This is a genomic window from Rhodococcus sp. MH15, from assembly GCF_019266045.1.
Classification (GTDB): Bacteria; Actinomycetota; Actinomycetes; order Mycobacteriales; family Mycobacteriaceae; genus Rhodococcus_F; species Rhodococcus_F qingshengii.
On sequence record NZ_LPNP01000080.1, the window covers coordinates 284262 to 340388 of the forward strand.

The 56127-nt window shown below is 62.0% G+C and carries 59 protein-coding genes (2 of these 59 running past the window's edge); 38 read left to right on the top strand and 21 right to left on the bottom strand.

Annotation, left to right across the window (positions count from 1 at the left end):
- The 3 genes from ATN37_RS24110 to ATN37_RS24120 form a co-directional block, all read left to right on the top strand.
- Window positions 1–410, top strand: partial view of an oxygenase MpaB family protein gene (locus tag ATN37_RS24110; protein WP_042446353.1) — the end only. 460 nt of this gene lie to the left of the window's left edge; the window shows 410 of its 870 coding nt (coding positions 461–870); its start codon lies beyond the left edge, outside the window; it ends in the stop codon at window positions 408–410.
- Window positions 411–514: 104 nt separating this feature from the next.
- On the top strand, window positions 515–1654 hold the full coding sequence (locus tag ATN37_RS24115) for an EstA family serine hydrolase (RefSeq protein ID WP_042446349.1): 1140 nt from the start codon (window positions 515–517) through the stop codon (window positions 1652–1654).
- 147 nt (window positions 1655–1801) lie between these two features.
- Complete coding sequence (locus tag ATN37_RS24120; RefSeq protein WP_042446343.1) at window positions 1802–2896, top strand: GGDEF domain-containing protein; 1095 nt, start codon at window positions 1802–1804, stop codon at window positions 2894–2896.
- A gap of 9 nt (window positions 2897–2905) precedes the next feature.
- Here ATN37_RS24120 and ATN37_RS24125 read toward each other — a convergent pair whose 3' ends face one another.
- Together ATN37_RS24125 and ATN37_RS24130 are read right to left on the bottom strand one after the other, a co-directional pair.
- Window positions 2906–3118 (bottom strand): hypothetical protein, encoded by a 213-nt coding sequence (locus tag ATN37_RS24125; RefSeq protein WP_007730800.1) that lies wholly within the window; start codon window positions 3116–3118, stop codon window positions 2906–2908.
- Window positions 3119–3150: 32 nt separating this feature from the next.
- Complete coding sequence (locus ATN37_RS24130; RefSeq protein ID WP_042446339.1) at window positions 3151–4581, bottom strand: MFS transporter; 1431 nt, start codon at window positions 4579–4581, stop codon at window positions 3151–3153.
- A gap of 63 nt (window positions 4582–4644) precedes the next feature.
- Between ATN37_RS24130 and soxR the strand changes: the two genes are divergently transcribed.
- A complete protein-coding gene (soxR, locus tag ATN37_RS24135) occupies window positions 4645–5085 on the top strand; it encodes a redox-sensitive transcriptional activator SoxR (protein WP_003943238.1) in 441 nt (146 codons plus the stop codon).
- Window positions 5086–5097: 12 nt separating this feature from the next.
- Here the strand turns inward: soxR and ATN37_RS24140 are convergent, their stop codons facing one another.
- The 3 genes from ATN37_RS24140 to ATN37_RS24150 all read right to left on the bottom strand — a co-directional run bounded on the left by ATN37_RS24140 (window position 5098) and on the right by ATN37_RS24150 (window position 7287).
- Entirely contained in the window at window positions 5098–5904 is an 807-nt protein-coding gene (locus ATN37_RS24140) for an ABC transporter ATP-binding protein (protein ID WP_003943111.1), read from the bottom strand.
- A 15-nt stretch (window positions 5905–5919) separates the two neighbouring features.
- Window positions 5920–6624, bottom strand: coding sequence for a FadR/GntR family transcriptional regulator (locus tag ATN37_RS24145; protein ID WP_003943086.1), 705 nt, complete (start codon window positions 6622–6624; stop codon window positions 5920–5922).
- 102 nt (window positions 6625–6726) lie between these two features.
- Window positions 6727–7287, bottom strand: a complete 561-nt coding sequence (locus ATN37_RS24150) for a QsdR family transcriptional regulator (protein ID WP_003943195.1) — start codon at window positions 7285–7287, stop codon at window positions 6727–6729.
- Between the two features lie 157 nt (window positions 7288–7444).
- Between ATN37_RS24150 and ATN37_RS24155 the strand changes: the two genes are divergently transcribed.
- From ATN37_RS24155 to ATN37_RS24180, 6 genes are all read left to right on the top strand, one after another.
- Window positions 7445–8416, top strand: coding sequence for a phosphotriesterase (locus ATN37_RS24155; RefSeq protein ID WP_030536044.1), 972 nt, complete (start codon window positions 7445–7447; stop codon window positions 8414–8416).
- A gap of 3 nt (window positions 8417–8419) precedes the next feature.
- Window positions 8420–10075 (top strand): AMP-binding protein, encoded by a 1656-nt coding sequence (locus ATN37_RS24160; RefSeq protein WP_081558539.1) that lies wholly within the window; start codon window positions 8420–8422, stop codon window positions 10073–10075.
- A gap of 250 nt (window positions 10076–10325) precedes the next feature.
- A complete protein-coding gene (locus tag ATN37_RS24165; RefSeq protein ID WP_030536042.1) occupies window positions 10326–11717 on the top strand; it encodes an MFS transporter in 1392 nt (463 codons plus the stop codon).
- 68 nt (window positions 11718–11785) lie between these two features.
- Window positions 11786–12460, top strand: coding sequence for a TetR/AcrR family transcriptional regulator (locus ATN37_RS24170; protein ID WP_007730817.1), 675 nt, complete (start codon window positions 11786–11788; stop codon window positions 12458–12460).
- A 38-nt stretch (window positions 12461–12498) separates the two neighbouring features.
- Window positions 12499–13131 (top strand): HAD family phosphatase, encoded by a 633-nt coding sequence (locus ATN37_RS24175; protein WP_218695703.1) that lies wholly within the window; start codon window positions 12499–12501, stop codon window positions 13129–13131.
- 55 nt (window positions 13132–13186) lie between these two features.
- Window positions 13187–13474: a putative quinol monooxygenase gene (locus ATN37_RS24180; RefSeq protein ID WP_042446304.1), complete on the top strand. Its 288-nt coding sequence runs from the start codon at window positions 13187–13189 to the stop codon at window positions 13472–13474.
- A gap of 74 nt (window positions 13475–13548) precedes the next feature.
- Here ATN37_RS24180 and ATN37_RS24185 read toward each other — a convergent pair whose 3' ends face one another.
- Window positions 13549–15051, bottom strand: a complete 1503-nt coding sequence (locus ATN37_RS24185; RefSeq protein ID WP_063315559.1) for a class I adenylate-forming enzyme family protein — start codon at window positions 15049–15051, stop codon at window positions 13549–13551.
- Window positions 15052–15188: 137 nt separating this feature from the next.
- Here ATN37_RS24185 and ATN37_RS24190 point away from each other — a divergent pair, with 137 nt between their 5' ends.
- Window positions 15189–15869, top strand: coding sequence for a TetR/AcrR family transcriptional regulator (locus tag ATN37_RS24190; protein ID WP_054187502.1), 681 nt, complete (start codon window positions 15189–15191; stop codon window positions 15867–15869).
- Between the two features lie 73 nt (window positions 15870–15942).
- On the opposite strand, the gene ATN37_RS24195 is transcribed toward ATN37_RS24190, so the two are convergent.
- Window positions 15943–16419 (bottom strand): MaoC family dehydratase, encoded by a 477-nt coding sequence (locus ATN37_RS24195; protein WP_003942878.1) that lies wholly within the window; start codon window positions 16417–16419, stop codon window positions 15943–15945.
- 157 nt (window positions 16420–16576) lie between these two features.
- Between ATN37_RS24195 and ATN37_RS24200 the strand changes: the two genes are divergently transcribed.
- The 12 genes from ATN37_RS24200 (at window position 16577) to ATN37_RS24255 (ending at window position 28791) form a co-directional block, all read left to right on the top strand.
- Window positions 16577–17398 (top strand): SDR family oxidoreductase, encoded by an 822-nt coding sequence (locus ATN37_RS24200; RefSeq protein ID WP_003942864.1) that lies wholly within the window; start codon window positions 16577–16579, stop codon window positions 17396–17398.
- Window positions 17395–18198, top strand: a complete 804-nt coding sequence (locus tag ATN37_RS24205) for an enoyl-CoA hydratase-related protein (protein WP_050656976.1) — start codon at window positions 17395–17397, stop codon at window positions 18196–18198. The genes ATN37_RS24200 and ATN37_RS24205 overlap by 4 nt, the downstream gene beginning before the upstream one ends.
- A complete protein-coding gene (locus ATN37_RS24210; RefSeq protein WP_019745701.1) occupies window positions 18185–19405 on the top strand; it encodes an acyl-CoA dehydrogenase family protein in 1221 nt (406 codons plus the stop codon). The genes ATN37_RS24205 and ATN37_RS24210 overlap by 14 nt, the downstream gene beginning before the upstream one ends.
- Before the next feature lies 1 nt (window position 19406).
- The gene (locus ATN37_RS24215) at window positions 19407–20189 is read left to right on the top strand and encodes an SDR family oxidoreductase (protein WP_007730827.1); all 783 of its coding nucleotides are present in this window, start codon (window positions 19407–19409) and stop codon (window positions 20187–20189) included.
- Window positions 20182–21216 (top strand): phosphotransferase family protein, encoded by a 1035-nt coding sequence (locus ATN37_RS24220; RefSeq protein WP_039973187.1) that lies wholly within the window; start codon window positions 20182–20184, stop codon window positions 21214–21216. The genes ATN37_RS24215 and ATN37_RS24220 overlap by 8 nt, the downstream gene beginning before the upstream one ends.
- 45 nt (window positions 21217–21261) lie before the next feature.
- Window positions 21262–22020: a 3-oxoacyl-ACP reductase FabG gene (gene fabG, locus ATN37_RS24225; RefSeq protein ID WP_218695704.1), complete on the top strand. Its 759-nt coding sequence runs from the start codon at window positions 21262–21264 to the stop codon at window positions 22018–22020.
- A gap of 34 nt (window positions 22021–22054) precedes the next feature.
- Entirely contained in the window at window positions 22055–23248 is a 1194-nt protein-coding gene (locus ATN37_RS24230; RefSeq protein WP_003943047.1) for an acyl-CoA dehydrogenase family protein, read from the top strand.
- A complete protein-coding gene (locus tag ATN37_RS24235; RefSeq protein WP_218695705.1) occupies window positions 23245–24342 on the top strand; it encodes an acyl-CoA dehydrogenase family protein in 1098 nt (365 codons plus the stop codon). The genes ATN37_RS24230 and ATN37_RS24235 overlap by 4 nt, the downstream gene beginning before the upstream one ends.
- A gap of 31 nt (window positions 24343–24373) precedes the next feature.
- Window positions 24374–25357 carry an NADPH:quinone oxidoreductase family protein gene (locus ATN37_RS24240; protein WP_003943088.1) on the top strand — a complete coding sequence of 328 codons (984 nt, stop codon included), beginning with the start codon at window positions 24374–24376 and terminating at the stop codon, window positions 25355–25357.
- A 79-nt stretch (window positions 25358–25436) separates the two neighbouring features.
- Window positions 25437–26636: an acetyl-CoA C-acyltransferase gene (locus tag ATN37_RS24245; protein ID WP_058038319.1), complete on the top strand. Its 1200-nt coding sequence runs from the start codon at window positions 25437–25439 to the stop codon at window positions 26634–26636.
- Entirely contained in the window at window positions 26633–27418 is a 786-nt protein-coding gene (locus tag ATN37_RS24250) for a RhlG family 3-oxoacyl-ACP reductase (RefSeq protein ID WP_007730838.1), read from the top strand. Before ATN37_RS24245 ends, ATN37_RS24250 begins: the two co-directional genes overlap by 4 nt.
- 173 nt (window positions 27419–27591) lie before the next feature.
- On the top strand, window positions 27592–28791 hold the full coding sequence (locus tag ATN37_RS24255) for a DUF4185 domain-containing protein (protein WP_218695706.1): 1200 nt from the start codon (window positions 27592–27594) through the stop codon (window positions 28789–28791).
- Between the two features lie 6 nt (window positions 28792–28797).
- Here ATN37_RS24255 and ATN37_RS24260 read toward each other — a convergent pair whose 3' ends face one another.
- From ATN37_RS24260 to ATN37_RS24285, 6 genes are all read right to left on the bottom strand, one after another.
- Window positions 28798–30837: a YhgE/Pip domain-containing protein gene (locus ATN37_RS24260; RefSeq protein WP_218695707.1), complete on the bottom strand. Its 2040-nt coding sequence runs from the start codon at window positions 30835–30837 to the stop codon at window positions 28798–28800.
- Window positions 30838–30970: 133 nt separating this feature from the next.
- Window positions 30971–31567: an SRPBCC domain-containing protein gene (locus ATN37_RS24265; RefSeq protein WP_075834640.1), complete on the bottom strand. Its 597-nt coding sequence runs from the start codon at window positions 31565–31567 to the stop codon at window positions 30971–30973.
- Complete coding sequence (locus ATN37_RS24270) at window positions 31564–31941, bottom strand: helix-turn-helix transcriptional regulator (protein ID WP_003942971.1); 378 nt, start codon at window positions 31939–31941, stop codon at window positions 31564–31566. Before ATN37_RS24270 ends, ATN37_RS24265 begins: the two co-directional genes overlap by 4 nt.
- A 61-nt stretch (window positions 31942–32002) precedes the next feature.
- Complete coding sequence (locus ATN37_RS24275; RefSeq protein WP_075834638.1) at window positions 32003–32686, bottom strand: GntR family transcriptional regulator; 684 nt, start codon at window positions 32684–32686, stop codon at window positions 32003–32005.
- A 36-nt stretch (window positions 32687–32722) separates the two neighbouring features.
- Window positions 32723–33454: an aspartate/glutamate racemase family protein gene (locus tag ATN37_RS24280; protein WP_218695708.1), complete on the bottom strand. Its 732-nt coding sequence runs from the start codon at window positions 33452–33454 to the stop codon at window positions 32723–32725.
- A gap of 174 nt (window positions 33455–33628) precedes the next feature.
- On the bottom strand, window positions 33629–34132 hold the full coding sequence (locus ATN37_RS24285) for a PASTA domain-containing protein (protein ID WP_054827219.1): 504 nt from the start codon (window positions 34130–34132) through the stop codon (window positions 33629–33631).
- A 209-nt stretch (window positions 34133–34341) separates the two neighbouring features.
- Between ATN37_RS24285 and ATN37_RS24290 the strand changes: the two genes are divergently transcribed.
- From ATN37_RS24290 to ATN37_RS24310, 5 genes are all read left to right on the top strand, one after another.
- Window positions 34342–34968, top strand: coding sequence for a type 1 glutamine amidotransferase (locus ATN37_RS24290; RefSeq protein ID WP_007730853.1), 627 nt, complete (start codon window positions 34342–34344; stop codon window positions 34966–34968).
- 119 nt (window positions 34969–35087) lie between these two features.
- Window positions 35088–36257: a DUF4185 domain-containing protein gene (locus ATN37_RS24295; RefSeq protein ID WP_058226906.1), complete on the top strand. Its 1170-nt coding sequence runs from the start codon at window positions 35088–35090 to the stop codon at window positions 36255–36257.
- Between the two features lie 22 nt (window positions 36258–36279).
- On the top strand, window positions 36280–37542 hold the full coding sequence (locus ATN37_RS24300) for a response regulator transcription factor family protein (protein WP_003943037.1): 1263 nt from the start codon (window positions 36280–36282) through the stop codon (window positions 37540–37542).
- Between the two features lie 148 nt (window positions 37543–37690).
- Window positions 37691–38779 carry an S-(hydroxymethyl)mycothiol dehydrogenase gene (locus ATN37_RS24305; RefSeq protein ID WP_007730860.1) on the top strand — a complete coding sequence of 363 codons (1089 nt, stop codon included), beginning with the start codon at window positions 37691–37693 and terminating at the stop codon, window positions 38777–38779.
- The gene (locus ATN37_RS24310; RefSeq protein ID WP_007730862.1) at window positions 38776–39402 is read left to right on the top strand and encodes an MBL fold metallo-hydrolase; all 627 of its coding nucleotides are present in this window, start codon (window positions 38776–38778) and stop codon (window positions 39400–39402) included. The genes ATN37_RS24305 and ATN37_RS24310 overlap by 4 nt, the downstream gene beginning before the upstream one ends.
- A 49-nt stretch (window positions 39403–39451) precedes the next feature.
- Here ATN37_RS24310 and ATN37_RS24315 read toward each other — a convergent pair whose 3' ends face one another.
- Complete coding sequence (locus ATN37_RS24315; protein ID WP_218695709.1) at window positions 39452–40426, bottom strand: phosphotransferase enzyme family protein; 975 nt, start codon at window positions 40424–40426, stop codon at window positions 39452–39454.
- Window positions 40427–40509: 83 nt separating this feature from the next.
- Window positions 40510–41001, bottom strand: coding sequence for an Lrp/AsnC family transcriptional regulator (locus ATN37_RS24320; RefSeq protein WP_007730865.1), 492 nt, complete (start codon window positions 40999–41001; stop codon window positions 40510–40512).
- 137 nt (window positions 41002–41138) lie between these two features.
- Between ATN37_RS24320 and kynB the strand changes: the two genes are divergently transcribed.
- The 3 genes from kynB to ATN37_RS24335 are packed head-to-tail and all read left to right on the top strand — an operon-like array spanning window position 41139 to window position 44618.
- On the top strand, window positions 41139–41870 hold the full coding sequence (gene kynB, locus ATN37_RS24325; RefSeq protein ID WP_063315570.1) for an arylformamidase: 732 nt from the start codon (window positions 41139–41141) through the stop codon (window positions 41868–41870).
- Entirely contained in the window at window positions 41867–43132 is a 1266-nt protein-coding gene (gene kynU / locus ATN37_RS24330) for a kynureninase (protein ID WP_063315571.1), read from the top strand. The genes kynB and kynU overlap by 4 nt, the downstream gene beginning before the upstream one ends.
- Before the next feature lie 52 nt (window positions 43133–43184).
- Window positions 43185–44618: an amino acid permease gene (locus tag ATN37_RS24335; protein ID WP_218695710.1), complete on the top strand. Its 1434-nt coding sequence runs from the start codon at window positions 43185–43187 to the stop codon at window positions 44616–44618.
- Between the two features lie 13 nt (window positions 44619–44631).
- Here the strand turns inward: ATN37_RS24335 and ATN37_RS24340 are convergent, their stop codons facing one another.
- Window positions 44632–45318, bottom strand: a complete 687-nt coding sequence (locus ATN37_RS24340) for a dienelactone hydrolase family protein (RefSeq protein WP_019745675.1) — start codon at window positions 45316–45318, stop codon at window positions 44632–44634.
- A gap of 56 nt (window positions 45319–45374) precedes the next feature.
- On the opposite strand from ATN37_RS24340, the gene ATN37_RS24345 reads away from it, so the two are divergent.
- The 4 genes from ATN37_RS24345 to ATN37_RS24360 all read left to right on the top strand — a co-directional run bounded on the left by ATN37_RS24345 (window position 45375) and on the right by ATN37_RS24360 (window position 49838).
- The gene (locus ATN37_RS24345; protein ID WP_081558530.1) at window positions 45375–46319 is read left to right on the top strand and encodes a D-cysteine desulfhydrase family protein; all 945 of its coding nucleotides are present in this window, start codon (window positions 45375–45377) and stop codon (window positions 46317–46319) included.
- Window positions 46316–47173: an AraC family transcriptional regulator gene (locus tag ATN37_RS24350; protein ID WP_218695711.1), complete on the top strand. Its 858-nt coding sequence runs from the start codon at window positions 46316–46318 to the stop codon at window positions 47171–47173. The genes ATN37_RS24345 and ATN37_RS24350 overlap by 4 nt, the downstream gene beginning before the upstream one ends.
- 94 nt (window positions 47174–47267) lie before the next feature.
- The gene (locus ATN37_RS24355) at window positions 47268–48251 is read left to right on the top strand and encodes an ABC transporter substrate-binding protein (RefSeq protein ID WP_030536016.1); all 984 of its coding nucleotides are present in this window, start codon (window positions 47268–47270) and stop codon (window positions 48249–48251) included.
- A 420-nt stretch (window positions 48252–48671) separates the two neighbouring features.
- Window positions 48672–49838 carry an alkane 1-monooxygenase gene (locus tag ATN37_RS24360; protein ID WP_030536015.1) on the top strand — a complete coding sequence of 389 codons (1167 nt, stop codon included), beginning with the start codon at window positions 48672–48674 and terminating at the stop codon, window positions 49836–49838.
- Window positions 49839–49874: 36 nt separating this feature from the next.
- On the opposite strand, the gene ATN37_RS24365 is transcribed toward ATN37_RS24360, so the two are convergent.
- Both ATN37_RS24365 and ATN37_RS24370 read right to left on the bottom strand, forming a co-directional pair.
- Window positions 49875–50822, bottom strand: coding sequence for a nuclear transport factor 2 family protein (locus ATN37_RS24365; protein WP_003943020.1), 948 nt, complete (start codon window positions 50820–50822; stop codon window positions 49875–49877).
- 2 nt (window positions 50823–50824) lie between these two features.
- Window positions 50825–51463, bottom strand: coding sequence for an NAD(P)-dependent oxidoreductase (locus ATN37_RS24370; protein WP_054782165.1), 639 nt, complete (start codon window positions 51461–51463; stop codon window positions 50825–50827).
- A gap of 167 nt (window positions 51464–51630) precedes the next feature.
- Between ATN37_RS24370 and ATN37_RS24375 the strand changes: the two genes are divergently transcribed.
- From ATN37_RS24375 to ATN37_RS24385, 3 genes are all read left to right on the top strand, one after another.
- On the top strand, window positions 51631–52602 hold the full coding sequence (locus ATN37_RS24375) for a serine/threonine dehydratase (RefSeq protein ID WP_218695712.1): 972 nt from the start codon (window positions 51631–51633) through the stop codon (window positions 52600–52602).
- A 58-nt stretch (window positions 52603–52660) separates the two neighbouring features.
- Window positions 52661–53062: a hypothetical protein gene (locus ATN37_RS24380; protein WP_020971062.1), complete on the top strand. Its 402-nt coding sequence runs from the start codon at window positions 52661–52663 to the stop codon at window positions 53060–53062.
- Between the two features lie 61 nt (window positions 53063–53123).
- Window positions 53124–53960 (top strand): DUF1206 domain-containing protein, encoded by an 837-nt coding sequence (locus ATN37_RS24385; protein ID WP_003943056.1) that lies wholly within the window; start codon window positions 53124–53126, stop codon window positions 53958–53960.
- Between the two features lie 19 nt (window positions 53961–53979).
- Here the strand turns inward: ATN37_RS24385 and ATN37_RS24390 are convergent, their stop codons facing one another.
- From ATN37_RS24390 to ATN37_RS24400, 3 genes are all read right to left on the bottom strand, one after another.
- Entirely contained in the window at window positions 53980–55287 is a 1308-nt protein-coding gene (locus tag ATN37_RS24390; protein ID WP_218695713.1) for a serine hydrolase, read from the bottom strand.
- An 82-nt stretch (window positions 55288–55369) separates the two neighbouring features.
- Entirely contained in the window at window positions 55370–56107 is a 738-nt protein-coding gene (locus ATN37_RS24395; protein ID WP_042446245.1) for an SDR family oxidoreductase, read from the bottom strand.
- Window positions 56104–56127, bottom strand: partial view of a TetR/AcrR family transcriptional regulator gene (locus ATN37_RS24400; protein ID WP_218695714.1) — the 3' end only. 681 nt of this gene lie beyond the right edge of the window; only the last 24 of its 705 coding nucleotides appear in the window; its start codon lies beyond the right edge, outside the window; its stop codon occupies window positions 56104–56106. Before ATN37_RS24400 ends, ATN37_RS24395 begins: the two co-directional genes overlap by 4 nt.

Below are 56127 nucleotides of genomic sequence, written 5' to 3' on the forward strand. Positions count from 1 at the left end.
ATCAGCGCAGCGCCACGTTCGGTACAACCCTTCAGATGCGACGCGACATGTGGCCGGCGGACCGGGATGCGTTCGAGGTCTACTGGAACGAGAACCTCGACAAGGTGGCGATCGACGAGACGATTCGTGAGCATCTCTACGGGATCGCGTCGGCGACCTTCACTCCGAAGCTGTTGCATCCCGTGGTCGGTCCGCTCAACCGATTTGTCACCACCGGGTTCCTGCCCCAAGCCTTTCGTGACGAAATGCGGCTCCCGTGGTCAGTGCGTCAGCAGCGTAACTTCGACCGATCCATGCGCGTCGCCGCGCTGGTCAATCGGTTCAGTCCGAAGATTCTGCGGATGTTTCCCTACAACTTCTATCTCTGGGATCTGCGTCGGCGCATCGCCAAGGGAATCCCGTTGGTCTGAGCCGACTCTGGCACTTGAAGTGATTGACACCACAGGTGAATCGGACACATACTCAACGTAGTTGAAGTTGACGTCAAGTTTCATCATTCCTGTGGAGGCTGTCAGTGGCGAACATCGAAGGCGTATGTGACCAGCGATTCTCTGGCTTGAAGGAGGCGCTGGCACGCAATCTCGATTCCGGCGAGGACGTCGGGGCAGCGATCGCACTGACGATCGACGGCGAATCCGTCGTCGACATGTGGGGCGGTTGGGTCGACGTCGAGCACACTGCTCCTTGGTCTCGCGACACCGTTACCAATGTCTGGTCCTGCAGCAAGACCGTGACCGCACTGGCCGCGCTCATGCTCGTCGACCGCGGGTTGCTTGATCTCGACGCCCCGGTCGCGCAGTACTGGCCGGAATTCGCAGCAGCGGGCAAGGACCGAATTCGGGTCCGGCAACTGTTGTCGCACACCTCGGGTGTGTCGGGGTGGGATCAACCGTTCACGCTCGAGAACATTTGCGACGACGAATATGCCACCGCCCGGTTGGCGACGCAGGCTCCGTGGTGGGAACCGGGTACGGCATCCGGATACCACGCCCTCAACTACGGCCACCTGATCGGCGAGGTCGTCAGGCGCATCGACGGACGAACCCTCGGCCGCTTCATCGACGAGGAAATCGCCGGCCCACTCGATGCTGATTTCCGCCTGGGCTTGCCGAAGTCGGAATACGGGCGAGTCTCGAATGTGATTGCGCCACCGCCGTTGCCGATCGACATCGCGGCACTCGGGATGGACAACATCATGGTGAAGACATTCACCGCGCCGCCCGCTGACGCTACAGGTTCGTGGACCGACGGGTGGCGCGCCGCCGAGATCGGTGCGGCCAACGGTCATTCGAATGCGAGGGCACTCGCAAGGATCCAATCGGTGATCGCGTGCGGTGGCAAGGTCGGTGACGTTCGCTTGCTGTCGGAGGAAACGATCGACAAGATCTTCGAGGAGCAGTCGTACGGGGTCGACCTCGTCCTCGGCGTGCCGGTCCGCTTCGGCGTCGGATTCGGATTGCCGACGCCCGAGTCCGTCCCGTTCATTCCGGAGGGGCGAATCTGCTTCTGGGGAGGTTGGGGTGGCTCGCAGATCATCATCGACACCGAGAAGCGCATGACGTTCTCGTACGTGATGAACAAGATGGGGCCGGGTCTGCTCGGTTCCGAGAGATCGGCGCAGTACGTATCGGCGGCCTACGACGCTTTGAGTTGATCGACCGATTCAAATCCGGCAGAACGGTTTTTGTCTGTCGCCGCTGACTATGCTGCCGGATATGCCAGTGTGCTCCGGGGGGAAATCAGCGAGTCCGTTTCGTCGAAGTACGCCCAAAAGTTGCGGAGCTGCATCGGCTGATCGGCGATGAACGGTTTGGTCGACGTCGTCATGCGCTGGTGGCAGTTGCCGGACCAGTTCCACAGTTTCAGCAGGTACCTCCAGGACCGCGGGTTCTTGACTTCCTGCCGGGCGCTGGTCGGCGGAACAGCATTCTGGATGGGGCTGGTGTTGCTGTCGGCGCGATTCAGTGACGTCGGTCCGCAAGGTACGTTCTGGCGAGCGGTCAATCTGGCGGTCATCGCGCTGTGCCTCGGCGCGGCCCTGATCTGGTGGCTGTTTCCGCCTACGCCGCTGTGGTCGTACACCTTTGTCGTGGGTTCCGACGTCGCGATTGCGGCGGCGGCCGCAACCGACTCGGAACCGCTGGGACGACTCATCGCGTGCGTCGTTTTCGCGTCGATCGGCGGCTACATCGCGTTCTTCCACAATCCGAAACTCCAAGTCGGTCACTTGGTCTTCGCCTCGACCGTCACGGTGCTTTCGGGGTGGACTTTGTTGTTCGGGCCAGCAGCGGACGTCGGCTTGGGACTGGCGAAGATCTCGGTTGTGCTGGCTACGATCATCGTGATTCCTGTTGTGTCACAGATTGTTCTGGCGGTCCTGGGTTCGGATGCCACTACCTCCGACATCGACCCGTTGACCGGACTGCTCAACCGTCGCGGATTGGCGCGTCGGGTGAACGACTTGATGGGCGCTCCGGTCACCGAAGCGGATGCACTGCTCGTAGTGGTGATCGACCTCGATCGCTTCAAGACGATCAACGACGTTCACGGCCATGACGTAGGAGACAGCACGATCATGCGAACTGCACTGCGCATCCGTTTGTGGACAACCCAGTCCGCCTTGACTGCTCGTATGGGCGGTGACGAGTTCGTCGTGGTCGAACGGGTACCGGTCAGCGTGATCTCCAGGCTGGAAGGACAGATCCGCTCCGCGATGGACGGAGCGAACGATGACCCTCCGACGAGCGCGAGCATCGGAATGGCGGTCCGCACCGCGCCCCGGAATCCGGGTGAGTCAGTCGACGCTGCTTTTGCCGAACTCTTCCGCGTCGCGGACTCGGTGATGTACGAAGCGAAGCGCGAAGGTGGCAACCAGGTGCGGGCGAGCCTGGTCTGATGTGAGAGCTCAGTCGGCGAAGCTCAGACCACGTTCGGCGAGTGCTTCGCGCAGAATCCTCAAGGCCTTCGGTCCCATCCCGTGCAAAGCGCCGAGTTCCTTCTCGGACACGGACGTCAGCTGCGCGAGATGGGTGTAACCCGCTGCGATCAGCGCGCGCTGTGCGGGAGCTCCCGTCTTCGGGAAGTCGGTTTCCACTGTGCCCGGATCCGGTTCTGTCACTGGCCAACTCCTCCGTGTGGGTTTCTCACAGTTTAGCGAGCGTCGTGAACGATTTCGGGGCTGCCGATTTTGTCGGGCGTTCGCGGAAGTGCGCGAGCTGCCACGGCAATGCCGATGATCGAGACAGCGGCGAAGGTGAAGAGAAGCAATTGCGCAGAACGAAGCGTCGACGGTTCGCCGATGTTGACCAGCACTCCGGCCAGGGCTGCACCGAAGGCATTGGCGATCAGCTGAACGGTGTTGATGGCAGCCGAGGCACGCGCACCTTCTCCGGGATCGGTGACCGAGGTCATCGCCCCGACTGCAAGATGAGGCCAGGCGATGCCGATTCCGACGCCGGCGAACAGCAGTCCGATCACCCACGCGACCATCGCACCGGCGCCGGCGTGTTCGGTGAGAAATGCTGCCATGATGCCCAACCCGATCGCGACGAGGATCGGACCGCTGACAACGATTCGTCGCACGATACGAGGGGTCGTGGCCGAGGCGCTCGGGATTTCGCCGAGAGTCCAGCCGAGAGCGAGTGCGGCCCCGAGGAATCCGGCCGCGAGAGGCGCCAGGCCGGCAAGTCGTTGCCCGAAGAGTGGAATGAACGTCTCGACGGTCGACGCGACAGCGAGGACGACGATGGTCAGGTACACCCATTTGAGGGACGACGCGTTGAACGTCGACGGCGGTAGTACGCCGTGGCGCGAGCGACGGTCAGCGGCGACAAAGGCGATCAGTAGCAGCACAGCGGCGAGAACCATTGCGGCGGTCACGGCGAGGTTGGACAGAATTCCGGCAACGCTGACCAGCAAAGCTGCCGCAGTCAGCAATGCCAGCGAGAGGACCGGCACCGGGCTACTGGTGGTGCTGCCCGGTTCATGTGCCGGTAGCGCGCTGGGGACGAGAGCGGCGACTGCGATCGTCGCGATGACCAGGACGCCGAAAGCCCATCGCCAGGCTCCGAACTGAGCAAAGACACCGCCGATTGCAGGGCCGGCGAAGGTGCCGACTCCCCACATCGCCGAAACCAGCGCGGCCCCGCGAGTCCACAGATGTCTGGGGAGCGCGGCATTGATGACGGCGTAACCGAGACCGGCCAGCAGGCCACCGCCCGAACCCTGGATCGTGCGGCCGACCAACAGCAATTCCATCGTCGGGCTGACCGCACAGACAACGGTGCCGAGCGCGAAGATCGCGAGGCCGATCAGGTAGGCCCCGCGCGGTCCCCTGGCAGCGAGGACGTTGGTGACCAACATCGAAGAGATGACGGAAGCAATGAGGAAGACCGTCGCGGTCCAGGCGTAGTACTGCTGACCGCCGATGTCGTCGATGGCAGTCGGAAGCAGGCTGGTCGTCAGGTAGACGTTGGTCGCGTACAGCGCAACGCCGCCTGCGAGGACGGTAGCGGTGCCGAGGTATCGACCGCTCAGGAGTTGCCGCCAGGTTCCGGCGGGAGCATCGGTGGGGGAGTGCATGTTGTCGAAGGTAGAATCTCGAGTGCGCTTCAGGTCAATGTCGCGCAGCCATTGGGAGGCAGAATGATCCGTAAGAGTGACGAACTTCTCTCGATCGGTGAGGTATCGGAGCGCACTGGCGTCGCCGTGTCGGCTGTGCGCTACTACGAAACACTCGGTCTGGTTCCTGCGGAGCGGACGGCAGGAAATATGAGGAAGTTCCCGCGGCACTCGATCCGGCGGGTGTCGCTGATCCAGTTGGCAGTCAGGTTCGGGATACCTCTGGCCGAAGTTGCCGAAGTATTCGGATCGTTGCCGCAGGGTCGAACTCCGACGAAGAAGGACTGGCGCAAGATTTCCACGGAGTGGAATCAGCGCCTCGAGGATCGCAAGCAGGCCATCAACCGGATGCAGGACGAACTGACGGGCTGTATCGGCTGCGGGTGTCTGTCACTGAAAACATGCAACCTGCTCAACCCTGGAGACGAACTGGGCCGGGAGGGACCCGGCGCCAGGCGTCTCTGAAACTACTGTCGGTCACACTCTTTCGCGTGGCCGCGACTGGGCATTCCACCGACCACCACGACGCTCGATCTCGATGGGATGCGAGAAGCACTCGCTGATGTTCTGGGTGGTGATCACATCCTCGGCGAGGCCGCTGGCGGTCACGACGCCGTCCTTGATCAGAAGAGCATGTGTGGTGGTGCTGGGGATCTCCTCGATGTGGTGCGTCACGAGGATGCTGGCAAGTGACGGGTTCTGATTGCGGAGGTCGTCCAGTGCCGTCAAGAGTTGTTCGCGTGCAGCAAGATCGAGCCCGGTCGCCGGTTCGTCGAGCAGAAGCAGGCGCGGTTCGACCATGAGTGCGCGGGCGATCAGGGCTCGTCCCCGTTCGCCTTGGGACAAGTTGGGCCACAGTGCGTCCGAACGCGGACTCATTCCGAGTAGATCGATCAGTGCGTCGGCGTGAGCCTCTTGCTCCGGCGTCGGTGACCAGCGCGGCATCACCTCGGTGGTGTTGGTGAGGCCGGTGATCACGACGTTGCGGACGGTGATCGGAATTCCGATCGTGTGACGAGGGTTCACGTGCCCGATGTCCATCCGCAGTTCCCTCATGTCGACGCGGCCCAACTTGTGGCCGAGGACGTAAACGGAACCGCGAGTCGGGTGGGCGGTTGCTCCGAGCAGGCTCAGAAGCGTGCTCTTGCCCGCGCCGTTCGCGCCGAGGAGGACCCAGTGTTGTCCGGGTTCGATCGAAATGTTGATGTCTTTCAACAAGTATCGGCCGTCGCGGACGAGATCCACGTGTTCGGTCGACAGAACTGTGCCGGTGGGGTGTTGCACGAGAACTAACCTCTCTTAGGCGTCGAGCACACGCAGTCGTCGTAGGACGGTGTCGATGTTTGCTCGAGTTGCCGCTACCGCGGCTTCTGGGTCGGCGTCTTGAAGGGCCTCGACCAACTGATCATGGGCATGTGAGGTGTCGGGGACGCCGGCCTCGTGGGCCATCATCTCGACGAGGGATTCACGAAGGAGTGGACGCACCGACGTGAAAAGCGAGAGCAGAACTGCGTTTCCTGACAGTCGAACGACTTCGGTGTGGAAGTCGAGGTCGACGTCGACGAACTTCTCGACATCACCCTCGAAATGACTGTGTCGCATGGTCAGTCGACGCCGCAGGCCGTCGAGGTCCTCAGGTTGTACCCGCTCCGCGGCCAGTCTGGCGGCCTCGATCTCGAGTGCGCGACGGACTTCGAAGACCTCGAGGATCCTCGAGCGTCGAAGAAGTTTGGTGAATTCGTCGACGTGCTCGAGTTCGGACGCGGCAGCCACGAAGGTTCCGACGCCGTGTCGGACTTCGAGTAGTCCGTCGCGAGCGAGGAGGCGGATTGCCTCGCGAATCGAGGAACGCCCGACGCCGAGTTCGACGGCGAGGGCCGCCTCGCTCGGTATGCGCTCGGACGGCGCCCACGTTCCATGCATGATTCGCCCGCGCAGCAACTGTTCGAGTTGCGGTACCAGCGGACCACTGCGAAGTGTGAATCCTGTGTGGTCGTCGGACACTGCTTGCCTCTCGGGTGGGTACCGAAAGAGTAACAACTCATCAGACGTCTGAGGACTCGGGTGGCCGGTGTGTCGCCGTAGTGTTCACGCGGTCGAAGCGTGTCAGTTGCGGGTGACGCCGAGGAGCAGTGCGATCAGGTCGAGAGCCGTCTCGATCTCGGCCTTTTCTCGGCCGAGCAGGGGGGCGTAGAGGTGTACGTCGCAGATGCGAACGAGGGCTTCGCCCAGCACTTGCGGCGAGAGCGTGATCGTCAGTTGGCCGGCGTCGACCTGGGACTGCAAGATTTCGGCGGTGATGGAGGCGGAGATCGATTCGATGGAGCCGGGCATCATCGCGAGTTTGATGAACACCATCGGTTCGCGTTTGGTCAGCGCGCGCAGTTCTGTCGACGATTCCACCGATCGCATAACGCGGCCGAAGACGTCGAGAATGTACTCCGGACCTTGCCCCGACGCCTGTGACATCGCCTTTCGGTATGTCCGTTCGGTGGCCTCGGCCAGCACTGTTCCGAGCAGTTCGTCGCGGTTGCCGACCCAGCGGTACAGCGTCGCGCGGCCTACGCCGAGACGTTCGGCGAGCAGTGACATGTCGAGTGGTTCCTCCGCGAGGTACATGCTCGCGGCGGTGTCGATCGCGCGTCGGCGTTCGAGGTCGGTAGGCATCGGGACATTCTCTCCGGTTGTCCGGTACTGCACAATTTCGGCCGTTGAAAAATGGTGAGCCTCGGGGGATCGAGCCTATTGACGAACCTGGCCACGTGAGACACACTAGCTCATTGTCTCATGTTAGTGATGGCGATCACAGTCAGGGGTTCGATCGATGAGTTCAGTACAAACCGTTCGTGGGCCGGTGGATACAGCCGATCTGGGAAAGGTGTTGATGCACGAGCATGTCTTCGTTCTGGGTGAGGAGTTGCGCCAGAACTACCCCGACTACCCCGAACCCTGGGACGAGGAAGTACGGGTAGCGGACGCGGTGGCAAAGCTGACCGAGGTGAAGTCCCGCGGAATCAGCACGATCGTCGATCCCACGGTGATCGGCCTCGGCCGGTACATTCCGCGCATCGTCCGGATCAACGAGCAGGTCGATCTCAACATCATCGTTGCTACCGGCATCTACACCTACAACGACATTCCCTTCCAATTCCATTACACCGGACCGGGATTGCTGTTCGACGGCCCCGAGCCGATGGTCGAACTGTTCGTCAAGGACATCAGGGAAGGAATCGCCGGAACCGGTGTCCGAGCCTCCTTCCTGAAGTGCGCCATCGAGGAGCCGGGCCTTACCCCCGGCGTCGAGCGGGTCATGCGCGCGGTCGGACAGTCGCAGGTGGAAACGGGAGTGCCGATCACCGTGCACACCAATCCGCACACTGAATCCGGGCTGGTCGCGCAGAAGGTTCTGGCCGAAGAGGGTGCGGATCTGACCAAGGTGGTCATCGGTCACTCCGGCGACACCACCGATCTCGACTATCTGTGTGCGCTGGCCGATGCCGGTTCGCTACTGGGGATGGACCGTTTCGGTCTCGAACCGTTCCTGTCGTTCGAGGATCGTGTCAACACGGTGGTGGAGATGGCCCGTCGCGGTTACGCGGAGAAGATGGTTCTGGCACATGACGCGTCGTGTTTCATCGACTACTTCCCCAGTGCTGCAAGAGAAGCGGCACTTCCGAACTGGAACTACACCCACATCAGTGATGATGTCATTCCGGCGCTGCTCGAACGTGGTGTCACCGAAGACCAGGTCAAGGCGATGCTGGTGGACAACCCACGTCGGTACTTCGAGAGCTGAGATATGACCAACGTGTACGAGAGCAAGCCCTGGCTCGCCAATTACGACGCCGACACTCCGCCGAACGTAGACATCGAGCACGTCGACGCCCTCGCGATGTTCCGTGCTTCGCTGGAGCGCGATCGCACTGCCCCGATCATCAGGTACTTCGACAGGACCGTCAGCTTTGCCGAGCTCGACGAGATGTCGGATGCGCTTGCCGTAGCCCTCGCCAAGGATGGAATCGGGTTCGCAGACAGAGTTTCCTTTGTCCTGCAGAATGTTCCGCAGTTCGTGATCGCGACAGTCGCGGTCTGGAAGCTCGGTGCCGTCGTCGTTCCGGTCAATCCGATGTACCGCGACCGTGAGCTGTCCACCGTACTGGCCGACAGCGGAGCGGCGGCAGTCATCTGTCTCGAGTCCTCGGCCGAGACCGTGGCGACTGCGTCCGAGGGCACCGCAGTGCGACGGGTGATCACCACGTCGGAACTGGATTTTCAGTCGCGCGACGATGAACGGATCTTCGGTTCGGCGTCCAGGATTCGGCACGATGGATTTCCGGATCTACTGGAATTGATCGAGGCTCATCGAGGGCAGAAGCCCGAGAAGGTCGATCTGTCCCCGGAAGACCTTGCCTACCTTCCCTATACGTCAGGGACAACCGGCCCGCCGAAGGGGTCGATGAACACGCACTCAAATGTCGTGTTCGCAGCGCAGATCTATCGGGACTGGCTGGGGTTGCGCCCCGGCGGCGCGATGTTCGCGGTGGCGCCACTGTTCCATATCACCGGGTTGATCGGGCACGTCGCGGCTCCACTCCTAGCCGGCGCGCCCACGATTCTGACCTGCCGATTCCATCCCATCGTTGCAGCGGAGTCAATTTCGGAGCATCGGGCTACCGCGATCATCGGAGCGATCACGGTATTCATCGCGTGGACGGACAGCGCCGCAGTCTCGAAGGAATCTTTGAGCTCTCTCGAGTCGGTGTATTCGGGTGGCGCGCCGATCCCGCACGCGGCGTTGGAAGCGTTCCGGGCGAAGTTCGGTCACTACATTCACAACGGCTACGGGCTGACCGAGACGAACAGCCCGGCAATCGTGGTGCCGAATTCGCGTGAAGCGCCGGTAGATCCGGCGTCGGGGGCCGTTGCTGTCGGCGTACCGGTATCGAATACGTACGCCGAGGTGGTGGACGAGAACGACAAGCCGGTACAGGTCGGGGAGTACGGCGAGATCGTGGTCTCCGGTCCCCAGGTTGCACTCGGATACTGGAACAAGCCGGACGAGACCGCACATGCCATGCCGGACGGGCGTTTTCACACCGGCGACATCGGAGTCATGGACGGCGACGGTTGGTTTTACATCGTCGACCGGATGAAGGATCAGATAAATGCGTCGGGCTTCAAAGTGTGGCCACGCGAAGTGGAAGATGTTCTTTACGAACACCCCGCCGTACGAGAGGCTGCTGTCGTCGGTGTCATGGATCCGTATCGCGGCGAAACCGTGAAGGCCTTCGTGTCCTTCAAGGACGGTGCCGAGGCGACCACCGAGGATCTGGTCGAGTTCTGCAAGGAAAGGCTTGCAGCATACAAGTATCCACGCATCGTCGAGGTCATGAATGACCTCCCGAAAACAGTGAGCGGCAAGATTCTTCGTCGTGAACTGCGGGTACCGAACTAGATCTGCCTGACAAACGAATTGCCGGCCGCCGACAAGGTGAGCCGGCCATTCGTCGTGGTGGCTGACGAGCATCGGTAGGGGATTTAGTCCCCTATGCGGCAATGCATTTCAGTGATTGACATCACTCTTTTTGTATCGCAGACTGATCGCAACGCCACAGAGTTGAAGTTGGTGTCAGTTTCTACTTCTGGCCCGGTTCCGCTTCTCAACTCCCGGCGCGACGAGCGTCCGACCCATCGAGGAGTAACCCATGACGAGATCGGCAGTGGATTCGAGCACGCAGGCAGGGGGCCTGTCCGATCAGGAACGGAAGAAGAAGAAGGCGCACCGCAAACTTCTCGGCGCGGGACTGCTCGGCAGTTCCATCGAGTGGTACGACTTCTTCTTGTACGGAACGGCTGCGGCACTGGTCTTTCCGCATGTGTTCTTCCCCGATTCATCCGCACTGATGGGCACATTGCTCTCGTTCAGTACGTTCTGGGCCGGCTTCGTTGCCCGCCCCATCGGCGGTTTGGTCGCCGGACACTTCGGCGACAAGTATGGGCGTAAGCCCGCTGTCGTCACCTGCCTGTTGCTGATGGCTGTCGCGACGTTCCTGATCGGCGCGATCCCGAGTGCTTCGGCAATCGGCGTCGTCGCTCCGATTCTTCTGGTGACACTGCGATTCATCCAAGGTCTCGCCTGCGGTGGCCAGTGGGGCGGAATCGTCCTTCTCCTCACCGAATCCGCGAGTCCCAAGAAGCGCGGATTCTCAGGCACTTTCGGTCAGATGGGTGTCTCGTTCGGTGTAGTGCTGGGCAACCTGGTCTTCCTCGTCGCGACCGCGACCATTTCCAATGATGCATTCCTGAGCTGGGGTTGGCGAGTTCCGTTCTTCGCCAGCGCGCTGCTCTTCCCTGTGGTTCTGTACATCCAGACGAAGGTCGAGGACACGCCGGAATTCCTCGAGTTGCAGGAAGACGCCAAGAAGAACCAAAAGGACGTCGTCGTTCAGGCTCCACTGGCGCAGGCGCTCAAGGATCACTGGCGCAAGATTCTGCTCGGTTGCGGACTTCTGGCCGCCACCAATGCACTGTTCTACATCAGCATCGCCGGCGTGCTCAGCTACGGCACAACCGAACTGGGGTTGAAGCGGAACTCACTGCTCATCATCTCGCTCCTGAGCGCGTTGCTGACAGTCGGCGTGGTGCTGTGGTCCGGGAAGATGTCCGACAAGATCGGTCGTCGTCCGATGATCCTGATCGGCGCCGCGGCGATCGTGGTCTGGGCATTCCCGTACTTCTGGTTGATCAACACCAAGTCCCTGCCGCTGTTCTTCATCGCGGTGACGGTTGGCAGCGTGTTCCAGTCGATGACCTACGGGCCGATCGCGGCATACATGGGTGAGCTGTTCGCACCCAACGTGCGCTACTCGGCAGCATCGTTGGCCTACCAGTTGGCTGCGATCACGGTCAGCGGTGGCACTCCGTTCATCATGACAGCACTTATCGCGAAGACCGGAACCACGACATGGGTTGCCGTGTTCGTGGCACTCATGGGCTTGGTGACCTTCTTCAGTGCCTGGGTGCTGAAAGAGACCAACCCGAAGGAAGTTCGGGACGATCCGAACGCAATTCCGGGCGCGCACCTGTACGCCAAGTAACTCTTTCGGTTTCGAGCAGACGCCCGCTATCGGTCACCGGTAGCGGGCGTCTGACGTATAACTGGAGCATGGCTGCAGCACGCACAGGCTCCGAAGATGCTTCGTCGACAGTGTCACGGGAACTCCCCTCCACTCAGCGTGGTTTGCGTACGCGGCGAGCGTTGATCGATGCGGCCCGCACCGTTTTCGAACGGTCCGGCTATCTGGACTCGCGGCTGATCGACATCACTGTGGAGGCGCAGTGCTCGGCCGGTACCTTCTACACCTACTTCGCGAGCAAAGAAGAGATCTTCGCGGCAGTGATGGAGTTGGCACGCGAAGACATGATGCATCCGGGTATGCCGCACACTCCGAAAGGCGCGGATCCTGCTGAGGTCATCGCGGCGAGTAACCGCGCGTACCTCGAGGCGTACCGACGGAACGCGAAGCTGATGGGACTGCTCGAGCAGGTAGCAAGCATCGATCCGGAGTTCCGGGTTCTCCGCCTCGAGCGTGCTGACGCGTTTGTTCGACGCAACGCGCGCAGTATCGAGAAGCTGCAGAAGGCCGGACTGGCGGACGCGAATCTGGATCCGCTACTGACGTCTCGGGCACTCTCCGGGATGATCAGTCGACTTGCGTTCGGGTACTTCGTATCCCGCGGCGGCGAGGACGGCGCCGCCGGAGTGACCTTCGACGGTCTGCTCGATACCGTCAACCGGTTGTGGATCAACACTTTGCAATTCTCGCTACGCCGAAATTGATGTTGACGCCGGGTTCATGTTTGGTGTCTGATGGAGCAATGACACCTACGCGTACGGCAGTGCTCGTCGATTTCGGTGGAGTTCTCACCTCCAGTGTTCTTCAGGCCTTCGAAGACTTCGGGGCCTCGCTTGGCGGCGACCCACGACTTCCGTTGACCCTGCTCTCCCGCGACGACATCTCGAAGAGACTGCTCTCCGATCACGAATCCGGAAAGATCGACCAGGAGGCCTTCGAAGCAGGATTCAGGGAACGGCTACGAGCGCACGGCGCCGTCGTGGACAGCGAAGGATTGGTCGACCGTATGCAGGCCGGGCTTGTCCGAGACGAAGAGATGGTGCGACTGATTGCGGACGTCAGAGCGGCGGGTCACCCTGTTGCGCTCGTGTCCAATGCTTTCGGGCGTGATTGCTACGCGGGTTTTGTGCTCGAGGACCTCGCCGACGAAGTGGTGATCTCCTCGGAAGTCGGGATTCGTAAGCCCTCTCGTCAGATCTACACCATCGCGTGCGAGCGGCTGGGTGTTGCGCCCGAAGGCGCCGTGATGATCGATGACCTGCAACAGAACCTCGACGGCGCGGCACGATTGGGGATCGCCGGCATTCTCCACACCGATGCGGAAAGCACTCGCAGTCAGTTGGAATCGACGTTCGGACTACTGCCCATGCAGTGAAACTGTAGGTTCTCGGTAACACTCGAATACTGCTGGAACACTTTTGGAGGAATGAATGATTGCTGTCATCGCGGATATCACCGTCAAAGACGGAAGCGGCGAACAGTTCGAAGCCGTAGTCGCCGAACTTGCCGAGAAGGTGCGCACGGAAGAGCCCGGAACGGTTCTGTATCAACTGATCCGCTCGAAGACGGATACGAATTCCTACAAGTTCATGGAGCTGTATCAAGACGGTGCTGCGATCAAGGCCCATGGATCGTCCGAGCATTTCCAGGCCGCAGGAAAGGCGATGGCGCCCTTCCTCGCAGGCGCCCCGCAGATCGAGTACTTCGACGCACTCTGAGCGTATGGACAGGGCACTCTGAGCGCATGGACAGGTGAACCCCGGCGAAATCTCGCCGGGGTTCACCTGTGTTTTCAGTTCTGCTTCTGGGCGAGGAGTTCGGTGCGGTCGATCGATCGCTTGAGGATCTTTCCCGTCGAACCCTTCGGGAGCGCGTCGATGAACTGGACGACCCGCGGAATCTTGTAGGCGGACAGACGTTCCCGAGCCCACGAGGTGACGTCATCTGCTTCGAGGTCGGAGCCTGGGCGCACGGCCACCACCGCCGCAACCTCCTCGCCGTAGTAGTCGTCGGGTATACCGATCACCGCGGCCTCGATGATGTCGGGGTGCTGGTAGAGCACCTCTTCGACCTCGCCTGGATAGACGTTGTATCCACCGCGGATGATGAGGTCCTTGACGCGGTCGACGATGCGAAGGTCACCGTCGGCGTCGGTCTCGCCGAGGTCTCCGGTGCGGAACCATCCGTCGTCGGACAGGACGGCGGCCGTGTCGGCCGGGCGCTTCCAGTAGCCCTTCATGACCGTCGGTCCTTTGATGAATACCTCGCCCACTGTGCCTGCCTGGCAGACATTTCCGTCGTGATCACGGACCTCGACCTCGGTGCGCGGTACGGCGCGGCCGGTGTATCCGATCTTTGCGACGCGGTCGATGCTGTTGAAAGTTCCGAATGCGCTCGTCTCGGTCAGGCCGTAGCCCTCGAGGATTGTGCAGTTGAACCGTGCTTCGAAGGCGCGAGCGACTTCACCGGGAAGTGATGCGCCACCGGAGATTGCGATCCGCAGTTGTTCGAAGTCGGAGCTGTCCACGTCGGCTGCGGCGTGCAGCATGGCATTCCACATGGTGGGGACGCCCGCCATGATGGTGAGCTTGTCCCGACGCACCAGGTCGAGCATGGCGGCCGGGTCGAACCGGGCGAGCAGGGACAGTGATCCGCCGCCGGTGAAGGTTGCCATCATCACCGAACCCTGGCCGAAGATGTGAAAGAGCGGCAGTCCGGTACCGGTGCGGTCCGAGGGATTTCCGCGGCTGCTCTCGGCGCCGATCTCACCGGCAGACAACAGATTCCCGACCGTCAGCTGAGCGCCCTTCGGACGTCCGGTGGTACCGGAGGTGTAGAGAATCGCCGTGGTGTCCGCTGTGTCGCGGTCGACCACCGTTGCCGGTGGATGGTCGGCCTTCGCCGATTCTTCGGTGAGCGTCCACACCGGGACGCCGCGCGCACTCCCTGCATCCTGAACTGCGGGACCGAGCTGGTGCCAGGCGATCGCCAGCGAAATCTCGGCGTCGTCCAGTACGTACTCGACTTCGGGTTGCGCCGACATCGTGTTGATGGGCACCACGACACAACCTGCAGCCTGAATCCCCATGTATGCCACGATGAATTCAGGCACCGACGGCGCCGCGAGCAGAACCCGGTCGCCGATGCTCAACCCTTCGTCGCGAATGCGGCCGGCGAACGCCAGAGACGCGTCGTGAAGCTGTCGGTATGTCCAATGACTATCCGTGCCGCGAATTGCAATATTTTCCGGAGTGGCTTCCGCGTGACGGGTCACCGGGTCGAGAACGCTAACCATGGTTCTGCCTTTCGGGAGGAATCGACCGATTGTGTGTCCTGGGTCTCACCAGAGCGTACACTTGAATCCGGCGTCAACATCGAGTCTGCTGGGATTGTCCCGAAAATGATGTTGATCGGAAGGATGAGGAGCGCACCGTGCTCGACGACGAATCGCGAATTGCCGCCTTACCGGTGGCTCCGCCCGCGCTGCTCCGGGATCGACCGACCACCGAGCGGGGGACACGCACGCGTGCGGCATTGGTTGCTGCTGCCCGTAAGGTTTTCGAGCGCAGTGGCTATCTCGATGCACGTTTGATCGACATCGCAAAAGAAGCCGGTTGCGCGACGGGATCGTTCTACACGTACTTCGCGAACAAGGAAGAGGTGTTCGCCGCCGTCCTCGAGGTCGCGCGAGACGACATGATGCACCCGGGCATGGGACGCGTTGCGAGCGCGGACGATCCGTACGCCGTGCTCGAGGCAAGTAATCGAGCGTATCTGGCCGCGTATCAACGCAATGCGAAGTTGATGGGGCTCATGGAGCAGGTTGCTCACATCGACCCGGAGTTCCGGAAGTTCCGCAGCGAGCGTGCCAATGCGTTCATACGCCGTAATGCCCGCGGGATCGCAGATCTGCAGTCCCGCGGCATCGCGGACACGGCGCTGGATCCGATGACGGCGTCGATTGCTCTGTCCGGCATGGTGAGTCGACTCGCCTACAGTCTGTTCACCCTTCGTGAGGGTGAGGTGGACGGGCGTTCACCGGAGTTCGATCAGATTGTCGCCACTGTGACCGATCTGTGGGCGAACGCTCTGAAGTTCCCCGACCGTCTCTGACGAGGTGGGCCGCCCCGGCTGCATCGATGTTCGAGCGGCCGGGCGTCCCAGTCTCGGTTCAGCTCTTTTCGGTTCAGCTCTTTTCGACGACGCGAGCGACGGATTCGGCGACCACGACGGGCTTGTCGGAACCCTCGCGCTCGACCACCTGGCTCATCTTCACTTGGATTCCGCCGGGCAACTGCTCCGCGGACACGACGGTTGCGCGCATGCGGACCCGGGATCCCACGGGAACGGGAGCGGGGAAGCGAACCTTGTCGTAGCCGTAATTGAGGCTGTGGGCGAAGCCGTCGAAGTGGATGAGTTGGTAGGAGAACTGGGGTCCCAGTGAGAGGCTGAAGAGTCCGTGCGCGATCGTGCTGCCGAGCGGGCTCGATGCGGCTCGTTCCGGGTCGACATGAATCCACTGATGATCGTTTGTGGCTTCGGCGAACGCGTTGATGCGCTCCTGGGTGATGTCGTACCACTCCGTCGGGCCAAGTTCCTGGCCGATGAGCTTCTCGAGCTCGGCGAAGGTGGACGGGCGGACGGGCAATTGGTTTTCAGTCATCGTTATCCCTTTACTCGCAGTTCAGGAGGACGGAACGGGCCGTTCGGGTGACCGTCGCGATTCGACGGTTGAAACTGACGCCGGATTCAACTATACATGAGGGGAGACGTGGATCACTGTCAGCGCGTAGGTATGACGCAAGCGAGAGGAATCGCTCATGAAGGTTGCCCAGAAGGTAGCAATTGTCACCGGTGGCGGCGGGGGAATCGGCGGTGCACTGGCCGAGCGACTGGCTGCCGAGGGGGCTCGCGTCGTAGTGGCTGACCTGGACGGGGCAGCAGCTTCGGCAGTAGCAGAGGCGATCAACGCGGAGCGTCCCGGAGCGGCCGTGTCTGCCGGTGGCGACGTCTCCGACGAGACGGTCATTGCGGGCCTGATCGCGCAGGCGGAAAAGGAATTCGGCCCGGTCGACCTCTACTTCGCCAATGCCGGCGTTACCGGTGGCATGGGCCTCGACATCAGTGAAGACGTCTGGGACACGACGATCGACGTCAACGTTCGCGCCCACATTCGCGCTGCCAGGCTCCTCGTCCCCGGCTGGACGGAGCGCGGGGAGGGCTACTTCATCAGCACGGCCTCTGCGGCCGGCTTGCTCAGTCAGGTCGGGTCCGCCGCGTACTCGGTGACCAAACATGCCGCGGTCGCGTTTGCCGAGTGGCTCTCGATCACCTACGGAGATCAGGGTGTTCGCGTCAGTTGCCTGTGCCCGATGGGCGTCAACACCAAGCTTCTCTACGAAGGTGAGAATTCCGGCGATCCGGTCGGCAAGGCCGCAACCGGAGCCGTGCTTGCGGCAGGCAATGTTCTCGAGCCTGCCGAATGCGCCGAAATCGTTCTTGCGGCAGTGGATGCCGAAGAGTTTCTCATCCTTCCGCACAAGAACGTGCTGGACATGTACCGGCAGAAGGGCGCCGACTACGACCGTTGGCTGCGCGGGATGCGCCGGTACCAGGCGTCGCTCCTCGCGGGAACACGATGACCGAGGAACTCGTCCTCTCCGAGCAGAGAGGAGCGGTGCTGGTTCTGACATTCAATCGGCCCCGCGTTCTCAACGCGTGGACCAACGAGCTCGAAGATCAGTACTACGACTTTCTGGCCGTGGCAGACGAAGATCCCAGTGTCCGAGCAATTGTTGTCACCGGCTCCGGCCGAGGATTCTGCTCGGGGGCTGACCTCGGCAATTTGAAGAACGTCGGCGAAGTCTCCGAAAGTGATCTTGTCCGGCCGCGAGACCGTCATTTCCCGACCACCATCCGCAAGCCGCTGATCGCCGCCGTCAACGGCGTCGCTGCCGGGCTCGGAATGGTCGAGGCTCTGTACTGCGACGTTCGTTTCGGTTCGAGCGCAACACGATTCACTACCGCGTTCGCGCGTCGAGGCCTGATTGCGGAGTACGGCATCTCCTGGATGTTGCCCCGCTTGGTCGGGCACAGTCGAGCAGTCGATCTTCTGCTTTCCAGCCGGATGGTGGACGCCGACGAGGCGTACCGCATCGGTCTGATCGACCACCTGGTCACCGGCGGTGACGTTCTGGATGCGGCGATTGCTTACGCCGAGGACATCGCGGCGAACTGCTCGCCGACGTCCCTCTCCGTCATCAAATCTCAGATGAGTGCCGACGCGCACTCGACCTTCACTGATTCCGCCAGGCATGCGGAATCGCTGATGCTGAACGCATTTCACGGCCCGGATGTCGTCGAGGGTGTCAACAGCCATCTCGAACATCGAGCCCCCAATTTTCCTTCCCTCTCTGTCAGGAGTTCACATGTCAGTGTTTGAGTTCTCGGATCGCACCAAGAAGTACCAGGCCGAACTGCTCGATTTCATGGACAAGCACGTTTACCCGGCCGAAGCGGTCTACGAAGAGCAGATGCGTGAGTCCGGTAACCCGCACTTTCAGCCGCCGATCATCGACGACTTGAAGAAGGAAGCCAAGGCCCGCGGGCTGTGGAACCTCTTCCATCCCCATCCCGAATGGGGCCCCGGCCTGACCAACCTGGAATACGCACCGCTCGCGGAGATCATGGGCCGCAGCCACCTGGCCTCCGAGGCCACCAACTGCGCCGCTCCGGACACGGGAAACATGGAGGTGCTCACGCTCTTCGGCACCGACGAGCACAAGGAGAAGTACCTCAAGCCGCTTCTCGAAGGCGAAATTCGTTCCGCTTTCGCGATGACCGAGCCCGAGGTTGCCAGCTCCGACGCCACCAACATCCAGCTCCGTATGGACCGTGACGGCGACGAGTACGTGCTGAACGGCCGTAAGTGGTTCGCTTCCAACGCCTTGCACCAGAACTGCAAGGTTCTGATCGTCATGGGTAAGACCGACTTCAATGCCGCCACCCACCGTCAGCAGTCGATGATGGTCGTGCCGATCGATGCTCCCGGCGTCACGATCCTGCGCAACCTGCCGGTTTTCGGCTACCAGGACCGCGAAGGACACGGCGAGATCACTTTCGAGGACGTGCGCGTCCCGGCCAAGGACATTCTCGCCGGTGAGGGTGAAGGATTCGCGATCAGCCAGGCCCGCCTCGGCCCCGGCCGCATCCACCACTGCATGCGTGCAATCGGAATGGCCGAGCGCGCACTGGAACTGATGTGCAAGCGCGCATCCACCCGCATCACCTTCGGGAAGCCCGTCAGTGACAACGCGAATATCCAGGACTGGATCGCCGAGGCTCGTATCGACATCGAGATGGTTCGACTCCTCACGCTCAAGGCCGCACACATGATGGACACGGTGGGCAACAAGGAAGCGCGCACCGAGATCGCAGCCATCAAGGTTGCGGCACCGAACATCGCGCTCAAGATCATCGACCGCGCCATCCAGGTTCACGGCGGTGGCGGCGTCACCGACGACTTCCCGCTCGCGATGGCTTACGCCCACATGCGCACCCTTCGCCTGGCCGACGGCCCGGACGAGGTGCACAAGCGCGCCATCGCCAAGCAGGAACTGCGCAAGTACCGCGAAGTCAAGGCGAACTGACATGGCAGGACTGGATCTCACCGGTAAGACGGCAATCGTCACAGGCGCATCGCGGGGCATCGGCCTCGCGACCGCGCAGGCGATTGCGGCGGCGGGCGGAAACGTCGTACTGACTTCGCGCTCACAGGAATCCGCAGATGCGGCTGCCGCGCAGGTGAACGGCAACGCGATCGGCGTCGGCGCTCACGCGACGGACGAGGATGCTGCACGCAAGTGCGTCGAGCAGACGATCGAGCGTTTCGGCAGTCTCGACATCTTGGTGAACAACGCGGGCACCAACCCGTCGTTCGGGCCGATCATCAACCAGGATCACTCGCGCTTCGCCAAGACTTTCGACGTCAACGTGTGGGCTCCAGTCCTGTGGACCGGCCTCGCAGCGCGGGCCTGGATGGGCGAGCACGGTGGTTCCGTGGTCAACACCGCTTCGATCGGCGGCATGGCGTTCGAGGCGGGAATCGGTACGTACAACGCGTCGAAGGCTGCTCTGATCCACATCACCAAGCAGTTGGCGCTCGAGTTGTCACCGAAGATTCGTGTCAACGCCGTTGCGCCGGGAGTGGTGAGAACCAAACTCGCCGAAGCTCTGTGGAAAGAACACGAAGAAGCGGTGTCCGCGTCGACTGCTCTCGGACGCATCGGTGAACCCGAGGACGTGGCCGCTGCCATTGCCTTCCTGGTTTCGGATGCAGCCCAGTGGATCACCGGCGAGATCATGACCATCGACGGTGGCCAGTTGTTGGGTGACGCACTCCCGTTCCGGCAGGGAGCGTCCGTCGGTGGCTAGCGTCGGAGTAGTGGGACTCGATACCGAAGCGGTCACCGGGTGGATCGCAGGCCTGGGGATCGACTTTTCCGGGCCGTTGTCCTTCGATCGAATCGGCTTGGGGCAGTCGAATCTCACGTACCTGGTTCGCGATCAGGACGGCAATCGCTGGGTGCTACGACGCCCACCGCTGGGGCATCTGCTGGCCTCGGCTCACGACGTGGCGCGTGAGGCTCGAATCCTGAGCGCTCTCGAATCCACCGACGTGCCTTCGCCGCGAGTATTCGGGTTGACCGAGGATCCTGCCGTCACCGAAGTTCCGCTGCTCCTCATGGAATTCGTGGACGGCGAAGTGGTGGACCGAATGCCTCTTGCGGAGGCGTTGTCGGAAGATCGTCGCCGGGCAATCGGAATCTCGCTCGCTCAGACGCTGGCGAAGATACACGCCGTCGACCTCGAGCAGGCCGGTCTCGACGACCTGGCAAGCCACAAGCCCTACGCTGCACGGCAGTTGAAGCGTTGGGGAGGTCAATGGGAACAGTCGAAGACGCGGGAATGCCCTGATCTCGACGATCTCACCCGACGCCTGATTGCAGCCCAGCCGGATCACACTGAAACCACGTTGGTGCACGGCGACTTTCACCTACGCAATGTGATCACCTCGGCGAGCAACGGCGAAGTTGTCGCGGCCCTCGACTGGGAACTGTGCACACTCGGTGATCCGTTGGCGGACGTCGGAAGCTTGTTGGCGTACTGGCCGGCGGCTGGTGAGAATACCGGCGGCGATTTCCCGGCGTCGGCACTCCCGGGATTCCCCTCGCGAGAGGAGATCTCCCGGATCTATCTCGAGGCCACCGGACGGGATCCTGCTGCGCTGAAGTTCTGGCACACGTTGGGACTGTGGAAGATTGCCGTGATCGCCGAGGGCGTGATGCGTCGCGCCCGCGACGAACCGCAGAATGCCGCCGAGAGCGGAACTCCCACCGTGGAACGTATTGACGCCTTGGTCGCCAAAGCCAGGGAAATTGCAGATCAGGCCGGGATCTGACGAGATCGTCCGGTGTCCGTCGAATCACGAAAGTATGGAGGGCCAGTGAGCCAGGAACGTAGAACCGCAATTGTCACGGGTGCAGCACGCGGAATCGGTGCGGCAGTAGCGAAGCGACTGTCGGAAGACGGTTTTACCGTCGCCGTGCTCGACCTCGACGAAGCGGCGTGTGCCGGAACCGTCGACGCGATCAAGGCCGCAGGCGGACAGGCACTGGCCGTCGGCGCTGACGTCTCCGACGAGGCTTCGGTCGCTGCAGCAGTGGATCGTGTTGCCGCAGAACTGGGTGCACCTACCGTGCTGATCAACAATGCCGGCATCACTCGCGACAACCTTCTGTTCAAGATGAGCGTTGCCGAGTGGGATTCGGTGATGAACGTCCACCTGCGCGGAGCGTTCCTCATGTCGCGTGCGGTGCAGAAGTACATGGTGGAAGCGAAGTTCGGCCGCATCGTGAACCTCTCGAGCACGTCCGCGCTCGGTAATCGCGGACAGGTCAACTACTCCGCTGCGAAGGCCGGAATGCAGGGCTTCACCAAGACATTGGCCTTCGAGCTGGGCAAGTTCGGCGTGACCGCGAACGCTATTGCCCCCGGATTCATCGAAACCGAGATGACCGCCGCAACGGCCGAGCGCATGGGCGTCGGCTTCGAGGACTTCAAGACCGCTGCCGCTTCGCAGATTCCGGTCAATCGCGTCGGACAGCCCGAGGACATCGCGCACACCGCATCGTTCTTTGTCAGCGAAGGCGCAGGCTTTGTTTCCGGTCAGGTCGTCTACGTCGCCGGTGGACCGAAGGACTGACCGTCCGCTCACCGCTCGAACCGAAGGAATGGGCATGGCTTTCGACGAAGAGGCAGTATCGCGTGATCTCACCGAGAAGGTGAACACGCTTCTCGCGGAGAACGATCCGAACAGCGTGTCGGTATCGGACTTCCTCGGCGCACGATTCGACGCCGGACTGGCGTGGGTTCATTTCCCCGAAGGTCATGGGGGACTCGGTGTACCGCAGAGCTTTCAGCGTCAGGTGAACGCTCAGCTGGAGGCCGCCGGTGCACCGGGCCCGGCCACCGGCAAGAACGGGATCGGACTGGGCATGGCGGCACCGACCATCGCTGCCTTCGGCACCGAGGAGCAGAAGCAGAAGTTCCTGCGCCCGTTGTGGACTGCGGAGACGGTCTACTGCCAGCTGTTCAGTGAACCGGGCGCAGGTTCGGACCTCGCGGCCGTCGCTACCCGCGCCGTCCGCGACGGCGACGACTGGATAGTCAACGGGCAGAAGGTATGGACGTCGGGCGCGCAAAATGCGCAGCTGGCGATTCTCGTGGCCAGGACCGATCCGTCGCGCTCCAAGCATGCGGGTCTGAGCTACTTCATCTGCGACATGACCGACCCGGGCGTCGATGTCCGGCCGCTGCGTCAGATCACCGGCGAGGCCGAATTCAACGAGGTATTCCTCACGGACGTCAGAATTCCGGACGCCAATCGCCTCGGAGCCGAAGGCCAGGGGTGGAAGGTTGCGACCACCACCCTGAACAACGAGCGTGTTGCCATCGGTTCGGGCGCACCGCGTGAGGGAGGCATGATCGGAAAGGTCGCTCAGGCCTGGCGTGACGAGCCCGAGCTGCGTAACCCGGCGATGCACGACGAGTTGATGCGGCTCTGGACCGAATCCGAAGTTGCGCGTCTGACCGGTGAGCGACTGCGCCAGCAGCTCGCCGCCGGCCAGCCCGGCCCCGAAGGCTCGGGAATGAAGCTCGCGTTTGCCGGTTTGGCCCAGCAGATTTCTGGATTCGACCTCGAACTGCACGGCGAAGCCGGTCTGCGCTACGACGACTGGACGCTGCGTCGACCGGATTCCGTCGACTTCACCGGGCGTGAACCCGGATACCGGTACCTGCGAGCCAAGGGCAATTCGATCGAGGGCGGAACGTCGGAGATCCTGCGCAACGTCATCGCAGAACGTGTACTCGGGTTGCCGCCCGAGCATCGCGTCGACAAGGACATCGCCTGGAAGGACTTACCCCGATGAGCGCCGATCTGTTGTACTCCGAGACCGAACAAGATCTGCGAGCCAGCGTCAGACGACTGCTGAGCGAGCGCGCCGGCGCCGACACCGTGGTCACGGCGTACGACGACGTGTCCGCCGACTTCACCGGGCTGTGGAAGTCGCTGGCGTCGGAACTCGGTTTGGCGGGACTGCTGGTACCCGAAGAACTGGGCGGGGCAGGTGCGTCGACGCGTGAGGCGGCGGTCGTGATGGAGGAGATCGGACGTGCGGTCGCTCCCGTTCCGTTCTTCACCAGCGCTGTGCTGGCGACCACGGCGTTGCTGAAGGCCGGCGAGACCGAGGTGCTCGGTCAATTGGCGGCGGGGGATTCGACGGCTGCTCTGATCGTCCCGTTGTCCACTGCACCAGGAACTTTCACACCCACTGTCAAGGCAACGGCGAGTGGACTCGTCGGCAGCGTCACGACGGTTGCCGGCGTCGCCGAGTCCGATGTTCTTGTTGTTCCGGTTGCCGGTGAGAGCGGTCTGGAGCTGCATACCGTTCGGATCGCCGACGCCACCGTCACGCCGGTTCTGTCCCTGGACATGACGCGCCGATTGGCGGACGTCGAGTTCTCGGGGTCGTCGTCGGTCCGTGTCGACAGCGGCAACGCGGCGCAAGCGGTTGAGGAAGCGTTGCTCTGCGGAAGCGCACTGCTGGCGTCCGAACAGTTCGCTGTAGCTCAGTGGTGCCTCGAAACGACTCTCGCGTATGTGAAGGAGCGCAAGCAGTTCGGCCGGGCGATCGGTTCGTACCAGGCGATCAAGCACCGCCTCGCCGATCTCTGGCTCGAAGTCAGCTCTTCGGGAGCGGCAGCACGATATGCGGCGGACACCTATGCACGCGGCGACGAAGATGCGGCGATCGCAGCGACGGTGGCCCAGGCATTCTGCAGCGGCGTCGCGGTTCATGCTGCCGAGGAGTGCGTCCAACTTCATGGTGGTATCGGAATGACGTGGGAGTATCCGGCGCACTTGTACCTCAAACGGGCGAAGAGCGATCAGCTGTCGCTGGGAACCGCGTATCAGCATCGGGCACGCCTCGCCGAGTTGGTCGACCTCCCGATCTCGTCCTGAAACTCACCCACTATCTGTCTGGAGAATTGCTGTGAAGGCTTGGCGCGTCAACGAACTCGGTCAACCCCGCGATGTGCTCGCGTTGGAGGAGACCGCGGATCCCACCCCGAATGCGACGGAGATGTTGGTCAAGGTGCTGGCGGCTCCGGCCAACTTCCCCGACGTCCTCATGTGCCGGGGTGAGTACCAGATCAAGCCGCCGCTGCCCTTCACACCCGGTGTCGAACTGTGTGGTGAAGTGGTCTCGGTCGGTGAATCGGTGACCAAATTCGCAGTGGGGGACCGGGTGATCGGTAATCCGAGTCTGCCGTCCGGCGGATTCGCCGAGTACTCGGTACTGGATCAGAACAACACGTTCCCGGCGCCGTCGGCTCTCGACGACGCGGAAGCATCCGCTCTGAGCATCGGCTATCAGACAGCGTGGTTCGCTCTGCATCGCCGCACCCAACTGCTTGAGGGTGAGACGTTGTTGGTCCACGCTGCTGCGGGTGGTGTCGGTAGTGCGGCAGTGCAACTCGGCAAGGCGGCAGGCGCCAAGGTGATCGGTGTCGTCGGCGGCCCGGACAAGGCCGAGTACGCGCGCAAGCTCGGCGCAGACCTCGTCGTAGACCGTCACAGTGAGGACTTCGTGGCAGCGGTCAAGGAGTTCACCGGCGGCAAGGGCGCCGACGTGGTCTTCGATCCGGTCGGCGGCGACGCATACGCGAAGTCCACCAAGTGCATCGCCTTCGAGGGACGGATCGTCATCATCGGCTTCGCCGGTGGCACGATCCCGCAGCCGGCACTCAATCACGCTCTCATCAAGAACTATTCGATCATCGGACTGCACTGGGGGCTGTACAAGGCCTACAACCAGCAGGCCATCGACGACTGCCACGTCGAGCTCACCAGGCTCGCCGATGCCGGCTTGGTCAAACCACTGATCAGTGAGCGGTTGTCGTTGACGGACGTTGCCGACGGTATCGGTCGCCTCGGCGACGGCACCACGGTCGGTCGCGTCGTGTTCCAGCCCTGATTCTTGCTGTGCGCCTTTATTAACCCCCGGCGGTTAATAAAGGCGCACAGCACTTCGTGTTCGACGAAAGGATTCCCCGATGAGGCAAGCTGTCATCGTTTCCACCGCCCGTACCCCGATCGGTAAGGCGTACCGCGGCGCGTTCAACAACACTCAGGCTCAAGAGCTTGCTGCACATGCCATTTGGAATGCAGTTCAGCGCGCGGGCCTCGAGGGCGGCGAGGTCGAGGACGTCATCCTCGGCGCCGCGCTGCAGCAGGGCTCTTCCGGCGGCAACGTCGCACGGCAAGCGGTGCTGCGGGCCGGGCTTCCGGACTCGGTGTCCGGAATGACGATCGACCGTCAGTGCTCGTCCGGTCTCATGGCCATCGCAACCGCAGCCAAGCAGATCGTGGACGACGGAATGCAGATCGCGGTCGGCGGCGGAGTCGAATCGATCTCGTTGGTCCAGAACGATCACATGAACAACTTCCGCGCGGCTGATCCGTGGCTGAAGGAAAACAAGCCGTCGATCTACATGCCGATGCTGCATACGGCCGAGATCGTCGCCGAGCGCTACGGAGTCACCCGCGAGCAGCAGGACGAGTTCGCGCTCGTCTCCCAGCAGCGGACCGCAGCGGCCCAGGACGCAGGTCGGTTCGATCTCGAGATCGTCCCGCTGCCCTCGATCAAGCAGGTGCAGGACAAGGAGACGGGTGAGATCCGCAGCGAGTCCGTGACGCTGACCCGCGACGAAGGCAACCGCGCTTCCACCACGTTGGAAGGGCTGTCGAGTCTGCGACCGGTTCTGGCCGACGGGACTGTCAGTGCTCATTCGTCCATCACTGCGGGCAACTCGTCTCAGCTCTCCGACGGCGCTTCGGCGTCGGTGCTGATGGAGGCAGGCGAGGCGGAACGCCGCGGGTTGGCGCCTCTCGGTATCTACCGTGGCATGGCTGTCGCGGGTTGCGCTCCCGACGAGATGGGCATCGGACCGGTGTTCGCGATTCCGCGTCTGCTGGATCTTCACGGCCTGAAGGTCGACGACATCGATCTCTGGGAACTCAACGAGGCCTTCGCCTCTCAGGCCCTGTACTGCCGCGACAAGCTCGGGATCGATCCCGAGAAGTACAACGTCGACGGCGGCGGTATCTCCGTCGGCCATCCGTACGGAATGACGGGCGCTCGTCTGGTCGGCCATGCTCTTCTTGAAGGAAAACGGCGCGGAGCCAAGCTCGTGGTGGTGACCATGTGCATCGGCGGCGGTATGGGTGCTGCCGGGCTTTTCGAGGTCGCATGAGCTTGATCGAGGGACTGTTCGACGTCAGTGGCAAGACCGTTGTGGTCACCGGTGGATCACGCGGCATCGGATACATGATCGCTCGCGGGTTTGTCGAAGGCGGAGCGACGGTCGTCATTTCGGCCCGAAAAGCCGAAGCCTGTGACGAAGCCGCGCGAGAGCTTTCGGAGTTCGGCACCTGCATTTCGCATCCGGCCGATCTGTCCACGGACGAGGGGGTCGAGAGCCTCGCTGCGAAGGTCGCCGAGATTTCGCCGACGCTCGACGTACTGGTCAACAACGCCGGTGCCACGTGGGGAGCTCCCGTCGACGATTTTCCGGCCGCAGGCTTCGACAAGATTTTCGACATCAATGTCAAGGCAATCTTCCTACTGACGCAGAAGCTGTTGCCGCAGTTGCGGTCTGCAGCCACGGCGGAAGATCCCGCGCGCGTGATCAATATCGGATCGATCGACGGACTCGTGGTGTCGGGGTCGGAGAACTTCTCGTACGGAGCCAGTAAGGCTGCGGTGCACATGTTGACGCGCAAGCTCGCGGCAACGCTTGCGGGGGAACAGATCACGGTCAATGCCATTGCGCCGGGCCCGTTCCCGTCGAAGATGATGGCATTCCTCCTCGAGGACGAACAGAGTGCAAAGGCTGTGGCGGACTCGGTCCCGTTGGGCCGGGTCGGAACTCCCCAGGATGCCGCAGGTCTTGCCATCTTCCTGGCTTCACGTGCCGGGGCTTATCTGACCGGCGCGGTGATTCCACTCGACGGCGGTGCGAGCGGAGCGCGCTGACCTACTGACTGATCTTCTCTGTCCGAAAAGGCCTGAAAGTCTGAACTACTATGACTTTCAGGCCTTTTCGCGTCTTTGTCTGATTGGGTTGTCTGTGACTGCAGTTGCTAGATTGTCCGAGGTTCGGGGGGAACGACGACGACAACACCAACAATCCCGGCCATGGGGGAGTCATGTTTCGCGCGGGGAGATCGTTGGGGGTGTTCGGGGTAGTTGCTGCTCTGGCAGCTGCTGCCGTCACGGCGGTGGCTTCGCCGGCGATGGCTGCGCCGGGCTGCGTCGGAGTCAGTGGCGTCGGTAGTAGCGGTGGTCCGGCCAATGCGGCACCGTGGCTCAACGGCAACACCGGAGGGTTGCCAGGTCTGTCCGGTCGTACTGCCGCGATCGAAAAGGTCACCGGGACATACAGTCCAAACAAGACCGTAGATCGCTTCAATGTCCTGGGTACCGACCTGGGCATCATGTGGGACAACGGTGCGGGGCAGATTCTGACCGCTTTCGGCGATACCACCGGGCTCAGTCGTAACCCCGGCTGCGACGGTTTGGTGGGCGAGTGGCGAAGCAATGTACTCTTCCGCAGCTCGGATCGGGTACTGGCCGACGGTATGCGCATCGACAGTGCGCCGATGGACGGCACAGGTCAGGCGCGTGAGATCATTTCCGGTCTGAAGATTCCGGGTGTCGAGGCCTCCAGCATCCCCACGAGCGGCATCGCAGTGAACGGTGTGCAGTATCTGAGCTACATGTCGGTGCGTAACTGGGGCGAGGCCGGGCAGTGGAGCACGAACTACTCGCAGATTGCCACCTCCTCGGACAACGGCGAAACGTGGACCACTCGTCCGGAAACTCTGCGCCCCAACATCGGTGGGATTCTTCCCGCGGGTGTCGCCCCCGTCGCCGGTAGCGAGAACTTCCAGATGAGCTCGATGGTGAAGGACGGCGGGTTCGTCTACAACTACGGAACCCCCGCGGGACGATCCGGCGAGGTTCGACTTTCTCGCGCGTCCGAGGGTTCGATCCTCGATCTTTCCGCCTACGAGTACTGGAACGGAAGTGGCTGGGTCCGTGCCGATCCCGCTGCGGCCGTACCCGTCATGGACGGCCGCATCGGTGAGGTCTCCGTTCAGTACAACGAGTTCCTCGGCAAGTTCGTGGCGATGTACGCCGACGCGTTCAGTTCGATCGTGATGCGAACCGCTCCCGGTCCGGTCGGTCCGTGGACGGCACCGGAGACACTGGTCAATCTGGTCGAGGTTCCCGGTATCTACGCCGCATACATCCACCCGTGGTCCAGTGGTTCGGATCTGTACTTCCTTGCCACCACGTGGGCCGACTACAACGTCATGTTGATGCGTACGACGCTCGTTCGCTGATCCGGCTCACGCTTGCGTTTGCTGGAGGTACACGATCTCCTCGGTGATCGGCGCGTCGTCATCGGCGTCGGTCGGCGGTTCTTGTCGGCGGCGCCACCAGATGGTGAACAGGACGGCTCCGATCACCAAGGCAGCCAGAGCGATTACCGCCACCCAGAATTTCGGGCCGTAGTATCCGACAAGGACCATGCGCATGGCGTTGCGCGCCCACGTGAGTGGCATCAGAGCGTGCAGCCTCTGCAGAACCGTCGGCATCTGTTCGATGGGGTATACCGCGCCGAAGGCGAAGATCTGAATCATCAAGGCGCCCAGAGCGATGAAGGTTCCGTTGACGGCACCGAACACAACGGTGAAGAGCCTGCCCGAGCTGACCGCGGCGGCACCCACCAGGATCATCACTGCGATCATCGCCAGAACACTAGGTGGTTCGACGTTTGCCACGGTCAGTGACACCACCGACAACACGAGCGCCGCGACCAAGGTGACCAGGGCGGGAATGCGGTAGCGGCGCAGCCCCTCACGTACCACGCTGGTGTGCGAGTTCAGTGAACGTCCGCGTCGTGGGCGGACGACGAACCACGTGAGAATTCCGCACAGGAACAGTGCCACCGAGATCACGGCAGGGACGGCTCCCGGCCCGAAACCGGCTGCGGGATAGTTGTTCCGCGCGTCGACGGCAACCGGGGAGGAGAGGAGATTGGCCGTGGTGGCGCGCTCGTCGTCCGTGAACTGCGGTACCTGGGCGGCACCGTCGGACAAACCGGTGGCGAGTTCCGCGCTGCCCGCGTCGAGCTCGCCGACGCCGGCCGATAGCTGCCCGAGACCGTCACGGAGCGCAATACTTCCAGTGTCCAACTGCCCCAGCCCGGTGGAGAGTTCCTGTGCACCGGTAGCGAGTTGGCCTGCGCCGTCGGACAGTTGGCCCAGGCCGGTGTTGAGTTCACCTGCACCGGCCGCGGCGGCAAGGAGCCCACCACGGTAGTCGCTGCTCGGATCAGTGAGCTGCCGCGAGATTTCCCGCGCGCCGTCGCGAAGCTGGCCGAGCTGACCGATCACGTCGTCGTCCGACGGTTGTGCAGTCAGGGAAGCCCGCAGTCCAGCCAGGGCTTCGACGAGTCCGGCGGAGACCGGATCGGCCGAGTTTCGAAGCATCGACGTGAGGGCGTCGATCTGACCGACGACGGCGTCCGAGGACCCCGCGAGGTCGAGTACCGGGGTGGTGACCATGTCGACCACTTCGCTGATCTGTCGGGCGCCTGCGCCGAGTTCGTCGGTGCCCCCGACCAACTGGTTGAGTCCGCTGCTCAGCTCGCCCGAGCCTGCAGCAGCTTCGCCAGCTCCGGCAGCCAGCTCGCCGGCTCCGGCGGCCAGCTCCTTGCCGCCCTGATTTGCTTCGCCCATGCCGGTGGCGAGTTCCTTGCTTCCAGCGTAGAGCTCGTTGGTTCCGGCAAGCGCTTCGGAGGATCCGTCGGACAGCTGTTGCGCTCCTGCTGCTGCTTCACCGAATCCTGTTCCGAGTTCACCCAACCCGACCAGCACCTGGTCGATGGACTGCTCGCCGATCGACTCGGAGACCGCCGAGCGCACCTGAGCGATGATGCTTTCACCGACCGGGCCGGCGACCAGACTGTTGTAGTCGTTGTACACGACGTCGAGTTCGGCCTTGCGGCCCGAACCCGATGCGGCACTGGCCACATCCGCGCTGAAAGTTTTCGGAATGACGACCGAGAAGTAATAGGTGCCGTCGTTGACGCCGTCGGCGGCTTCCTGTTCCGAGACGACCTTCCATGCAACGTCTCCGCTCTCGACGAGCGCGGCAACAACTTCATCGCCGGCTTGCAGACGTGTTCCGTCGAGTTCTGTGCCCGCATCGGCGTTGACGATGGCGACGGGCAAGCGGTTGACCGTGTCGCCCGGATCCCACAGTGCCCACATGTAGAACGCCGCAATCGACAGCGGTGCGATGACGAGGACAGCGAGAACTGTCCGGATGATGTGCGTGCGTCGCGTCGTGGCCGCGTTGTCGACTACGGGTTGTGGCGCCATGTGGAGCTCTCTTCTCGTGGACCGAAGCAGGTGTGGCACGAAAGGAAGCCACCAAAACTGCTGGACATACGTCCAGCTCGGTCACGATACAAAGCTAACGGCCATCCTGTGACCGTTTTCGAAGAATTGGGCGTTATCGGCCGCCGTGCTCTGCCTCGATCTTTGCCCACGCCCACCCTCGGAAGTTGGCCAGACGAAGCTCCTCTGCTTCGTCGAAGGTGTACCACTCGGTGCTCGGCGCATCAGGGAGAGTGCCGCGCAAGTATTCGCCCAGGTAGTGAAGTGGGCCTTCCCAGCCGGTTCCGACGCCGTAGCAGCCGGTGTCAGGGTCGTTACGGAAGACATCGGCGACGGAGGCGTGCTCCAACTCGAGCCAGGTGGCGTCGGGGCCGTCGGCAGTCAGCCGGATCTCGACCTGATCGCTGTATCCGCGATCGCCGGGCGGTGTCCACTGCAGTCGCAGCAGGTGTGGGGCGTCGCAGGCCAGGATCTCGCCACTTGCCTGGCCTTCGAAGGCGTACGAGCCGCCCACCTGGAAGTTTCCGCTCACCGGAAGGAAGAAACGGTTGATGCGGTCAGGGGTCGTGATGGCATCCCAGACGTCGTCGACCGACGCGTTGTAGCGGCGCTTGAGTACGGCTGTTCGAGCCGAACCTTCTGCGATGTCGCGGTTACCCATGCTCCGCTCCACCGCGGTGAGGCTGGTGTCCTGGTTCGCGATCTCGGTCATTGTGAGTCTCCTTCGTCGGAAGAATTCGATTGTGAAGATCTGCTCCGCTTCGAGCCGCGTCGTTTCCCGCGGGCGAGTTCTGTGGCCAATGCGTCGAGAGGGCCGCTCCAGAACTGCCGGAATCCGTCGAGCCATTGGTCCACTTCTTGCAATGGCGCGGGCTCGACGGCATAGAGACGCCTGGTGCCTTCGCTGCGGACGGTGGCGAATCCGTTTTCTCGGAGTACTCGCAGGTGTCCGGACGCGGTCGGTTGCGAGATTCCGAACTCCGCTGCCACGACTTCGGCGATCTGACCCGCCGAGCGCTCGCCGCCGGACAGGAGTTCCATGATTCGTCGCCGCACTGGGTCTCCGAGAACGTCGAATGCATGCACCAATCATTTATATCGGCAATGACCAATATAGGCAAGCGCCGAAACTTGTACCCGGACTCGGTCAGTCCGAGAGCGCGAACTCGTCGGCGTCGAAAAGTTCGCCGATCAGCCCGCCGAGATGGCGTCGATGTTCGGCTGACAGCGTCGCTGCCGCCTCGGCATCGTGGTCTGCGCACAGCTCGATCAGCCTGTTGTGATGATCGACGGAGTCCTGGCTCCCGAGGAGGCTCGAGAACTTGCGGTAGTAGATGCGGTGAATTTGTGGGTGAACCTGGTGAATCAGCTTCTTCAACAGCGGATTCGCCGCAGCATCGATGATGACGCTGTGTAGGCGATCGTCTGCGGTCAGGGCTCGGCCTATGTCGTTTCGCTTGACGGCGGCAGCGAAGTCCTTGTTGGCCGAACGCATCGCCCCGATCATCTCGTCGGTGAGATTCGGTACAGCGGTGACGACGGCCAGTTGGTCGAGAGCTTCGATGACTGCGAGTGTTGCCTCGACGTCACCGCGGTCGAGGGTGGTGATGCGCGTGTACGCACCGGGTTTCGCTTCCACGAGTCCGGTGTCGACCAGCCTTGCGAGCGCTTCGCGGACCGGAGTTCTGCTCAAGCCCAGATACTCGGCGAGTTCGCTGTCCTTGATCTTCGAGCCCGGCGCCAGTTCACCGGTGACGATCGCTTCGCGAATGCGTTCGAGAGCGATGTCGCTCATTCGTGCTCGCTCAACCGGTTTACCGCCACGCAACATACTGGATATCGTACTCTGCAGCCTCCCTGCTGCAGGTCAGCCCGAAACGACCATCCAAGGGTGTCTCCGGGCATCTGCAACCCGCCGGAGCAGAGCGCGGGCGAGAATTGTTGCCGGATCGATGATCTGACAGGTTGTGGCGTCGGCGGGCAGTCCGAGCGGAATCTCGGTGCACCCGGCCACGACGACCTGCGCGCCCGATTCGACGAGAAGATCAGCGGCCCTGACGAGCTTGTCGGTGGTCTCGTCTCCGACGTTGCCGCTCTTGATTGCTCGGATCGCCGGCATCACCAGTTCGTCCTGGATCGCAGGTCCGGGCACCAGGACGTCAATCGAGTATTCCGACAGCCATTGTTGATACAACCCGGTGCGGACCGTCCCCGTGGTGGCCAATAGTCCGACGGATGTGACGGCGGGTGAGAGCGTCCGGATGTGCCGAGCGACTTCGTCGATCATGTGGACGACGGGAAGTCCCAGTTGGGACGAGATGGCGGGCAGGAAGGCGTGGGCGGTATTGCATGGGATGGCGAGCGTCGTCGCACCCGACTCTCGGAGAACGCGCGCACCGCGGATCAGCCAGGGGGTGGGGTCAGGGCCGTTCTCGGTGAGTGCCAATGTCCGGTCGGGAACGGTGGGATCGGCCCAGATGACAACTTTGGGGTGCTCCTGATCCGTCGAACCTGGTGTCAGCGCAACGAGTTTGGAGTAGAAGTCGGCAGTAGCGGCGGGCCCCATGCCTCCGAGTATTCCGATGACGGGGTCGCTCATGGCCGCCGGAGAGTTGACGCTCTGCCGTATTCGTTGCACCTTCATATTGCAATCCAACCTTTCGCATCCAATATATTGGATACTCGTAATGTTGACTACAGTGAAGGAGATCGGAGGTGGTTGTCAAGTAAGGCGCAGCGTTCCCGGAATTGCGAAGTTCGAAAACTCAGTCGATCAGCAAGGGTTCGGTTCGCCGATCTTCACGGCCGAGAGCACGGCTTCGATTTCCCCGAAAGGACTTCCGGCAGAGGGTGTCTGATCGACGACAATCCAGTTGGAATCGACCAGTTGGCGTCGACCCGCGCCGGTTGCGTCAGCACTTCTGGAGAAGAAGACTCCGGCCGACTGAATGGTGTCCTGCGCGTCTTGAAGATTCATGCACACGACGTTGGGCATGATCGCGGGAGCTGCAGCGGGCGTCACTTCCGCGGCGACTGGGGTCGTGGCCAGTGGAGAATTCGTCGTACCGATCACCGAGGTGGTCAATGGAGCCCGAGTCGTCGTGGGTTGAGTTGTCGAGGTTGCAGTGGTGGTCGCGGTGGATGTTGATTCGGCCTCGCTGTCGGTGCTTGTTCCTGAGCACGCGGCAAGTGACGCCAAGGCGAATGCGCTGAGTCCGATGCGAACGGCAGTTGAGGGCGGGCGAATCGATGTCGAAAAGAGGTGTGGTGCGCGCACAAACGTTCCTTGTCGGTAAAGGGGCGATGAAAGCGGAGATTCGAGCGCAGAGCACATCCGACGCCGTCGATGTGCCTTATGTCGAATAGAACCATAGGCTTTCGGCACCGGATTCGAGAGGAATTGCCTACATGCATTTTCTGGAACTACGACACGCGCAGTGTGAACCCCCAGCGGCGTATTCGCCTGTCCTGGAGAGCTACGGAGACGTGCAGACTGTTCTTCTGGGCACCGACCCGCTTCCTGCGCATCGACGGTTCGACGCCGTGATCGTGATGGGCGGGCCGATGGGCGTCGGCGATCAGGGCGAGGTCGAGTGGTTGGCATCCGAGATCGAATACATTCGCGATCTGGTCGAGAGCGACGTCCCGGTGTGGGGAGTGTGTCTGGGTTCGCAGTTGCTCGCCGCGGCGCTGGGTGCTCGCGTCTACACGGGCGCTGTGCCTGAAGTCGGAGTTGAGGAGATCACCTTGACTGTCGAGGGCCGGCAAGATCCCGTGTGGGGAGATCTGCCCTCCACATTTCCTGCAATGCAATGGCATTCGGATACCTTCGACATTCCGAACGGCGCGGTGCGGCTCGCTGGTTCAGCCAAGTATCCGAATCAACTCTTCCGATACAAGCAGAGTTACGCCGTTCAGTTTCACCTCGAAGCGTCCTCCGCGGTGGCGCGCGAATGGATGGAACTGGCCGAGTACCGCGATTCGCTGCATGCTTCGCTGGGAGCGGACGGTCCGCGCATCTTCATGCAGCAGTTGAGTGCAGCCGAGTCGCAGGGGCTCGAGATTGCCGCAGCCGTGATGGAGAAATGGTTGAAATCCATCTCCACCGAATAAGCCCGTTTTGTCCTGATTGACCGATTTACCTGTTACCTTGTGTTCTCGTGGGTGGATGAACCGATCCGGTCGAGCAACACACCTCGTAGAGTCCGGATCTCCCCCGCGAAAGGGGAGCGATGCGCCGGATGCGGAAGATATCGACAGCAGCAGTGACGTGTGTACTCGCGTCGACCGCGGTCTTGGGGGCGACCCAGGCCAATGCATCCCCGTGGGATTGCAATGTCACCGGGAGCTTGGATCAATCAGGTGGGCCGACCAATCCGATTCCCTGGCTCAACGGCACGGATGGCAAACTGCCGGAATTGCAAGGCCGCACCTCGGCGGTCGAGTACATCACGGGCGCGCTGAGCCCCAACCAAACCGTCGAGCGGTTCAACGTTCTCGGCACGGATCTGGGCATCATGTGGGACAACGGCGCAGGTCAGGTCCTGACAGCTTTCGGTGACACCGTCGGTATCGGATCTGACCCTCTGTGCTCCGGGGTGGTCGGCGACTGGCGCAGCAACGTCCTGTTCCGTAGCTCCGACGGAAATCTGTCCGACGGCATGAACATCGACTCCTCACCGACCGACCGACCGAATCACTCGCGCGAGATCATCGGAAGTCTGAAAGTCACCGGCGTCGAAACCAGCAGCATTCCGACGACGGGTATCTCGGTGGGTGGCGTTCAATACGTCAATTACATGTCGATCCGCTCGTGGGGAGGGTCGGGCGAGTGGGTCACCAACTTCTCGCAGATCGCGTCCTCACACGATAACGGTGAGACCTGGCAGGTCGAACCGGCCTCGTCCCGGCCCAATCTGCCGTTGACGGGTAACGACAACTTCCAGATGGGGTCCTTCGTCAAAGACGGTGGTTACGTCTACAACTTCGGTACCCCCGCGGGACGTTTCGGCGAGGGGCGCCTTTCGCGGGTCAAGGAAGCCTCCATCGCGGACGTCGCGGCGTACGAATACTGGGACGGAAAGGCATGGGTCCCCAACAATCCCGCTGCCGCGGCGGTAGTTCTCGACGGGGATGTCAGCGAACTGTCGGTGCAGTACAACAACTATCTCGGCAAGTTCGTCGCGATGTACTCCAACGAGTGGGGAGCGCTGGTGCTGCGGACGGCGTCGGACCTGACCGGTCCGTGGAGTGCACCCGACGTAGTGATCGGCACCGACGAGGTTCCGGGACTCTACGGCGCGTACATGCACCCCTGGTCGCAGGGGCAGGACCTCTACTTTCTCGCCACCACGTGGTCCGACTACAACGTGATGCTCATGAAGACCACGCTGCACCAGTGAACCGGATGGTTATCGTTGAACGGTGAGCACCACCGACAATGCGCTACTGATCACCGCCCTTCGAGACGTGTTGGTGGGACCACTTCCCGAAATCGGCCGACGATTTTCGACGCTGATCGCGGACATGGCGCCGCACACCTCTCTGGTGATCTTCACCCGTGAGTGCACCGGTAGGCCGCGCAAGGTTGCCGGGGATCCAGCTGTCGTCGATCGTGTGACCATCGCCGAACTCGACCGTATCCGTACGGATCTCACTGTCGGACAGATATTTCGGGGAAAGTGCGCTATCGCCGGCCGAGACCGTGAAGTGCTCGCGATGCTCGATCGAACAGACACCCTCCTCGTGCTGACGCCACACCCCGGACCGGTGAAGGCGGCATCCCTCGAATTGATCCAGGCACTGTTCGCGGTGACTGCAACCGGAATTCAGCTCCAGGTGCGGAACGCGAGTCCGGCATATCTCGCCGAGTCGCGGGCAGCGTCGTCCGAGCGTGCACGCACCGTGGCAGAGATGACGGAGGTGCATGCGGCCACCCTCGAGACGATGCTGGCGACGCTGCGCTCGGCGGATCTCGACGACACGCGTGCTCGAACCTCGGCCAGGGAGACTGCGGCTTCGGCCCTGATCGGCCTGCGTTCGGCCGTCGACGTGCACCGCGAGTTGGCCGAGGAGTCGACCACCACCGCTTTTGCGCGGATGCGTGGGGAATTGCGTTCGCTGCTCAAGCATCGGGAAATCGCGTTGGAGTTGGTGGAGCCACCCGTCGACGGGCGTGGGTTACCCGGTGAAGTGGCGCACGGCGCCCGCGCGGTCGTCCGCGGCGCGGTCTTGGCCTTGTCGGATCAGCAGACGCTCTCGCGAATCCGGGTGGCCTGGACCCTCGACGCGGCTTCGCTCTCGATCGACATCCGCGACGACGGTGGTGGTGAAGCCGACGTGATCGACGTGGAACGCCAATTACGTTCGAGGGTAGAGACTTTGGGTGGAACCGTCGAATCCGAGTCGACGCCCGGGTGGGGGAACCGGATCAGCGCAACCATCCCGCTCGACGCGCCCGTCGCCCTACCGAACCGCGACGTCCTGACGGAACTGGCTCCGCGGGAGTTCGAGGTACTCGAGCATCTGGTGGCCGGACGGCGCAACAAGGCAATCTCGGAGCGACTCGGCGTCAGTGAGAGCACAGTCAAGTTTCATGTTGCCGGGGTCCTGCGAAAATTGGGCGTCGAGAGTCGGGGTGCGGCGGCCGCCGCGGGCGCCGAGGCCGGCGTGAAGCCTGCACCCTAGTCCTTTCGGCCAGGTCGGTCAGTCAGTTCGACCAGGGTTGCGGGCACCTACTTCGGGCTAACCTTTCAACGAGTGCACATATCGCAATGTGAAAACACGGCGCCATGTGACGACACGTCCTCAATCGCACGAAGCCAGGAGCAAAGCCATGCCACAGCAGGTACGCGGCGTCATCGCCCGATCCAAGGGTGCCCCCGTCGAAATCGTCCCCATCACGATCCCCGATCCCGGCGCCAACGAGGTAGTGGTCGCCATTGCAGCGTGCGGTGTGTGCCACACCGACCTGACCTACCGCGACGGCGGAATCAACGACGAGTACCCGTTCCTGCTCGGGCACGAGGCGTCGGGCATCGTCGAGAGCGTCGGCCCCGGTGTCACTCACGTCGAGGTGGGCGACTTCGTCGTCCTCAACTGGCGTGCCGTATGCGGGCAGTGTCGTGCGTGTAAGCGTGGCCGCCCGCAGTACTGCTTCGACACGTTCAACGCCGAGCAGAAGATGACGCTCGAAGACGGCACCGAACTGACGCCGGCACTCGGCATCGGCGCATTCGCAGACAAGACGCTGGTTCACGAAGGCCAGTGCACCAAGGTCGACGCCTCGGCCGATCCGGCTGTCGTCGGACTGCTCGGTTGCGGCGTCATGGCCGGCATGGGTGCCGCGATGAACACCGGCAACGTCGGACGCGGTGATTCGGTGGCCGTGATCGGGTGTGGCGGCGTCGGCGACGCAGCGATCATGGGTTCACGCCTGGCCGGTGCCAATACCATCATCGCCATCGACCGGGATCCACGAAAGCTGGAGTGGGCCACGGAACTTGGTGCCACGCACACGATCAATGCCACCGAGGTCGACGACGTCGTCGAAGCAGTCCAGGAGCTGACCGGAGGTTTCGGTGCCGACGTGGTTGTCGACGCAGTCGGCCGTCCCGAGACCTGGAAGCAGGCGTTCTACGCCCGCGACCTCGCGGGAACCGTAGTGCTGGTGGGAGTTCCGACGCCGGACATGAAGCTGGAAATGCCTCTGGTGGACTTCTTCTCGCGCGGCGGAGCCCTCAAGTCGTCGTGGTACGGCGACTGCCTGCCCGAGCGTGACTTCCCCGTTCTGGTCGACCTGTACCAGCAGGGGCGTCTGCCGCTCGAGAAGTTCGTCAGCGAGCGCATCAAGCTCGACGAGGTGGAGAAGGCATTCGAGACGATGCACCGCGGCGAGGTTCTCCGTTCGGTGGTGGTCCTGTGACATTGCGAGTCGATCGCGTCGTCACCTCGGGCACGTTCAGCCTCGACGGCGGAACATGGGACGTCGACAACAACATCTGGCTGATCGGTGACGACAACGAAGTGGTGATCGTCGACGCAGCTCACACCGCGCAGCCGATCATCGACGCTGTCGGTGGACGCAAGGTGATCGGAATCGTCTGCACCCACGGCCACAACGACCACGTCACCGTTGCACCGGAGCTGGCCGAGAAACTCGACGCTCCGATCTACCTGAACCCGGCCGACGATGTCCTCTGGGAGATGACTCACCCCGGGGTGAAGCATCTGAGCTTGGAAGATGATCAGCGTATTGCTGTGGCGGGTACGGACATTCTGGCCATCCACACACCGGGCCATTCCCCGGGGTCGACCTGCCTCTACCTGCCCGAGGCGGGGGAACTGTTCAGCGGCGACACCTTGTTCTCCGGTGGACCCGGCGCAACGGGGCGGTCGTACTCAGACTTCCCGACCATCATCGGGTCCATTCGCGACAAGCTGTTCGCGCTCCCCGCCGAGACCAAGGTTCACACCGGTCACGGCGACGGCACGACGATCGGTACCGAGGCGCCGCATCTCGAAGAATGGATCCGCGCCGGATCCTGATGTGGTCAGAAGCGAAGTGGGGACGCCGGTACCGGCGTCCCCACTTTTGTCACAACGCTGATGCCCAACCGGCGGTGTCGTTCTCACCCGGGATCGCCATCAGGCCGTGCCACAGTTCGAGGATCTCGAACCATTCTGTCTCGGATCGGCTGAGGGGACGGACGGATTCGTAGCCGGCGCGCAGGCTCTGCCGTACCGCGATCGGTGTCGGTCGCCAATCGGTGAACAGGGTGCCCAGATAGACGCTTGCCTTGGCCAGGTCGCTCACCCGGTGGTCGATCACCACGTCGTCGAAGTCGAGTACTCCGGTGGTCCGAGAGTTTCGAGTCAAGATGTTGGCTGCACGGAAGTCGTTGTGTACCAGTTGAGTTCGGTCATCGAGCTCGGACGCCCGCGCCAAGAGATTCGTGAGCCTACGCGTTGCCTCAGGCGCGAACCCGCGGTCGAAATTCTCCAGCCAACCACCGATGCGCTCCTTCAACCCGGTGCTGCGCGACGAGAACACCGATCCGTCGACATGGGTGGCGCCGAGCGTTCGGTGTATTTCTGCCAGACATGCTCCTGCCGAACGGACCGCCGCGCGGTCCTGCACGTCCAACCAATCTCCCGCCAACTCCGGCAGTACGGTGAACGACACTGCGCACGAAGGCCCTTCCAGTGTTTCCCGGTCCAACAGTGTTTCCCGGTCCAATCCGTTCAGGGACGTGATTGGTGACGGAACGGGCACGCCCTGCGCGGCGAGTGCGCTCAGCAGGCGCGTCGACGCCTCCAGGTTCGCGAAGCGCTCTGTGGCGCGCGACCACTTCACCACCAGCCCACCGCGGTCGCTCGCAACCCACACGATCGCGTTCTGGTCACTGATCGCCATTCGCGAGCATTCGAGGGCCGTCAATCCCCAAGTCTGCTCGAGTACCGCCGAGACCCAATGGGTGGCTGCGCGGAAGCTGTTGAATCCGAATCGCTGCTTCAATGCGGCTTCCGGCTCCACCGATTCCCAGAGCATGGACAACCCGAGTGGCAACATGCCGTTCGACTCTAGTGGGGAGAAGTTCGAATCGAGGTGCCGATCTCGGAAGCACTCGAAGACGCCTTGGCGACAGCTGCAGTTCAGCCGCCTTGACTCAGTTCGCTGAAGATCAGGTTGGTCTGGGTATTGGCGATGGCCGGATCGTTGAGGTGCGCGCTGACGAAATCGCGAAGCCGAGTGGGGGATTCACACGACACGTGTACCAGGAGATCACGGTCCCCACTCATCAGGAACACTCGCTGAACGGAATCCAATCCGCTCAGGTGCTCGGCAATTTCCGTCATTCGACTTCTGGCGTGGGAGTGAATCAGAATCGACACCATCGCCGAGATCTCGAGGCCGAGTAGCTCGAGGTCTATGTCTGCGTGAAACCCCTTGATGACGCCCGATTCGCGTAGAGCGCGCATCCGCGCCAGAGCGGTCGACGGCGCTATCCCGACCTTCTCGGCGAGTGCGTTGTTGGGGATGCGTGCATCCCGGACGAGTTCGCGGAGAATCGCTGTATCGACGTCGTCGAGCCGAACATGATTCGGCCGAGCCGCGGCTGCCGCCCGTTCGATCGCATTAATCATCCGATTTCTCCCTGCCGTCGCGAAAATATTCAGCAACTATTGACCGCGCCCGTCGATGATTCTAGCTTTTGCCAAACACATCGAATTATCAAACGGTCGAGATCTACACAGTCGACTGTTGCGACGAAGGGGTCTGGATGCTTCCGAGGATCGGCCGACACGCGGGCGACGGACACACGGGCGACTGGAGGGCGCGGTTGATCGACATCAGCCCGCCGATCTCCGAATCGACGCCCGTGTGGCCAGGTGATACCGCCTTCAACCGGGCTGTCACGTCCGACCTCGGCGGCAGTGACGCCGTCACCATCAACCGAATCACCACCACTCCTCATATCGGTGCTCATGCCGATGCGCCGGCGCACACTCGCATCGACGGCGCGACCATTGGTTCCGTTCCCCTCGAGCCCTATCTCGGCGAAGCACTGGTGGTCGACATGACGGGGGTCGACGGTGCCGCCTGCATCAGGCCCGTCGAAGAGACGGTGGAGCGACTCGGCGGCCATCTGCCGCAACGGCTGATTCTGAGGACGTACCCGAAGTACCCACGCGAGTGGGACAACGACTTCGCCGGTGTATCTCCGGAGCTGACCCACTGGTTCGCCGACCGCGGTGGAGTTCTGATCGGAATCGACGGCGCCTCGTTCGATCCGATGGACAGCAAGACCATGGACGGGCACCACGCGGCAAGCGATCGTAGCGTCGCGATCCTCGAAGGACTTTGCCTCGACGACGTCGACGAAGGCTACTACGAGTTGATCGCACTGCCGCTGAAGTTCCTCGACCTCGATGCCAGCCCGGTACGGGCCGTGCTCCGGACTCTGCCTTCATCACCCTCAACGCCGACACATGCAGGAGAAGAATCGTCATGACATCGACAACCACACTTTCGTTGGAAGACTGCGTCAAGGCCGACGCAGTGGATCCCCTGAGGGAGTTCCGCCGCGAGTTCGCGATTCCGGAGGGCGTTCTCTACTTCGACGGAAACTCGCTCGGCGCGCGTCCCATTGCCGCGCAGGAATGCGCCGCGAGAGTGATCGGCGACGAGTGGGGCAACGGCTTGGTTCGCAGTTGGAACGAGGCTGGATGGTTCGACCTCCCGGTCCGCCTCGGTGACAAACTTGCCCCGTTGCTGGGAGCAGGTGAAGGCGAAGTGGTAGTAACGGATTCGACGTCGATCAACCTGTTCAAGGCATTGGCCTCCGCGCTGTCCATCGCGGCTGCACAGGATCCCAGCCGGAAGGTGATCGTCTCCGAGCGCGACAATTTCCCCACTGACCTCTACATTGCGGAGGGCATCATCTCGCTGCTCGATCAGGGATACGAACTACGCCTGATCGACCAACCGGGCGACCTCACCGAAGCAGTAGGACCGGACACCGCCGTAGTGATGTTGTCGCACGTCAACTACCGCACCGGAAACCTGTATGCGATGACGGAAGTCACTGCAGCAGTGCAGGAACGTGGCGCCCTCATGATCTGGGATCTCGCACACTCGGCCGGCGCCGTCACTGTCGATCTGAGCGGTGCCGACGCCGACTTCGCGGTCGGGTGTACGTACAAGTACCTCAATGGCGGTCCGGGTTCACCTGCATTCATCTGGGTCAACCGTCGCCATCAGAACACCGGAATCCAGCCGCTGTCCGGGTGGTGGGGGCACGCGCGACCGTTCGCGATGGAGTCGGCCTACGAACCGGGCGCAGGAATACGACGGTTTCTGAGTGGTACTCAACCCATCACGTCGTTGTCTCTCGTCGAATGTGGTCTCGACATCATGCTCAAAGCTGACATGGCCGACATCCGCAGCAAGTCGCTCGCGCTGGCCGATCTCTTCATCAGCCTCGTCGAGGAGCGTTGCGCTGCCTACGGTTTGGAGTTGATCACGCCGCGCGAGCACGAGCGTCGTGGCTCGCACGTGAGTTTTGTTCATCCCGAGGGCTATTCCATCATGAAGGCTCTCATCGCGCGGGGCGTCATCGGCGACTACCGCGAACCAGGAGTGCTGAGGTTCGGTATCACTCCGCTCTATCTCGGATACGCCGACGTGTGGAACGCCGTCGACGTGTTGCGAGGCATCCTCGAGAACAAGTCCTGGGATCGCCCCGAATTCCGCGAGCGCGACGCAGTCACCTGATTCTTCCAAGTTTCCGCGGACCGGGAGGTACCGCCTTTCGCAAGGAGCTTTCATGAGTGATTTCAAAAACATTCAGCAGCGAGAATCAGGTCTCAAACGCGAACTCGGCCCCAAGCAGATGAGCATGATCGCGCTCGGCGGTGCAATCGGCACCGGACTCTTCCTCGGCAGTAAGTTCGCCATCGGATTTGCCGGCCCGAGCGTCATCATCAGTTACGCGATCGGCGGGTTGATCGCCCTCCTGCTGATGGGTGCCCTCGCCGAAATGACTGTTGCACATGCGACATCAGGTTCGTTCGGTGCGTACGCAGAGTTCTACGTCGGACCGTTGATCGGCTTCCTCGTTCGCTATCTCTACTGGTCGTGCATCGTCCTCGCGGTCGGTACCGAGGTCACCGCAATCGGTGAATATATGCAGTTCTGGTTCGCCGACGTACCGTCATGGCTGTGGATCGTGTTGTTCTCCGGAGTGCTGGTCGGCGTGAACATGTTCAACGTCAAGGCCTTCGGAACGATGGAGTACTGGTTCTCGACGATCAAGGTCTTCGCGATCGTGGCGTTCATCGTGATGGCAGCGTACGTAGTGTTCGGTAGCGGGAACCCGGACTACGGATTTCACAACTACACGGCCGGTGGCGGATTCTTCCCGAATGGTTTGTCCGGCATGTGGTTTGCCGTGATCGTATCGATCTTCAGCTACTTGAGCATCGAGATGATCGCCATTGCAGCCGGTGAGGCGGAAAACCCCGCGGTGGCGGTGAAGAAGGCGTTCCGTGTGACGATCGTCCGACTGTTCGTCTTCTACATCGCAACGCTTGCCCTGATTCTGGCAATCGCTCCGATGGACAAGATCTTGAGCGGCGGAAGTCCCTTCGTCACGGTGATGCAGGTTGTGAAGATTCCGGGCGCAGACAGTGTGCTGAACTTCGTGGTGATCATCGCCGCGCTGTCCGCGATGAACAGTCAGCTGTACGTGTCTTCGCGAATGATGTTCTCGCTCTCCCGTGCTGGTGACGCGCCGGCCATTCTCGGCAAGGTCAGGGCCAACGGCTCACCGGTCAATGCCTTGCTGCTGTCGACGTCGGGTATCGCCGTCGCAACCATCGTCTACGTGCTCTTTCCCGAGCAGGCATTCACCTTGATGATCTCGCTGTCGATGTTCGGGGCGATGGCGACGTGGCTGCTGATCTTCGTGACGCACTGGTTCTTTCGCAAGCGGATGGCAAGCGAAGGACGAACCCTCTCGTTCACGATTCCGTTCTTCCCGGTGGGGACGATACTGGGTGGTGTCCTCATGGTCGCGATCCTCGTCACGACATTGTGGGTCGAGGATTTCAAGATGACCTTGGTGTTCGGGGTGCCGTTTGTTCTTGCCGTGATCGGCATCTACTACTTCACCCGATCACGTCGGGCGCAGAGTCGAGCGGTAACGGCTGAACAGGTTCAGGACGAGATCACCGGCACGGTGGTCAAGCGGGTTCCCTGACTTACATTGGCAATCACAGGGTTTCGGCGAAAAACTCCATAGTGCGGGTCCAGGCGAGGGCAGCAGAATCCGGGGCGTAGTGGCTGGTCGAAGTGTCGTTGTTGAACGCGTGGCCGGCGTCGGCATAGCGGTACACCCGGGCGAGATCGGACGCGGTTGCGCGCAATTGCTCGACGCTCTCCGGCGGGATACTCGGATCGAGGTCGCCGTAGTGACCGAGCCACGGGACCTGCAGTTGCGCTGCAAGTTCGGTGCCTGCGGCAATCCCATCCCATCGGGCTTCTGCAACGCCGCCACCGTAGTACGTGACAGCGGAATCGACGAGGGGTACGGCGGCACACCACAGGGATGCGGTGCCGCCCATGCAGAATCCGAGGGAGCCGACTTTGTCTGCTCCCTCGGATCGGCTGTAGTCGACGGCGGCACGTACGTCGTGGCCGATGCTTGTGCTGTCGAGTGCCATGAGCGCATCCTTCGCGGACGGGAAGTCGGTGAAGGAGGTCTGTGCGCCGCGGTGGTAGAGATGCGGGGCGACGGCAAGGTAGCCGGCATCGGCGAGGCGTTCGAGGATGCTCTCGATGTGTTGGTTCACGCCCCACGCTTCTTGGAGAACTACTACCGCATGTCTCGGTTCACTCGGCGAATCCGGTCGGCTGACGGTCAGCGGTACATCACGTGTGGTCGTCGTGAAAGTTCCCATGTCCCGACTGTATGCGAGCCCAGCCTGTAGGTGCACGGTCGAACTAGACTCGTCAAATGTTGAGTTCCGCCGTTCCGCCGATCAGCTTGGGCAGTTGGCCGACGCCCGTCGAACCTCTGGCGCGTTGCGCGCAGGCACTCGGATTGGGGCCGGAAGATCTGTGGATCAAACGTGACGACGTCACTGGCCTGGGCGGCGGCGGCAACAAGATCCGAAAGCTGCAGTACACCTGCGCTCAGGCTTTGGCCGTCGGCGCGACGACTCTGATCACTACCGGTGCACCGCAAAGCAATCACGCTCGCTTGACTGCGTCGGCAGCAGCCCGTTTGGGATTGCGTTGTGTGCTGGTGCTCGGTGGTGCCGAGCCGGAATCCGCGCAGGGAAATCTCGTTCTGGATGCACTCGCGGGCGCTGAGATCGTCTGGGCCGGTGCGGACACGGCATCCGCGCTCGACGCCGCGGTGCAGGCCGTCGCGGACTCGGGCGGTGTACCTTTTGTCATTCCCTTCGGTGGTACCAGCGCGGTGGCTGCGCAGGGATACGTGGACTGCGCACGCGAGATCGAACAGCAACTCGCCGGCGTCGATCGCGTCGTGGTTGCACTCGGATCGGGTGGAACGATGGCAGGCCTTGTCGCGCATCTGGGCGTCGACAGAGTTGTGGGCGTCGACGTCGGGGCTGTTGCCGACCCGGTGTCGACTGTCGCTGGGTTGTTGGACGATATGCCTGGTCCGACCGCGCGAGCCGCAGATCTTCAGATCCTGCGAAACCAAGTTGGACAAGGATATTCGACGCTCACGGAAGCATCAGCCGGCGCGATCCGATGTTTGGCTCGTACTGAGGGCATCTTCCTCGACCCGACGTACACCGGCCGAGCCTTTGCGGGATTGATCCAACTCATGAAGGACGAAGCCATCACGGCGGGATCAAAAACGGTCTTCCTGCACACCGGTGGGTTGCCTGGCCTGTTCGGACATCCCGAACTGTCGACGCTGCGGTGAGCGAGCAGATCGACTACCCGATCAGCAGTCCGCTCGACGAACTGTCCGAGTGGCAACGCGTCGTTCGACCGCTGCGCGTCAGTGCCGACGGGTACTTGCGGTTGGCGACCAATCGGCTGGCCGTCGATTCCGACTTCACGTGGGAGATGCACCGCCACAGCGATCACGAATTGCTGTGGGCGATCGACGGTGTTCTCGAGGTCCGTACTCCGGAGACTGTGTACACGGTGCCGAGCGGAGTCAGTCTGTGGATCCCGTCCTTTGTTCCCCACGAGGTGACGGCGCGCAGCGGCACAGAATTGTCGTGCACGTGGTTGGTGGCATCCGATGTGACCGGGTTGGATCGCGTGGTGGCCTTGTCCACTCCTCCGCTGCTCGAACAAGTACTCGATCACCTCACCCGAGACGACCTGACCGACGCGGCTCGTCGACGAGCCGAGGCGTTTGCCATCGACCTCGTCGAACCCGTTCCGCGACTGATTTTCGATGTACCGCTGCCGACGACGCCGTGGCTTCGGCAGATCGCAGATCAGTTGGTCGCCAGCCCGGCCGACACCCGATCGGTCGAGGAGTGGGCCACCGACGCGAAGGTCAGTACGAGGACTCTCACACGAAGGTTTCCGGCCGAGACCGGATTGACCTTCTCGGAATGGCGTATGCGATTGCGGGCTCATCACGCGATGCAACTTCTGGCACTCGGTCGAAGCATCTCGTTTGTGGCGCGGAAGCCGGGTTTTCGTTCCGAAAGCGCGTTCGGTGCGGCTTTTCGTCGAACGATGGGCGTGACACCGGGGGAGTTTGCAAGCCTGATCGATCATCCGCGCGCGCCAATGACCGATTGGCTACAGGACTAGTCCGAACAGCGACTCTAAGCGCCTCGATCGGACTTGTGCCGTGCCGCAGAATGAAATTAGGGTTGGCTAAACAATCACCCTGTAGGAGTTCTGCGTGCGCGCAATTCGATCATTTTCTTTCGGTTCCAGAGTCATCGCAGCGGCGGCGGTTGCCGTCGTAGGTGCGATGGTGGTGACCGGCTGTTCCTCGTCGTCGGCCGACTCCGAGCAGACGGACGTCCGGACCGTCGCGTCGGCGTACGGGGACATTGAGGTGCCGGTTTCACCTGAGCGCGTCGTCGCCGCGTCGTACGACACTCCTTGGCAGCTCATGTCCCTCGGAGTGAAACCGGCTGCTGTGCAGGACTACGGCAAGTGGATCAGTGAATTCACGCCGGAGCAGCAGGCCTTCGTCGACGGGCTCCCGACCATCGGGCCTTTCGGGGAAATGAACTTCGAAGCGATCGCTGCGGCGGATCCCGACATCATTGTCGGCGACGCCGACGAGGTGGACCAAGCGGCGTTCGACCGTCTGTCCGGCATTGCACCCACCGTCATCGTCAAGGGAGAGAGCCGAGGCGACTGGAAGAAGATCACCACCGAGCTTGCTGAGGCAATTGGCAAGACCGACGTGCTCGAGTCGACGCGGACTGCTTACGAAGAGAATCTCGAACGTGTCCGTGGCGAGTACGCCGACGTGATCGCGACCAACAAGTGGATTCACATTTCACTCGGAGACGCGCCCGGCGCTTTCTCGGTTCAGCAGCCCACCGGTGCGATCGGCAATTTGGTGGTCAACGAACTCGGATTGGCGTACGGGCCCGGTGTTCCGACCAATTACACCGATGCCGGATACGCGTCCTATCCGATGGAGCAGTTGGCCGACATCCTGAACGGCGTAACGGTCGTGCTGTATCCGCTGAACGCGGACGGGTCGACCAGTGCGGCGGTTCAGGCGGTCCTCGACGACAACCTCTTCACGAGGCTGCCGGCGGCGCAGGCCGGGCACGTCTTCGGATTGCAGTCGAGCGTCACAGACTTCGTGACCGCGAACGGTTGGCTGAACGAAGTGAAAACGAAGGTGTTTGCAACGCTCTGACGCTTGCTCACCTTTTCACTGCGTGCCCGCAACTGACCAGTTGAGGGCGCGCAGTCTTTTTGGTCGCCACTACGAGCGGAAATCCTGTCCTCTGCTTATGATTTCTGTCACTGCCGGTTACCGTTACTTCGACGAGGGCGACGCGGTTCAACCTTGCCTTGGCAGGGATCATCGATCCTCGGCGACGTGCGGAGGTGGTCGCCATCCCCGCAGATCCGTGGGGTATTTTGTCCGTATCTACTGTCGGGGTGAGCAGTGATGTGCGGGGGAGTTTTTGGTGAGTACAAGCGCTCGTGCCGTCTTTCGAGCAGGGCGCTCTGGATTTCGGGACCATACCCGTCCGGACATTAGTTCTGGTTTGCTGAGCGTGAACGGTGCGTGGGGCGAATCGTTCGAGGGGACGAAAGGCGAGATCGGCGAATGACAGCGACTTCCGACGCACGGCGTACCGAATCGAACGCTGTCCAGAACACCGACTCGCCGTCCGGCGAAAATCCGCGCTGGCGCGACCGCAAGAGGTACCTGTGGCCGCTCGGATTGCTGATTCCACTCAGCCCGTTCATCTCCTGGTTTCTCGTCGACAACCTTCGTCTCGGATTGTTCTGGGCGACCGGCGCGTGGCTACTGGTCATCGTCATCCCGATCATCGACATGCTGGCCGGTGAAGACGGCGAAAGTCCGCCGGACGATGCGATCCCACGACTGCAGAAGGACCGCTACTACCGCTGGTGCACTTACGCGTTCCTCCCCTTGCAATACGCCGGTCTGGTCTTCGCCTGCTGGTGCTGGATCAACGCTCCGATGGGAATCGCGGAGAAGATCGCGATGTCGTTCACGGTGGGCGTCGTCGCCGGCGTCGGTATCAACGCGGCCCACGAGCTCGGCCACAAGAGCGAGAAGATCGAACAGTGGCTCGCGAAAGTGGCGCTTGCGCAATCTCTGTACGGGCACTTCTACGTGGAACACAATTTCGGCCACCATGTGCGTGTAGCTACTCCGCAGGACCCGGCCAGCTCACGGTTCGGTGAGAGCTTCTGGAGGTTCTTGCCACGAAGTGTGTTCGGCGGGCTGCGTTCGGCATGGCGCATCGAGAGCGCTCGACTCCAGAGGAAAGGCAAACGAACCTGGAGCTTCGAGAACAATATTCTCAACGCTTGGGCGATGAGTGTTGTCCTCTTCGCGACGCTGATCGGTATCTTCGGTTGGGAGGTCGCGCCCTGGCTCCTGCTGCAGGCAGTTGCCGGATTCACCTTCCTCGAAGCCGCGAACTACCTCGAGCATTACGGCCTGCTGCGTGGCAAGCGTGCCGACGGCTCGTACGTTCGCTGCAGCCCCGCTGACAGTTGGAACAGCGATCACGTCGTGAGCAATCTGTTTCTCTACCAACTGCAGCGGCACAGCGATCACCACGCCAACCCGAAGCTGCGGTACCAAAGTCTGCGTAGCGCGGCCGAAGCGCCGCAACTTCCGGCCGGCTACGCAGTGATGATCGTGATCGCGTGGATTCCACCGCTGTGGCGCCGGGTGATGGATCAGAGATTGTTGGACTACTACGACGGCGACACAGAACGAATCAACGTCGGCTGATCCGCATCCCTCTCTGAACTGTTCGGAGTTGTCGTCTCAGCGACCGTCGTCCCACACGGTGTTGCCGCTTGCAGTCGTCGACGGGTAGTCCTGGACGGCGTCCCAATGCTCGACGATTTTGCCGTTCTCGTCGAATCGGAAGATGTCCATCGAGCCGCTGCCGGCCGTTCCCTCACCGGACGAAGCGAAGGTCTGAACAAAGACGAAGTCGCCCTCGGCTACCGTCCGTGGAAACTTGGTGGCCTTGTCTCCGGTAACGGGTTCGATCCCGGCCAGTGCGGTGACAAATGCGTCCTTGCCGTCAGCGAACGAGGGGTTGTGCTGGGTGTAGGTCGGACCGACCAGCTGGTCGGCAGCCTCGGCGGCTTTGCCTTCGTTGAAGGCGAGCTGCAGGAACGTCAACGCGTTGGCCGTGTTGCGCTCCAAGACTTCTGACGACTTGGACGGCGACGAGGTGGGTCCGTCGAACATCGTGTTCGGATTCGCGGACGTTTCCGGCACGTCTTGAATGGCATCCCAGTGTTCGACGATCTTGCCGTTGTCGACGCGGAAGATGTCGAATACCGCCTGGCCGCGGTCGCCGGGTGCAGACGTGGTGTGGGACTGGAGGGCAACCAGATCGCCTTCGGCGAAAACGCGAGTGATCTCGGCATGCAATCCGGGTGTGGCCTCGACGTAACCGCCTATGCCGCTGACAAATCCGGCTGCCCCATCGGCGGCGGTGGGGTTGTGTTGGATGTAGACGTCGCCAAGGTACCGGTCGGCGGCTTGCTGTACCTGACGGCCGTTGAACGCCAGTTCGTAGAAGTCCGTGACGACGGTCTTGTTGGATTCGAGTTGATCGCCCTGTTCGGCAACAACGCTCGTGGACGTCGTAGAACTGCTGGGCGTTGCGGATTCCGCGTCGTTGGAGCACGCGGTGAGCAGGAGTGCGGCGGCAGCGGGAACAGTGATCCAGGCTGCGCGCCTACGGAGGTTGCTCATGTTCAGTGTGCGACGGTGAAACGCTGGCGACGGTGGGCCGGAGTTTCGATCTCGTCGACAAAAGCATGGGCGTAGTCTTCGCCCGCGATGGCGGAGTTGCCCTCGGCGTCCGTCAGGAGAATGTCGCCACCCAACTGGAACGATCCCTTCGGGGCGACGCCGGCATGGGCACCGAACGCTGCGGCCGGGCTCACGTAGAACCAGTCGACATTGCTGTCGGTCGCGCGGAGCGCATCGAGGACGTCGGCGTGAGCGAGTGCCTCACCCTTGTATGCGTCCGGGAAGTCGGGGGTGTCGACGACGCGTGGCCCACCCTCGGAGACCAACAGGCTGCCGGCGCCACCGACTACGGCAATGCGAGCACCGTTGCGTGCGGCGGCATCTGCGAGGGGAGTGACGGCGTCGAGCAGGCGCTTGCCGTCGATCTCGCGGGCGGGGATGGCAACGACAACGACGTCGTTGTCCGCCGTGACCTGCTCCACGATCGTGTTGTCGTGAACGGAACCCTGCACGACATTCGCCTCGGTTCCGGACTGCACACTGCGGGCGACGACGGTCACCTCGTGGCCGCGTGAAGTGGCTTCCTTCGCGATTGCGCTTCCTGCAAAACCGTTTCCACCGAATACTGCGATCTTCGACATGGCGTGTGCCTTTCCTCGATGTCGTCGTTGTGCTTGTAGTAGTAAATTTATTCACCCCGAGGTGCATTGTCTCGGTCAGATGCGGGCATTCCTTGGTGAAAAACAGACATCATGATGACGATGGGCCGACTGCTTCGGGTCGACGTTGCGAACCGTAGGGTTGGTACATGACTCTCACCGCCGACAACAATGCAGGCCCAGTGGCAATCGAGCGCTCGGACGTCGAAGCTGCGCGGACTCGTATCGCAGGTTTGGCGCGGCGTACTCCGATCTTTCGCAGTGCGCTACCGACGCCACAGGGTGAGGTACCGGTTCTGTTCAAGCTCGAGTACCTCCAGCACGGCGGTTCCTTCAAAGTGCGCGGCAGTCTCAATGCAGTGGAACGAGCGGTCGCCGACGGCGCCATGCCCGATGCCGGCGTGGTGATCGCGTCTGGCGGCAACGCTGCAATCGGGGCCGCGTGGGCAGCGCGGCGACGAGGACTCACCTGCACAGTGGTGGTGCCGGAGACAGCGCCTGATGCCAAGGTGAAGGCTCTCGGAGAGTTGGGTGCAACCGTTCACAAGGTAGGCGACCGGTATGCACTCGCTGCTGCCGCTGCGGCGGACATCGCACGCACCAGCGGTGCGCTCGAACTGCATGCCTACGACCTGCCCGACATCGTCAGTGGGGCCGGCACCATCGCTCTCGAGCTCGAAGACGACGCATCCGGACCGATCACGTATTGCGTTGCAGTCGGCGGCGGCGGATTGGTCTCTGGAATCGTCGCGGCGGCTCGTCCCGAAGATCACGTGGTAGCCGTCGAGCCGACCGGGGCTGCCACCTTGCGCACCTCGCTCGATGCGGGGCGTCCGGTGGATATCGAAGTGAACAGTATCGCCGGAGACTCGTTGGGGGCTACACGAATTGGTGCCATCGCCTGGGAGACACTGCATGAGAGTTCGGTAGACAGTGTTGTGGTCGAAGATGATTCGATCCGGCAAGCGCGGGCATTCCTGTGGCGGGAGTTCCGGATTCTGGTGGAGTTGGGAACCGCGGCAGCATTGGCTCCGGTTCTGAACGGAACGGTGTCGCCGCCGTCCGACGGTGAACTGTGCGTGGTTCTATGCGGAGCCAACACACATCCGACCGACCTGTAATTTCAGCGTATTTGTTTGCCTGCGTGTGAGAAAGTCGCAGGTGGGTACCTCTCGCAGTATGAGTACCAGCAGCATTATCTGGATAATTGTTGCCGTGGTCGTGGTGATAGCGATCGTGGCCGCACTCCTGTGGGTGGCGCGAAACAGGCGTGACGAGCGTCGTCACATCGAGGCAGAACAGATCCGCGAAGACGTCGCAGACAAGTCACTGCAAGTAGGCGAGCGCGAGGCGCGGGCAGAAGAGACAGCAGCCAAAGCGCGCATGGTGCAGGCAGAGGCCGACGCCAAAGCGGCGGAAGCGTCTGCGCTGCAACATCATGCAGCGCAGCATCGGAAAGAGGCGACGAGTTCTCGCGAGGAACTGAACCAGCAACGAGATCATGCAGACACGATCGACCCCAAGGTTCCCAACCCCGAAGAACCGCGGTCGACGCCGGATCAGAACCCTCGAAACCCTTGATCTCGAAACACTTGATGCAGGCGTTCGAGGGAAGCGTCTGCCCGTATATGGTTCGACGATCATGATGAATAAAGAATCGTCACCGCACGACCAGAAGAGCGTCGCGTCCACGGCGGCTGACGTCGCACAGAACAATGTCTTCGAGCGCTTTGCCCGTGCCGGATTCGTCGTCAGCGGTGTGGTTCATCTGCTGATCGGATATATCGCGATCCGCCTTGCTCTCGGTGGATCCGGGTCTGCGGACCAATCGGGTGCGATGGCCGAGTTGGCAGGAAAGCCAGGGGGTGTCTTCGCTCTGTGGGTCGGCGTCGTGGCCTTCCTTGCCATGGCGTTGTGGAGATTGGCCGAAGCTGCGTTGGGAAGCTCGTCGTCGCCGTCCTCTGACGACAAGAAGAAAGAGTTCTTCAACCGCGCAAAGGCTCTGGGCATTTCGCTCGTCTATTTCGGTTTTGCGTTCACTGCATTCGGATTCGCCCGCGGTAGCGGGAAGTCCAGCAGCGGTCAGAGTGCGGGGATCACGGCGCGTTTGATGGAGAACACGCTTGGAACTATCGCATTGGTGATCGGCGGGATCGCGATCATTGCCGTTGGTGTGTACCACGTGTACAAGGGCGCGAGCCAGAACTTCCTCGATGATCTGAAAGGCACACCCAGCAACTTCGTGCGCCGACTCGGAACCGTCGGGTACGTCGCCAAGGGCTTGGCCATCGCTGCAGTCGGCATTCTGGTTCTTCTTGCGGTCAACAGTTCCGAACCCGGCAAGTCCTCCGGACTCGACGGAGCGTTCAAGACGCTGGGCGCGCAGCCGTACGGAGTGGCGCTGCTGATCCTTGCCGGATTGGGCATCATCACCTACGGGCTCTACTGCTTCGTGATGGCGCGCTCGACGAAGATGTAGCGCCTGTAGGCAAGTGGGCCTATCCGAATGACCCGGTCTGGAAGCCGACGTCGCTGCCCGACGAACTTCCCGTCGAGCTACCGAATATGGGTCGTCTCGGAACCAGATCATGCATCAGGTTCACGGCTGCAGGGTCGATCATCGCCGCATTTCCACCGTTCGCCAGAATCGTGATCGACCAGCCGCTGTCGGGAACCAGCAGGGTGATGCAGTTGGATCCCGAGCTGTCTCCGTTTTTCTTGGCGAACCGTTGTGGGAAGTTCGGCGTCGGGGGTTGGAGCTGCCACGCCATTCCCATTCCGAATGCAGGATTCTCCGGAGCTTGCGTGTCGATCTGCTCGAGCATCGAGGTCAGGACTGGTTTGAGCGGGTTGTTTCCGTAGCCGAGAGTTGTTGCAGCCCAAATCGACATGTCCTCGGCGGTGCTGACCAGCCCACCCCCTCCTGCGATCGCACCCGTGTTGTTCCACAGAGGCGCTCGTGTGCCGTCGAGGTGGTACGGAACGGCAAGGTCGGTTGCTTTGGTCTCGATCACGGTACCCATCATCCCGAGCGGGTCGGTGATTTCGCGGGCGACTGCCGCCGCGAATGGTGGCTTCTCTTGTCCCGGAATGATTTTGTCGGCCATGAATGTGCCGAGCAGTCCGAACCCGAAGTCCGAGTACAGCCAGTGGCTACCGGGGGCGAACTCCAAGGCGCCGGCGTCTTGGAGTCCTTTCCAGAGCATATTTCTGGTGTACTTCGCCTTCTCGTCCGTGCACGATCGTGTGGGATCGGCACACCCCGCCGAAAGATTGGGCGGGTCGTCGCTCAGGCCGGAACGGTGGGTGACCAGTTGGCGAAGCGTGATCTCCTCGCCGCCGATGCCTTTCGGCAGCGGGTTGCCATCCGAATACTTGCTCGCCAGGTCGTCCAATCCGACTTCTCCCCGAGCGATCAGTTTCGCCAGTAGTGCAGCGGTGAAGGTCTTGGTCTCCGAGGCGATCTCGAATTGCGTTCGTGGAGTGACTCTCACGCCGTTTTCGACGTCGGCCTGGCCGTAGTGGTACGTAGTGGCGACACTCGCCTTGCGGTTCTTCTCATCCGGTTTGACGATGGCGAAGGCAAGGCCGGGGACTCCGCTGTTCAGCAGTGCCTCTGCGACGCGTTGCACCGCTTGGGCTTCAGCAGGATCGCCGACCCGCGAACCTGGATTGGGTGCCGTGGGGCCGGCGGCGCCGGCGGTCGAGGAGGTCGCGAGGGTTATGACCGCGGTTGCCGCCAGCCCTGCAACGCTGATGAACTGTCGTCGTGACGTCCGGGCGGACCCTCGATCCTGGTTATCCATTGTTTGCACATTACAACCAAAGTCGACTGGTTTGACTGTTTTGTCGGAATTGCCAAGGTGTGGTCCTTAGGCGATGGTTTCGCTAAATCACGCCGCCGTTGACGTAGATGACCTGGCCATTGACCCAACGAGCTGGGCCGGCGAGAAATGCGACAGCCTCCGCGATGTCCATCGGTGTGCCGAGGCGTTCCAGGGGAGCCAGCTTGGACAGGTTCTCCACTGTAGCTTCGTCTTTCCCGTCAAGGAACAGATCGGTGGCCGTGGGGCCTGGGGCTACGGCGTTGACCGTGATATCGCGTCCCCGTAGCTCTTTCGCGAGAACCAGAGTGATCGCGTCGACAGCACCTTTGGTGGCGGCGTACGCGGCATAAGTCGGAAATGCCAGCTTCTTCACGGAGGTGGAGAAATTGATGATCGCACCACCGCGCCGGACACGTCTGGCTGCCTGCTGGTCGACCACGAAGGTCCCTCGGACGTTGGTCCGATGCATCCGATCGAAATCGTCGAAGTTCAGTTCTGCGACGGTGGAGAGAATCATGATTCCGGCCGCATGGACGACGACGTCGATGCCCCCGAACTCCTCCTCGACCGTATCGAACAGGGCCGCGACTTCACCTTCGTCGGCGACGTCCGCATGCACCGCTATGGCGCGACCGCCCGCAGCGACGATGGCGTCAGCTGTTTCCTGGGCGCGTTGAATGTTTCCTGAATAGTGCACGGCGACAGCCATTCCGTCGGCGGCGAGCTTCTCGGCAGTCGCTCGCCCGATGCCGCCGGAAGCGCCAGTGACGATGGCGACGCGGGTGGTGGTGTCAGTCATGATGTAACTCCTGAACTGGT

What these genes read in the sequence shown, in the direction of transcription:
- ATN37_RS24370 (WP_054782165.1), bottom strand. Translation starts at nt 51,463, where the DNA reads ATGTCGAAGATCGCAGTATTCGGTGGAAACGGTTTTGCAGGAAGCGCA.
- ATN37_RS24335 (WP_218695710.1), top strand. Translation starts at nt 43,185, where the DNA reads ATGAGTGATTTCAAAAACATTCAGCAGCGAGAATCAGGTCTCAAACGC.
- ATN37_RS24230 (WP_003943047.1), top strand. Translation starts at nt 22,055, where the DNA reads ATGGCTTTCGACGAAGAGGCAGTATCGCGTGATCTCACCGAGAAGGTG.
- ATN37_RS24180 (WP_042446304.1), top strand. Translation starts at nt 13,187, where the DNA reads ATGATTGCTGTCATCGCGGATATCACCGTCAAAGACGGAAGCGGCGAA.
- ATN37_RS24185 (WP_063315559.1), bottom strand. Translation starts at nt 15,051, where the DNA reads ATGGTTAGCGTTCTCGACCCGGTGACCCGTCACGCGGAAGCCACTCCG.
- ATN37_RS24245 (WP_058038319.1), top strand. Translation starts at nt 25,437, where the DNA reads ATGAGGCAAGCTGTCATCGTTTCCACCGCCCGTACCCCGATCGGTAAG.
- ATN37_RS24375 (WP_218695712.1), top strand. Translation starts at nt 51,631, where the DNA reads ATGACTCTCACCGCCGACAACAATGCAGGCCCAGTGGCAATCGAGCGC.
- ATN37_RS24200 (WP_003942864.1), top strand. Translation starts at nt 16,577, where the DNA reads ATGAAGGTTGCCCAGAAGGTAGCAATTGTCACCGGTGGCGGCGGGGGA.
- ATN37_RS24155 (WP_030536044.1), top strand. Translation starts at nt 7,445, where the DNA reads ATGAGTTCAGTACAAACCGTTCGTGGGCCGGTGGATACAGCCGATCTG.
- ATN37_RS24195 (WP_003942878.1), bottom strand. Translation starts at nt 16,419, where the DNA reads ATGACTGAAAACCAATTGCCCGTCCGCCCGTCCACCTTCGCCGAGCTC.
- ATN37_RS24275 (WP_075834638.1), bottom strand. Translation starts at nt 32,686, where the DNA reads ATGTTGCGTGGCGGTAAACCGGTTGAGCGAGCACGAATGAGCGACATC.
- ATN37_RS24295 (WP_058226906.1), top strand. Translation starts at nt 35,088, where the DNA reads ATGCGCCGGATGCGGAAGATATCGACAGCAGCAGTGACGTGTGTACTC.
- ATN37_RS24235 (WP_218695705.1), top strand. Translation starts at nt 23,245, where the DNA reads ATGAGCGCCGATCTGTTGTACTCCGAGACCGAACAAGATCTGCGAGCC.
- ATN37_RS24165 (WP_030536042.1), top strand. Translation starts at nt 10,326, where the DNA reads ATGACGAGATCGGCAGTGGATTCGAGCACGCAGGCAGGGGGCCTGTCC.
- ATN37_RS24160 (WP_081558539.1), top strand. Translation starts at nt 8,420, where the DNA reads ATGACCAACGTGTACGAGAGCAAGCCCTGGCTCGCCAATTACGACGCC.
- ATN37_RS24390 (WP_218695713.1), bottom strand. Translation starts at nt 55,287, where the DNA reads ATGGATAACCAGGATCGAGGGTCCGCCCGGACGTCACGACGACAGTTC.
- ATN37_RS24250 (WP_007730838.1), top strand. Translation starts at nt 26,633, where the DNA reads ATGAGCTTGATCGAGGGACTGTTCGACGTCAGTGGCAAGACCGTTGTG.
- ATN37_RS24380 (WP_020971062.1), top strand. Translation starts at nt 52,661, where the DNA reads ATGAGTACCAGCAGCATTATCTGGATAATTGTTGCCGTGGTCGTGGTG.
- ATN37_RS24130 (WP_042446339.1), bottom strand. Translation starts at nt 4,581, where the DNA reads ATGCACTCCCCCACCGATGCTCCCGCCGGAACCTGGCGGCAACTCCTG.
- ATN37_RS24305 (WP_007730860.1), top strand. Translation starts at nt 37,691, where the DNA reads ATGCCACAGCAGGTACGCGGCGTCATCGCCCGATCCAAGGGTGCCCCC.
- ATN37_RS24175 (WP_218695703.1), top strand. Translation starts at nt 12,499, where the DNA reads ATGACACCTACGCGTACGGCAGTGCTCGTCGATTTCGGTGGAGTTCTC.
- ATN37_RS24170 (WP_007730817.1), top strand. Translation starts at nt 11,786, where the DNA reads ATGGCTGCAGCACGCACAGGCTCCGAAGATGCTTCGTCGACAGTGTCA.
- ATN37_RS24340 (WP_019745675.1), bottom strand. Translation starts at nt 45,318, where the DNA reads ATGGGAACTTTCACGACGACCACACGTGATGTACCGCTGACCGTCAGC.
- ATN37_RS24280 (WP_218695708.1), bottom strand. Translation starts at nt 33,454, where the DNA reads ATGAGCGACCCCGTCATCGGAATACTCGGAGGCATGGGGCCCGCCGCT.
- ATN37_RS24265 (WP_075834640.1), bottom strand. Translation starts at nt 31,567, where the DNA reads ATGACCGAGATCGCGAACCAGGACACCAGCCTCACCGCGGTGGAGCGG.
- ATN37_RS24210 (WP_019745701.1), top strand. Translation starts at nt 18,185, where the DNA reads ATGTCAGTGTTTGAGTTCTCGGATCGCACCAAGAAGTACCAGGCCGAA.
- ATN37_RS24320 (WP_007730865.1), bottom strand. Translation starts at nt 41,001, where the DNA reads ATGATTAATGCGATCGAACGGGCGGCAGCCGCGGCTCGGCCGAATCAT.
- kynB (WP_063315570.1), top strand. Translation starts at nt 41,139, where the DNA reads ATGCTTCCGAGGATCGGCCGACACGCGGGCGACGGACACACGGGCGAC.
- ATN37_RS24215 (WP_007730827.1), top strand. Translation starts at nt 19,407, where the DNA reads ATGGCAGGACTGGATCTCACCGGTAAGACGGCAATCGTCACAGGCGCA.
- ATN37_RS24120 (WP_042446343.1), top strand. Translation starts at nt 1,802, where the DNA reads ATGAACGGTTTGGTCGACGTCGTCATGCGCTGGTGGCAGTTGCCGGAC.
- ATN37_RS24255 (WP_218695706.1), top strand. Translation starts at nt 27,592, where the DNA reads ATGTTTCGCGCGGGGAGATCGTTGGGGGTGTTCGGGGTAGTTGCTGCT.
- ATN37_RS24205 (WP_050656976.1), top strand. Translation starts at nt 17,395, where the DNA reads ATGACCGAGGAACTCGTCCTCTCCGAGCAGAGAGGAGCGGTGCTGGTT.
- ATN37_RS24365 (WP_003943020.1), bottom strand. Translation starts at nt 50,822, where the DNA reads ATGAGCAACCTCCGTAGGCGCGCAGCCTGGATCACTGTTCCCGCTGCC.
- ATN37_RS24260 (WP_218695707.1), bottom strand. Translation starts at nt 30,837, where the DNA reads ATGGCGCCACAACCCGTAGTCGACAACGCGGCCACGACGCGACGCACG.
- ATN37_RS24360 (WP_030536015.1), top strand. Translation starts at nt 48,672, where the DNA reads ATGACAGCGACTTCCGACGCACGGCGTACCGAATCGAACGCTGTCCAG.
- ATN37_RS24150 (WP_003943195.1), bottom strand. Translation starts at nt 7,287, where the DNA reads ATGCCTACCGACCTCGAACGCCGACGCGCGATCGACACCGCCGCGAGC.
- kynU (WP_063315571.1), top strand. Translation starts at nt 41,867, where the DNA reads ATGACATCGACAACCACACTTTCGTTGGAAGACTGCGTCAAGGCCGAC.
- ATN37_RS24315 (WP_218695709.1), bottom strand. Translation starts at nt 40,426, where the DNA reads ATGTTGCCACTCGGGTTGTCCATGCTCTGGGAATCGGTGGAGCCGGAA.
- ATN37_RS24395 (WP_042446245.1), bottom strand. Translation starts at nt 56,107, where the DNA reads ATGACTGACACCACCACCCGCGTCGCCATCGTCACTGGCGCTTCCGGC.
- ATN37_RS24385 (WP_003943056.1), top strand. Translation starts at nt 53,124, where the DNA reads ATGATGAATAAAGAATCGTCACCGCACGACCAGAAGAGCGTCGCGTCC.
- ATN37_RS24345 (WP_081558530.1), top strand. Translation starts at nt 45,375, where the DNA reads ATGTTGAGTTCCGCCGTTCCGCCGATCAGCTTGGGCAGTTGGCCGACG.
- soxR (WP_003943238.1), top strand. Translation starts at nt 4,645, where the DNA reads ATGATCCGTAAGAGTGACGAACTTCTCTCGATCGGTGAGGTATCGGAG.